This is a genomic window from Rhizocola hellebori (assembly GCF_016862955.1).
Taxonomy (GTDB): domain Bacteria; phylum Actinomycetota; class Actinomycetes; order Mycobacteriales; family Micromonosporaceae; genus Rhizocola; species Rhizocola hellebori.
On sequence record NZ_BONY01000009.1, the window covers coordinates 1 to 55250 of the forward strand.

A 55250-nucleotide genomic window follows, 5' to 3' on the forward strand; every position below is an offset into this window, starting at 1 on the left:
CGGCGGAGCATTTGCCACGGCCGGCCCAGGGGGCGGCGCGGGTGGCGGAGGATTTGCCGCGAGTGGCCCAGCGGGCGGCGGGGTGCGGGTGGTGTGCGCGGAGGGGTTGGCGGTGGGGGTGGGTCGGGTGGAGCTTTCGGGGGGCTGGGCGGTGATCCGGTTACGCCGGTCGTCCCGTCGCAGGGCCTAGGCGGGCCTTCGTTTCCGGTGCAGGGAGGCACGGATCGGTGGAAGTTCCGGCCGGCCTCGGCCAAGGTGTCTTCGCCTACCCACGAGATGCCGCAGGTCACCGGGGCACGTCCCGAGCCGGACCGCAGCCGATTGATGCCGGCGCTGGCGGCTGCGGCGGTGCTGCTGGTGCTGGTGACTGCCGGCCTCGTCTACGGGCTCACCCGGCCCGCTTCGCCACCGCCGGCAGGCCTGCAACAGCCGCCGACATCGTCGTCCATATTGGATAGTCAGGCGCCGACGGCGGCCCCGACGCCCAGCGCGGCCGCCACACCGACGGCTTCGCCCACGCCCGTCACGCAATCGCAGGCCCCGCCCAAGCCGTCTGCCGTGCCCCCGTTGACTGTGGTCAACCGGAAGGCCCCCGGCTGCTCGGAGGGCGACTCGCGGGTGGTGTGGGCTACGGTCAAAGCCGGTAAGGCGTGCGCTGCCGGAGGCACCACGGTGAGCAAGACCGTGGGATGGGATCAGGAATACCAACAGTCCTACGCGCAGCTGCGCATGTCGATCAAGAACCAGCAGCTGCCGGGCTCGTACACCGTCTCGTTCACCATTGGTGGCCTGTCCGGGCCCGAAACAGTCAACAATCGTGGCGGCTGCGGCGGTCTGGCCGTACACACATCATCAAATGGCGCAACATACGACTACTTCAACGTCTGCGCGGACGGCTGGGTGGAAACTCTTCGCGTCGTGAACAATGTTTCGGGCGACAACCAGCAGCGCCAGATCACTCCTGGCCCGGTCGAGGGCATCAGCCCCACCTACAGCGTGGTCGTCAACGTGAACCCGTCGGCAATGCAGGTCACCGTGAGCAACCGGGTGGGTCAATCGGTGACCATAACGTCGCAAGCGGCCGGCCCATCGACGGCCTACCTGGCGTTGATCACGACGTGGCGCAACATCGGCGCCACCGCCAGATTCTCCGACTTCACGTTCAGCGCCGGCTGACATTTTCATCGCGGCGCGCCCCGGAGCGATGAGTTTGCGGCGCGGGGCAGGTCTAAGAATGAGTTGGACCGCTACGCAAAGGAGCTGATCGTGAGCACTGGTGAATACGCAGACGTCAACGGCGTGAATCTCTACTACGAGTCGCACGGATCGGGCTCGCCGCTGATCCTGCTGCACGGCGGGCTGGGTTCGGGAGAGATGTTCGGGCCGATCCTCGGCACGCTCGCTGCCCATCACCGCGTCATCCTTGTCGACCTCCAGGGCCACGGGCGCACCGCCGACATCGACCGGCCGATCGATGTGCGGCTCATGGCCGACGACATAGGCGCACTCATCGACCACTTGGGGCTGGACAGGCCCGACCTGGTCGGCTACTCGCTGGGCGGTGGCGTCGCGCTGCACACCGCTGTCAAGTACCCGGAAAAGGCGGGCAAGCTGGTGTCGGCGGCGGCGAACATCCGCCGCGACGCGATCCCACCGGAGATGCTGGCGCAACAGGTTCAGGTGAACGCGGCCGCCGCCGAGTTCCTGAAGGACACTCCGATGTACGAGCTGTACCATCGGGTGGCGCCGCAGCCTGAGAACTTCCCGCTGCTGCTGGACAAGCTCGGTGCGGCGATGGCCGTCGACTTCGACTTCAGCGAAGACGTTCGGGGCTTGCAGGTCCCCACACTGATCATCGCGGCCGACGCGGACATGGCGCCGCCAAGCCACTACGTGGAGATTTTCAAGCTTCTCAACGGCGGGCTGCGCGACGGCGGCTGGATGGGCGAAGGCCGGCCCCGGGGTGGACATGCGCTGGCCATTCTGCCCGGGCTGACCCACTACAACCTGGCCGACTCACCGCTTTTCGCGGCAGTAACCCTGGATTTCCTTGGCAAGTAGCCGTTTCCTGTGCGCAGGAGAGGAAGACTGTGATGACCGCGCCCGAAGCTCGCGTGTCGGCTGGAATTCTGCGCGGGGCTTGGGAGGCGGGGGTGGCGGTCTTCCGGGGCATCCCGTTCGCCGAGCCGCCGGTCGGCGCGCTGCGTTTCGCCGCGCCGACACCGGCGCGGCGATGGGACGGGGTGCGGCAGGCCGTGTCGTTCGGGCCTCCGCCGCCTCAGGCCGCCGCCTTCGGCATGGATGCGTTGGCGCACCAGGCTCCGGGTGACGACTGGCTGACGGTCAACGTGTGGTCGCCCGAGCCGGTCCCGGGGATTGGGCTGCCGGTCATGGTATGGATCCACGGCGGCGCATACGCGATCGGCATGGCGAGTCTGCCCGAATATGACGGCGGCTGCCTCGCGCGCGACGGTGTCGTAGTGGTGACTTTCAACTACCGCGTCGGCGTTGAGGGTTTCGCGCAGATCGAAGGGACGCCCGCCAACCGCGGGCTGCTGGACCAGATCGCCGCTCTGGAATGGGTGCGTGACAACATCGGGGCCTTCGGCGGCGACCCCGACCGGGTTACCGTCTTCGGCGAGTCCGCCGGAGCCGGATCGGTCGCCGCACTGCTGGCGATGCCGCGTGCGGCCGGGCTCTTCGGCCGGGCCATCGCCCAAAGCGCGCCGGGAGTGCTCTTCTCCCCCGAGCTCGCCGCTGACATCGCCACGGCGTGCGCCGCCGAGCTGGGGCTGCGTCCCACGGCGGCCGACCTGTCCACGGTTGCCCCGGCCCTGCTGTCCGCGGCCGGTGACGCGGTCAGCGCCAAGATGGCGCAATGGGTGCCGCGTTGGGGTCAGGCCGCGTACCGGTCGATCCTTTTCGCACCGATCGTCGACGATGACACCCTGCCGGTCACGCCGTGGCAGGCCCTGGCCGACGGCGCGGGCCGGGAGATCGACCTGCTGGTCGGCCATACCCGCGACGAACAGCGGTTGTTCACCGCGCTCGGCGGCCTACTCGGCCAGGCGACCCAGGTGAGCGAGGAGCAGGCGCTGACCGCGCTGAACATTCTCGCCCCGGGCCCGGAGGGCGCACGCCGGTACAGGGAAGGCTTCCCGGCCGCAGGCCCAGAGGAACTCTACGAACTGGTCAACTCCGACTGGCTGTTCCGCATGCCCACCCTGCATCTCGCCCTGGCTCAGACCGCGGCCGGCGGACGTGCCCATGTCTACGAGCTGACCTGGCCCGCACCGGGCATGGGCGGTGCTTTCGGGGCCTGCCATGGTCTTGATGTGCCGCTGGTCTTCGGAAATCTGAGCAGCGGCCAGCCCGCCATGCTCATCGGCGAAGGCCCATCGCCTGAGGCGGAAGCGCTGTCCGCCCAGATGCGCGCGGCGTGGACGGCGTTTGCCGCCCACGGAGACCCCGGCTGGATCGCTTACGACACCGCGCAGCGTCTCGTGCGGCTCTTCGACCTCCAGCCGGAGGTCTGCGCCTACCCGGAGGAGACTTCCCGCCTGATCTGGCAGGACTACGCCTTTCCCGCATTGCGGCCGACGGAATAAGAGGCTTGCCGGCCTGGTACCCCTGAGGCAACCGCACCAGGCCGGCGCTCGTGGGGTCAGCGTTTGAGCCGCCACATCACCGGAACAGCGCCCTCGCCGCCACCGGCTCTGCCGAATTGCGTTCCGACAACGAGCGTGCCGTCATCGCTCAGGTCGTTGGCGTCGAGATAGCGCGACCGCGGGTTGGCGAGCATTGCCGCCACATCGGCTTCGGCGAGCGGCAGCAGGTCTTCGTAGTTGCCCAACGGATCGACAAACACCGTCCCGCCGTAGCCGGAACGTTCGCTGAGGAAGGCGCCCGTCGCGCAGAGCCGGTAGATGGGCCCCGCGTACTGCGGGTACTGGATCAGCTCACCTGTCCGCAGATTCCATTTGGCGGCAATCACGTTGGGCGTTGGGCCAGCGACCCAGCCCGAGGCCCATTCACCGGCGACGGCGTCGACCTTGCCACCGGGGCGGCCGGGCGCCTCGGCGACGATGGTCACTTTGCCGGAAGGGTCTCTGACCGCGGGGTGATCGCCGTCGCCGATGCGGCCGCCTACGGTGCCATCGTCACCGAGCCCCGATCCTCCATCCAATCCGGACAGTTTGGTCACCTTGCCGGGATTGCTGACGTGCCAGAGCACCGGCCCGGCGTTGTCGGCCCAGCCAAGGATGTCGCCGCGGGTGTTGATGGCGAGCGCCTGAACGCGGATGTCCCCCTTGGGCTTGGCCAGGATGGTCATCTGGCCGTCGTGGTACAGCCAGGGATAGTTGTCCTCCACCGACGCTTTCTGGTCCTCTGCCGTCCCGATGAGATAGCCGCTGCTGTTGATCGACCGGGCGTAGACGTCGTGCACCCGGCCGGGGATCGGCGGCAGCAGCACCGGAGAACCGTTGTCCCACAACACCACCCGGTTGTCCTCGGCGACGCCGGCGATGTACCGGCCGGTCGCGTCGACCGTCTGCGCCGAGGCGTAGCGAATGCCCGCGGGCAGCGCAAGCGCCTCGGTGACCCAGGGTGAGGCCGCCTTTTTCGACAGCGATGGCGTCGGTGTCGGTGATGGCGACACCAGTGGGCTTGGTGAGTTGGCAACTATGACATTCTGGTTGACCTGGATGAGGGTCGGCACGGCCATGGCTGCCACCGCAACCACGGCTGCGGCGGCGCTCATCGTGACACGGCGGCGGCGTAAGCTGCGCCGTGCAGTGCGCACGGCACCGCCCGGGGTCAGCAGGGTGGGTGGGAAAGCGGTCTGCCGCAGCAGAGCGGACAGCCTGTCTTCTTCGTTCACGAAACACTCCGAACGTCGGCCGAGACGAGCAGCTCCCGCATCGCCCCGAGCGCCCTAGCTGTCTGGGACTTGACGTTGCCGGTGGAGCAGCGCAACGCCAAGGCGGTGTCCTCTATCGACTGGTCGCACAGGAAACGCAGTACCAGCACCGCACGCTGTCCGCGTGGAAGTTTCCTGAGCGCGGTGTGGACCAGTTCTTGCATTTCGAACGGCTCGGCCACCACGGCCGGCCGGTCGGGAAGACTCCAGCTGAGAAACACCCGCGACCACGCGAGCCGTTTCTCGTCGAGAAACTGGCGCACCAGTACCCGCTGAACGTAGGCATCCACATTGTCGGCCGTCCTGACCTTGGCCCAATGTCGATAGAGCGCGGTCAGAGCCGCCTGGACCACGTCATCTGCCCGGTGGGCGTCACCGGTGAGCAGGTAGGCGGCCCGAATCAGGTGGGGCAGGCGCGCGGTGACATATTCAGCGTATTCACGTTCGTCCTCAGCCCTCATCGGCGGCCCCTTCCATGTTCACACCCCGACGACGGGTACGGCGCCACGAAAAGTTGCGTCCGGGAGTCGGCAGAAGTGCCGACTATCGCTTCCTCGGTCGCCGCAGCAGAATACGTCCCACCCGAGTTCCGGGTGGGACGTCACCAGTCGGCACATGGGAAGAAGCGGAGTGTCCATGAGGAAACGAATATTGACGCGTTTGGCCAGGGTGGCCGTCGTGGCCGCGCTGGTCGGCGCCGGGCTCACGGTGGCCAGCCCGGCCCAGGCAATCATCATCACGTGCAGCAAGGCCGCGATTTCTCCAGAGGGCGCCCAGGCCTTCTGCACCGGCTCGCCACCGCACATGTTCTACGTCTCCATCACCTGCCTTCGATTGCCCACCGGCCAGAAGAGAATCGTCAACGGACCGCACCGGCCGGTCGGCTACAACTTTTTCTCCCGCGCCTATTGCGGATCCGGCTGGGTGCTCTACAGCTACACCTACTTCACCTACTCGTAGCAACCGCCAGGGGGTCGGCGAGAAGTCCTACGGCATCGGATCGGTGGCCAGGATGGCGTAGCGCAGCGAGTCGCGCCAGGTGTGGCCACCGACCAGGACATGGTGTCGAGCGAGCCCCTCGTAGCTCATGCCGATCTTCTCCAGCACCCGCTGGGAGGCTGCGTTGTCGGGCGCCGTCGTCGCCTCGATCCGGTGCAGGCCAAGCTCGCCGAGGCCGAAGCGGACCATCAGCCGGGCGGCCTCCGAGGCGTAGCCGTGGCCGTGCAGGTCCGGATGAACCATATAGCCCAGTTCGGCCCGGAAGTGACGAGGCTCGAAACCGGACAGCGAACACGACCCGATGATTCGGCCGTCCAGCGTCATCGCCAGCTGGTAGTCCTTGCGGTCGGGTTCCTGTGCGGCGGTCTGGCGGAGGGTCAGCTCAGCGACGACCATGTCTACGGTCGGGGCGGCGATTTCGAGTGGGCCGGGAACCCGGCGCGGGTGGACGAGCAGCGCATGAAATTCCTCGGCGTCGTCGATCCGATAGTCCCGCAGCACGAGGCGGGGGCCGAGGATCTCAACTGGATACATGTGTCCATTCTTTCGGTTCGCCTGATCCTTTGCTGGCTTGCCATCGGAAAACTGATATCACTATGATAGCGGTGTGGTGGGCGAGCGAAAACAGCTACTGCTGCGGCTGGACCCGGGGGTTCACGACGCCCTGACCCGGTGGGCAGCCGACGATCTGCGCAGCGTCAACGCGCAGATCGAGTTCCTGCTACGCCAAGCCCTCGCCAAATCCGGGCGTCTGCCCGGCGATGTCGGCGAGCCCCGGCGACGCGGCCGGCCACCCAAGAGCCCGTCCGACGGCGACTGAGAGAGGCAGACATGGAGCTTCCGGCACCCCTCACCTCGCGGGTCTACCTGCTTGCCTACAACACCGACAAGCACAAGCTGACCTGCAACGGATATCTCGGTTACGTGCTGCGCGCGGCGGCCCTCACCGAGCTGCATCAGGCGGGCGCACTGTCCGATATGGACGGTGTGGTCAAACCGGCGCGTACCCATCTGAAGGATCCCTTGCTAGTCAAGGTGCTGGAGGAGATAAGCAATGCGCCCAGGCCCAGAAAGTGGGCTTACTGGGTGGGTCACGCGCAGACGCCGATGTTTCGCGCGGTGCAGCAGCGGCTGGTCGAGGATCAGTTGATCAGCACCGAACGATTCCGGATCCTCGGCATCTTCCCCGCCACGAGGGTCAAGGTGCTCAGGCATCGGGCCGTGACCCAGCTGCGCTCGATCGTGTCGCGCGCCCTGGCCGGCGGCAGCGTGGACCCCCACGATGGGGCCCTGGCCGCGCTCGCCGCGATCGGCGAGGTGCGCATCGCGGTGGCACGCGCCCAGGTCCGCGAGCGCAAGCAGCGCATCGACCATCTCGCCGCCCAAGCCGGGCCGGCCCTACCGGCTCTGCACAAAGTCATCCGCGACCATCGCATCGCGCAATCGTCATACGGCGGCTGACTCTGGTTGGCGGCACCGGCTTTCGATGCCGCCAACGACTAGGAGGCGGCTAGCAGATCGTGCAGAACCACTGACGCACCACGATGTTGCCGAAGCCGCCGTTGTCACTGATGTTGGGATCGTTGTAGCTGAAGATCAGCACGGCTGTCGGATCGTCATCGCTGACGGGAGTGGGCCGCACGTACCTGAAGCAGCCGCTGTTGCGCCCGACCGGGAACCACTCGTTGGTGCCGAAGCGCCGGCCGCGGTCGGTGATGACCGCGCCCCGGTCCACCTTGGCGATCAGCATGTACTGGTTCTGCCCCCGCAGCGGCCAGTCGGCAGGGGCAGGCGTGGGATCTCCTCCGACATCCTTCTGGGTACCCAAATAGTTGATGGCAATGCTTCCGGTGGCCGTGATCCGGAAGGCGTCGTTGTTGAACATCTGCGCGGGCAGGTCGAAGGGCGTGTTGTTGTTGCCGCCCGCAGCAAACGAGGGGCTCGTGAAACTCGTCGCCGCTCCGGCGGTGCACCTGTTCAATGCGGTCACGTCGTCGATCGCGTGGGCCGCTCCGGCGGGCAGCAGCGCACCGCCGACCGCGGTGATCGCCGTTACCGTGCCGACCAGGAACCTTCGCTTCATTGACATTGTTCGCTCCATTCTCCGTGGACCGGTGGATACCTGGATCCAGCGTCGGCGGCGGGAGTTCACGACGAACGATCCGCGAACGAGGTGCGGCGAAGTTGCGATTGCTGCCCGCATCGTCAAGAGCGGTCGGCTATTTGTCTAAACAGCCTCGCCACAACCGGGCCACAACATCTGACCGGTGTGCTGAGAGCATGAGGTTACTCAATAGAACTGCAAGAGTGGTCCTGGCCACCGTGCTGCTGGCCGGGGTGCAAGCCAGCACCGCCGTGGCGAGCGCACCGACGGTGACAGCGCTGCAGGCCTGGCAGGCGAAGATCGCCAAGGTCCCCCAGCCATCGAAGGGCTGCTTCACCTCCAGCTATCCCAAGCTGCAGTGGCAGCAGACGTCATGTTCCTACGCGCAGCAACCTCCGATGACGCCACGGCCGCCCGGCCCGCTGCCGTTCACCGTGGGCGGCGGCGGTATGAACGACCTTTCCGCCAAGGCCCCGGTCGGCACCATCTCCAGCGCCACCGGTTCGTTCGACAGCGCGGTCAACCTGACCAGTGAGACCAGCTCGGGCACAGCCAACAACTACACGCTGCAGCTCAACACGAATCCCTTTGTCAGCCCTGCCTGTTCCACCTCCCCCAACCCCGGCTGCCGGGGCTGGGAACAGTTCGTCTATTGGAACACCGGCTCATCGGGCCGGCTGCTGATCCAGTACTGGATGCTGTTCTACAACGCGCCGTGTCCGGCCGGCTGGATCTTCTTCGAGTTCAGCCCCGGCGACCCCATCAGCTACTGCTTCCGCAACAACGCCGGTCAGGTGAGCGGGCTGGCCAACCAGCCGATCACCAACCTGACATCGCTGCGGCTGACCGGCAACGCCACCGCTGCCGGCGACAGCGTCACCTTTGTCGCTGGGGGCACAGCCACCACCGCGCCGGGCGACAACTTCCTGTCCGCCTCGGGCGGGTGGGACATCGCCGAGTTCAACGTCTTCGGCGGCCCGGGTGGCGCCGAGGCCACGTTCAACGCCGGCGCGACCATCAAAGTCCGGACGTTGATCAACTACGGCGGCCGCGATGCTCCCGAGTGCCGGGCGGTGAGCTTCACCGGCGAGACCAGCAACCTGAGCTTCGGCACCGCGGCACCCGCTCCGACGCCGCCGGGACCATCCATCCAGTTCATCGAGGACACCGACGGTGGCATGCCCGCGGACTGCATGTATGCGGCCGCGATAGGTGACACCCATCAGCACACGGTCGCCGGTCTGCTGTATGACTTCCAAGCTTCCGGCGATTTCGTCGAGGCACAGGTCGGCCCGAGCTTCGAGGTGCAGACACGTAAGGTCTCCGGCGCGCCGACATGGCCGGACGCGTCGGTGAACCAATCGGTCGGCGCGCGCATGGGCAAGACCGAAGTGGCGTTGTGCGAAGGCAAAACCCTTGTGGTGGACGGAAAAGCTACCGAGCTGCCCCCGGGCGGGTCGCTCTGGCTGTCGGCCGACAACGTGAACATCTACCGAGTCGGCAATCGCTATTTCTTCGTCGATCAAGACGGCAACAGTGTTCGGATAGGCGTGCATTCGAGCTATATCAACGTATCCGTGGGCCTGGGGGCCTGGCCGTCGAAGGTTCTCGGCCTGCTCGGCAACCCCGACAACGACGTCAAGCGGCTCGAGGCCCGCGATGGCACCCAGTTCACCGTTCCGGTCTCGTTCTCCGACCTCTACAACAGATTCGGCGACAGCTGGCGGCTCGACCCGGCCAAGTCTTTGCTGTCGGTCTGCGGACCCCAGGCAGAGCAAGGCAATCCTGGCCGGCCGTTCTTCGCCCGCGACCTGAACCCGGAACTGCGCCGGCACGCCGAGCTGGTCTGCCAGAAGGCCAAGGTGCCCAGTGTTTGGCTTGGCGCCTGCACCCTGGACGTAGCGGTGCTCGGTGACAAGGCGGCGGCAGCATATGTCGGCGTCAAGCCACCTGTTCTGACAAACCCATAAAACTATTTCATGGTACGCAGCGGGGCACACCAGACGGTGTGCCCCGCTCGGTCACGTCTAAGGCGGTCAGCACAGGCAGGCGGGTAGCCAGTCTGCGGGGTTCACCGGAGTGCCGTTGAGCCTCACCTCAAAGTGCAGGTGGTATCCGGTCGAGGTGCCGGTCGTGCCGACGCGGCCGATCAGCTGCCCCACGTTGACCCGCTGGCCAACCGACACAAGGATTTGCGACTGGTGCGCGTAGCACGTGGACAGATTGGAGCCCTGATAGGTGCCGTGCGCGATGCAAGTGTAGTTGCCCGACCCCCCGCGCGGCCCGGCCAGGGCGATCTGCCCCGGGGCCGCTGCGTAGATGGGCGTGCCGTTGCCGGCGGCAATGTCCATGCCCGAGTGCAGCAACCACTCGTGATAGATCGGATGCAGACGGTAGCCGAAGTCGCTGGACTTGCGACCGCTGACGGGCATGAGCAGGCGCGCGCCGGGGCGTAGCACCGCTGTGCCACCGCCCTGCCCGGCTTCCCACGCTTGCAGCTCCGCCGCCACGCGCTCGCTTTCCCGCTGCGCCTCCTGGTAACGCGCAAGCACCTCGGCCCGGTATTTTTCCGCTTCCGCGACAGCGTCTTTCTGCTTGGCGAGCAGATCGGTCAAGGCACGTTCGTTGCGCACAGCCTCATCGCGGGTGCGGGCGACCTCGGCGACCGCGGCTTTCGCCGCGGCCAGCTTCTTGTCGGCGGCGTCCTGTGCCGCGCCGGCCCTGGCTGCCAACCGCATCGCTTCCTGAGTGGCTGCCGCGTACCCGTCGACAGCCTCTTTCTTCAGCTCCGACACCTGGCGCGCATATTCGGCGCGCAGCATGAACTCCCGCGGTGAGCTGGAACCGATGAAGGCGTTGAACTCTGCTATCCCGCCGCCCTGGTAGGCGACGGTGGCGAACCGGCCGAGGCGCTCCTTTTCCAGCTGGACCCGGTCGGCCGCGGCTTGATACTTCTGCGCGGCCACGTCCAGGACCGCCTTCGCGGCATCCGCCTGCTTCTGTCGCACGGCCGCCGCGTCTTCCGCGGTCTTCACCGCTTGCTTCGCCGCGGTGCTGACTTCCTTGGCCGCCAACACATTCTCGTTCAGCTCGCCGAGTTTGGTCAGCGCCGCCTGGGCTTGGGCCGAAGCGGACTCCAGCAACACGGCCGTGCGCGCGAGCTCGGCATCAGCGCGTTTCTTTGCTTCACGAGGATCGTCGGGCTCTGCCGCCCCGAAACTCAGGACGGCGAGAACAGCCAATATGGCCGATGAGGCGGAGATGGCCCGCATGTCCGGGAACTGTACGCGGCCATGCGGGCGTCTTCAACCCGTCAGCGCCGCTGTTTTCTCATCCACTCCCATATGTGTATTGAGTTGATACTGGGGTCGTTGCGGGCCACGTAGATCCAGGACCAGTGGCCGGGGAACTGGTGGCCGTTCCAGATGACGTGGTCGTAGAGCGTCATCTCGGAATCGGCGATGAGGTCGTGTGCGTGGATGGTGTTGGGCTCCGGCGGAACTGTCGTGTCATCGAGCGAGGTGACCAGCCAGGTGGGGGTACTGATCCGCGCCAGCTCGGCGTCGGTGATCATCACCGGGCCGCCCGGCTGAAGAGACGCGACCACGCCACAGATCGGCACGGAGGCGGCGAAGACTTCGGGATAGATCGTGGTCATCTTCAAGCTCATGTATCCGCCGTTGCTGCAGCCGGCGACGTAAATCCGGTCCAGGTCGATGGGGTGCCGGCGGGCCAGATCGCGAATGATCTCAAGGATGAGAGGGGCGAACCGCGGGCCGTCCTCGAGCCAGAACGACGTGCTCTGCGGAGCCACCACAAAGGCGCCCGAGAAGATCTTTTGTGCCTCGGCGGTGGCGAAACCGAGCGCGCCGCGGTTGGCACGCAACGTGGTTTCGTTGTCGTAGTAGTTGTCGGGCAGGGAGGCGCCCTCACCCCCGCCGTGCAGCCAGACCACAAGCGGGCGTTTGCCTCTTCCCGCGGAACGCGATGTGGGCGAATACAGCCGGTACTTCATCCCGGAGCCGGAGACGTGGTAACTGAAGGCGTCCACCTCCGGATTGGACAGCCGCCCCTGCTGGAAACCGGAGATGGTGACGGGGCGGTGGTTGCGCAACGCGAAGGGCGCGTTCTGGGTGATGGTGTAGACCAGATCGAGCTGTACGTTGCGTCCTTTGCTCACGATGTAACCGAGGGTGCCGCCGCCAACCTGTCCCTCGGCGTAGCTCAGGTCGAGCACGATGTTGCCACGGCGGTCGATCCGGGCCGCGGTCACCGGGCGGTCAAGGTCGTACTCGCTGAAGATGACGTCACCTGGGGCGATGGGAATCGGGCTGCTGGCCTTGGCATGCACGCTGAAGGTGCCGGTGGTCACGGTGGCCGGGTCGATCGGCCCGAGCCGGGCGGTGTCGAGGGTGATCGAGGTGACCTGCTCACCCCCGTCCAGCACCAGTGCGTCGAGGGTGAATCCGACGCGTGAGGTTTGGCCGCCGGCATAGGCGGCGACGCCGGGCAGGGACAGGCCGGCGGCGGCACCCGCGCCGGCGGTGAGAAGGGTGCGACGGCTGAAGGGCGTGGCCATGCGGACTCCTCTGTCGTTCATTGATGGTCTTCGCATTAACTCTGGTCTATCACAGCCGTCGCGGGTCGGCACGGGAAAGCCCTGCCACCGATTCGGGCGGCAGGGCGAGGTGTTGACAGACAGTGCGCCAAGCATCGCGGTCCGCGTTTTCAAGGTGATTGATTGCTGATTGATTGCGCTGCGAAGCGACTGGTTGAATGCAGTGTGCGCGCTGCGGGGATTGAGTTCCGGGTGTTCGGTCCGGTCCGGATGTGTGTGGCCGGCGCCGACGTTGCGCTTGGTCCGGTCAAACAGCTTTGCCTGATGACCTCGTTGGTGCTGGAGCCAGGAACCGTGGTGCCGCTTGGTGTCCTGATCGACCGGGTGTGGGGGCCCGCCCTGCCCAGCGACGCGACCGGAGCTCTGGCGACCTACGCCAGCAGGCTTCGCCGCCTGATCGCGGCAGCCTGCGCGGAGCACAGCGATGCGGTGGTGATTCACCATCTGGCGGGCGGATATCGCCTGGACTGCGACCCGGAGGCGATCGATCTGCACCGGGCCAGGCGGCTGGTGCGCCTCGGCCGGCAGGCAGACAGCGATGAGCTCGCGCTGGCGTACCTGTCACAAGCATTGGATCTCACGGCGGATCTGCCATTGAGTGGCCTGACCGGCTCGTGGGCAACTCACGTTCGGGACCAGCTGGTCCGGGAACGGCTCGACATCGCGCTCGAGCGGTTCGACATCGAGCTTCGGCTCGGGCGGTGCACCGAGATCGTCCCCGAGCTGTTAGACCTTGCGGCGCAACATCCGCTGGCCGAGCACGTCCTATCCGCCCTGATGCGGGCGCTGTGCGCGGCGGGGCGGCCGGCCGAGGCGCTGGATCACTACGCGCAGCTGCGTGGCCGGCTCGCCGAGGAGCTCGGCTGCGAACCTGCGCCTCAGCTGCAGGACCTCTTCCGCGGGATCCTGCGCCAAGCGCCGGAGTTGTTCGCCACCACCACAGTTGAGGCGGCGCAGGCTCTCGTGCCCGCCGTCGCGAGCCCGCGTGGAGCTTGGCCGGTCCCTGCGCAGCTACCCATAGACGCGCGAGGATTTGCCGGACGTCATCGGGAGCTTGAGCAACTGACCCAGCTCGCCGAGTCGGCCGCCGGCCCTGGGCTTGTGGCGATCACCGGAATGGCCGGCATCGGCAAGTCGGCGCTGGCAGTGCATTGGGCTCACCGAATCCCCGACCGGTTCCCGGATGGGCAGCTGTACGTCAACCTGCGCGGCTTCGATCCGGCCGGCCGGCCGGTCGAGCCGGCCGCAGCGGTGCGCGGCTTTCTCGATGCCCTCGGCCTGCAGCCGGGGCGAGTCCCGGCCGACGCTGAAGCGCAGTATGCGCTGTACCGCAGCCTGCTGGCCGGCCGCCGGATGCTGGTCCTGCTGGACAACGCCAGCGACGCTGAGCAGGTCCGCCCGCTGCTGCCCGGGGCGGGCGGCGCCATGGTGCTGATCACCAGCCGCAACCGGCTCACCCCGCTGGTCGCCACCGAGGGCGCCCATCCCCTCAGCCTGGACCTACTGTCCACAGAGGACTCTCGTAAGCTGCTGGCCGCGCGGCTGGGCGCCGCCCGGGTCGCGGCCGAGCCCGACGCGGTGGACACCATCATCGGCGATTGCGCCAGGCTGCCGCTCGCGCTGGCGATCGCCGCCGCGCGCGCCGCCCAGTCCGATGGCTTGCCGCTCGCGGCCCTCGCCGCCGACATTCACGACACCGGACGGCGGCTGGACACGCTGGACGGCGGCGACCCCGCCAGCCAGGTCCGGGCCGTCCTGTCCTGGTCCTACGCCACCCTGTCCCCGCCCGCGGCCCGGCTCTTCAGATTGCTCGGCCACCACCCGGGGCCGGACATCTCGGCCGCCGCCACGTCCAGCCTGGCCGGATGCCCGCCGGGGCAGGCCGTCCCGCTGCTGATCGAGCTGACCCGGGCCAGCCTCATTGCCGAACACACGCCGGGCCGATTCCTCTGGCACGACCTTTTGCGCGCGTACGCCACCGAGCTGGCCGCCCAAGACCCTGAACCCGAACGACGCGCGGCCCTGATCCGCCTGCTGGACCACTACACGCACACCGCCGACACCGCCGCCCGCCTGCTTTACCCGCAACGGTCCGCACCATCGATCGCCCAACCCCAATCCGGGATCAGTCCCGAAGGCCTCGCCGACCCCGGTCAGGCTCTCACCTGGTTCACCGCCGAACACGCGGTGCTGATGGCCGCCGTCGACCACGCTGTCGCCAACGGGTTCGACTTCCACGTCTGGCAGCTGGCTTGGGCCCTCGACGATTTTCTGGACCGGCGGGGGCACTGGCACGACAAGGTCGCCGTCCAGCAGGCCGCGGTGGCTGCGGCCGGGCGTCTGGCCGACCCGTCCGCACAGGCCCGCGCCCACCGACTACTTGCCGTCTCCCACACCAGGCTGGGCCGGTTCGACGACGCCGACGCCCACCTGCAGCACGCCCTCGACCTGACGACCCAGACCGGTGACCTGACCGGGCAGGCAGCCACCCATCACCATCACGCCATGCTGCGGGATCGGCAGGGCCGCTACAGCGAGGGGCTCGATCATGCCCGCCAGGCACTGGAGCTGTACAGCGCCGCCGGCAGCCAGCGCGGGCAGGCGTTAGGTCTCAACGCGGTCGGCTGGGCGCACGCCCGTCTCGGCGACCACCAGCAGGCCCTCATCGACTGCAAGCAGGCCCTCGCCCTGCACGAGGCGCTCGGCGAGCACTACGGACAAGCCTCCACATGGGACAGCCTCGGCTACGCCTACGACCACCTCGGCCAGCACTCCGAAGCCGTTACCTGCTACGATCACGCCCTTGAGCTGTACGTCAGCCTCGGCCACCGCCACGGCGAAGCCGATACCCTCAGCCGACTCGGCGACTCCCACTACTCCGCCGGCAACCCGCGCGGCGCGCAAACCGCATGGCAGCAGGCCCTGACCGTTTTCGATGAGCTCGAGCACCCCAATGCCGATCAGCTGCGCACCAAACTCGCCACGCTGGACCGTCCACCTAACGCGCACCTTCGGTAACCAAGGCGTAATTTTTGGTTGATACATGTGGCTTCGCGACCCGGCCAATGCCGGACAATAGTCCGAACTGTTCTCATGTCAGCGAAAGCACGGAAAGGAGGCCCCCGATGCGGGACGCCTCGCTAGTCGTGATCGCCAGCCGTCTGCCCATCAACGACGCCGCCGCTTCCGAAGGGGTGTTCGAGTGGCGCCGCAGCCCCGGTGGGCTGGGTGAAGCCCTGCATCCTGTGCTGATCAACACGCCGACCACCTGGATCGGCTGGGCGGGCAAGGCTGGCCCCACCACTTCGCTGCCAGACGTCGACGGCGTGCGCCTGGTGCTGATAGAGCTGTCCGAGGAGGACGTCCGCGACCACTACGAGGGCTTCGCCAACTCGACGCTGTGGCCGCTCTACCACGATGCCATCGAGCCCGCTGTGCACCACCGCCGATGGTGGGAGGCCTATCAGCGGGTCAACCAGCGCTACGCCGACCACGCCGCGCGGGTCGCCGCCCACGGCGCCGTGGTGTGGGTGCAGGACTACCACCTGCAACTGGTGCCCATGATGCTGCGCGCACAGCGACCCGACCTGCGCATCGGCTTCTTCCTGCACGTGCCGTTCCCTCCCCCGGAGCTGTTCATGCAGCTGCCGCGCCGCGCCGAGCTGCTGCGCGGCATGCTGGGGGCCGATTTGATCGGATTCCAGCGCATTCAGGCCGTGCACAACTTCCACCAGCTGGTCGCGAAGGTGCTGGGGGCGACCGTCGACGAAAACGGCGTCGAGATCGACGGGCGCGTCGTGAGCACCGGCGCGTTCCCGGTCTCGATCGACACCGCCGAGATGGAGGCGCTTGCCAGCAGTGAGGAGGTCGTGCAAAAGGCAGCCCAGCTGCGCGCCGACCTGGGCGGTCCGCAGCGGGTGATTCTGAGCGTGGACCGGCTCGACTACACCAAGGGCATTGAGCACCGGCTCAAGGCCTATCGGGAATTGCTGGTCGATGGCCGGCTCAAAGCCGCCGAGACGATGCTGGTGCAAGTCGCCATCCCGAGCCGGGAACGTGTCGAGCAGTACAGGCTGCTGCGCGACCGAGTGGAGAGCGAAGTCGGGCGGATAAACGGCGACTTCGGGCGGGTCGGCGTGGCCGCGGTGCACTACCTGAGTCAGGTCTTCGATCGCACCGAGCTGGCCGCGCTTTACCGCGCCGCCGACGTGATGGCGGTGACCCCGCTGCGCGACGGCATGAATCTGGTGGCCAAGGAATACGTCGCCGCCCGGGTCGACGGATGCGGCGCGCTGGTGCTGAGCGAGTTCGCCGGGGCCGCCGCCGAGCTGACGCAGGCCTACCTGGTGAACCCGCACGATGTGGAGGCGCTCAAGGACACCCTGATCCAGGCGCTGCAGGCCGATCCGACCGAGCCGAATCCGCAGATGCTTGCCATGCGGGAGCATCTTCGCCACCATGACATCCAGGCCTGGGCCTGGTCGTACCTGACCGCGCTGGAGGCGGCCTGCGCCGCTCGGTGATTCGCGCAACAAATCTAGTGATCTTGGTGAACTAAGTGCGAGTATGTCCGTCGTGTCCAGCATCGATCAGATTTCAGACAAGGCTCTTGTGGATCCTGGGACGGCTGGGCAGCGATCCCTCCAGGACCGAATCCGTGACCTGTTCCCGCACGACCCCGCCCGTCCCCACCTCTCCCGCTGGTGGTGGTGGATGGCGCTGGCGGTCGTCGCCGGTGCATTAGCCAGTCTTGGCCGGGTGCCCTATGGCCCAGGGGTGCTCAACAGCATCTGGGCCGAGGACGGCTCGAACTTCCTAACAGATGCCTTGTACCGCAACGAGTTCAAAATGATTCTCCGCCCTCACAACGGCTACTTCGTGATGGCGACCCGGGCACTGGCCATCCCGGCGAGCTGGGCGCCGATCGAGTGGGGCCCGGCGGTGCTGACCATCGAGGCGGCTCTGGTCACCGGGCTCATGGCGCTCGGCGTCTACCTGGCCAGCCACCAGCATCTGCGCCACCCGCTCGCCCGCCTCATCGCGGCCGCCCCCGTCGTCGCGGTGCCGTTAGGGGAAAACGTCGCGGCAGCCGCGTCGAACAACGTGGCCACGCTCCAGTTCGCCGCCATCTACACCGCGATGTGGATGATGTTGTGGGTGCCCAGAAGGCGCGCCTCCCAGGTCGTCGCGGTGCTCGCCGTCCTCGCGGTCGCCATGAGCAGTTTCCTGGCCGTCATCCTGCTGCCCTTGGCTTTGCTGCGCCTCTACGCACGGCGTGGGCTGGCCGAGGTGACTATGGTGGCGGGCCTGCTGGTGGCCTTGGCGGGCAACCTCGGCGCGCTGGCGCTCGGCCTGGCGGTAAGGCCGGTGAATGTGCCGTCGAACTGGGATCCTTGGTACGCCTTGAAGATTACGGCCGACTGGGCGTTGCCCCACGCGATGTTCGGCTACGGCATCACCGGCGACGGCACCCAGGCGGTGCAGCCGGCGTGGCTGGTTCAGCTGTCCTGGGCCGTGCTCGCCCTGTTCGTGGTGGTGGCGGCGGTCGGGCTGACCCGCCCGGCCTGGAAGATCGCGGCCCTGATGGGCCTGACCGCGATCGTGTTCGTGTGCGCCACCGAGATGCAGTACGGCGGCCTCGAGCTGCGTTACGTCATCGCGCCCGAGCTCATGCTCTTCGTGGTGCTCGCCGCGCTCATGCTGCCCAAACCGGACAGCACCCGGCGCCTCGCCGTGTTGCCCCTCGTGCTCACCTTCGTCGGCGTCGGGCTGGTCTTCGCCTTCAGCTACCAGACGGTCTCGCCGCGAGCCAATGCGCTCGCCCCCTGGGACGAGGCGGTAGCCCGAGCCCGGATCACCTGCCAGGATCCAGCGAACCGGGCCGTCTACATCGACCCAGCCGACGGCAGTGTCGAGGCGTTCAACGGGGAGCCGTCGGGCTTCCCCGGCTGGTCGGTGCTGGTGCCCTGCGACCGCCTGCGCTAGCCTCCTCGCGAGTCTGGGAGTCCAGCCCGTTCCGGCCGGGAGGTGATACGGCTCGCCATGTTCACCATCAATGTCAACGGGGTGGACCATCGGGTGGAAGCGCCCGGGGATGCGCCGCTGCTTTTCGTGCTGCGCAACGATCTCGGCCTGCACGGCCCACAGTTCGGCTGTGGCGAGGAGGCGTGCGGCGCCTGCAAGGTGCTCGTTGACGGCGCGGCCGTCCCCAGCTGCCGGCTGCCGCTGCAGCGGGTGGGCGCCGCCCGGGTGGTCACCCTGGAAGGGCTGGCCGAGGAAGGTGAGCCGCACCCGGTGCAGCGGGCGTTCTCCGACGAGCAGGCGATGCAGTGCGGCATGTGCGCCAACGGCATGATCATCGAGGCGGTGGCGCTGGTCATGCGCGGCAACCCGACCGACGACGGCATCCGGGAAGCATTGCAGGACAACCTGTGTCGCTGCGGGGCGCATCACCGGATCGTGCGTGCGGTGCGCCGGGCCGCGGATGAGCTGTGGCGATGAGCACCGCGGCGGACGGCACGCCGATCGACGACTGGATCGAGATCCACGCCAACGGCCGGGTCACCGTCAAGACCGGCAAGGTGGAGCTGGGGACAGGGCTGATGACCGCCCTGGCCCAGATCGCCGCCGAAGAACTCGACGTTGCTGTGGAAGACATCGACATGGCAGGCCCGTGGACCGGCCGCAGCCCGGACGAGGGCTACACCGCCGGCAGCCGTTCGATCAAGGACGGCGGGGCGGCGATCCGCCGGGCCGCGGCCGAGGCCCGTCAAGCGTTGCTGGAGCTGGCCACGGCGCAGCTGGGTGACGCGCTGACCGTGGCCCGCGGCGTGATCACCGGGCCTGGCGGCCGCCGGAGCTACGCCGAACTGATGGGCGGAAAGCCGTTCCACCGCACGATCGATGGCCGGGCACCGCTCAAACACCCCGAGTCGTACTCCGTCGTCGGCACAGCGGTTCGGCGCGCCGACATCGCCCGCAAGGTGAACGGGCTGGACGGGTTCGTCACCGACATCCGCGTCGAAGGCATGGTCCACGCCCGGGTGGTGCGCCCCCGCACCTTCGGCGCGCGTCTGGTCGACGTCGACACCTCCGCGCTGCCAGATGGCGTGATCGTGGTGCGCCGCAACGACTTTCTGGCGGTGGTCGCCGACCGTGAGGAGGTGGCGCTCGCGGCCCGTGCCGCCATCCGTCCCCTGTGGACCGACGGGCATCCGTTGCCGCCGATGGACGACCTGTTCGGCTGGATGCGCCGGCAGGTCACCGACGACAGCGACCTGGTGTCCTGGCCACGCTCCGGCGACGTGGCGGCGGGCCAGCGCACGATCGTGCGCGACTACCACTGGCCGTTTCAGGCGCACGCCTCGCTCGCACCGTCGTGCGCGGTGGCCGACGTGCGCCCCGACGGTGCTGTCGTCTACACGGCCGCGCAAGGCGTCTACCCGCTACAACGAGCACTGGCCCAGCTGCTTGACCTGCCCCCGGCCTCGATCGAGGTCATCCATCGGGAGGGATCGGGCTGCTACGGCCACAACGGCGCCGACGACGCGGCCGCCGATGCCGCCGTGATCTCGCAGGAGCTGGGCCGCCCGGTAAGGGTGCAGTGGACCCGTTTCGACGAGCTCGTCTGGGCACGCAAGGGACCAGCGATGACCACCCGGATGACAGCGGAGCTCGCCCCGAAGGGGCGGATCGCGTTCTGGAGCGCGGACATCTGGACCCCCACGCACGGCGGCCGTCCCGCCAGACCGGACCAGCTCATCGCCGGCCGGCTGCGTGACGGCCTCGCCGAGCCGGAAGCCACCGCGTACATCGGCGGTGGCCGCAACGCCCAGGTGGACTACGACATCGCCGCACAGCGGGTCACGATGCGCTGGCTGCGCAAGCCCGCGCTGCCCGGTTCTGCGCTGCGGGGCTTGGGCGCCACCGCCAACACCTTCGCCAACGAGTGCTTCATGGACGAGCTGGCCGCTCTGGCCGAAGTGGACCCGGTCGAGTTTCGCCGCCGGCACCTCACCGACCCCCGGGCGCTGGCTGTGCTCGATGCTGTGACGCAAGCTTGCGGATGGGGTCTGCCGCTGCCGGCGGGCCGGGGCCGCGGCTTCGCCTATGGCCGCTACGACGGCACCGGCGCCTATGTGGCGACGGTCGCCGAAGTGTCCATTGTGGACAATGAGGCGCGGGTGGAGCGGCTCTGGATCGCGCACGACTGCGGGCTGATCGTCAACCCGGACGGCCTGCGCAACCAGATCGAGGGCAACCTCATTCAGTCGCTGAGCCGGGCTTTGATCGAGCAGGTTCGCTGGGACGCGGGCGGGCTGCTGTGCACAGAATGGGATTCCTACCCGATCCTGCGTTTCACCCAGATCCCGCCTCTCGAAGTGATCCTCATCGACCGCCCGGATCAGCCGCCGGTCGGCGCGGGGGAACCGGCGACCATCACCACTGCCCCTGCTGTCGCTAATGCCATCGCCGCGGCCAGCGGAGTGCGGCTGCGCCAAGTCCCGCTGGGCGGGCAGCTGCGCTAGGTATGACAAGTTGCGCTCCGCGCTGCTGGCCGCCATCGCCTCCGGCGACAACCCATTCGCGCCCTGAAACCAGACGTGACACGCTGACTTCGTGACCAGTGACACGCCCGACCGGCGGCTGTGGCTCATCGAGATAGCCGTCCTCGCCTCCAGCGATGAAGTCGACCGGCTCGCCGACGACCTCATCACCACCCTCTGCCCCGACCCCACCCACGACGGCGACTGCTCCACACCATGGGCATTGACCACCATCGACGGTTCGAGTTTCTCCGCTCGCCGCCAAGCCGACATGCGCGAAAGCATCCGCCTGACCAACCCCGACCCCAGCGACTTCTGACGCGCTAGCTGAATGCGCTCATTCTGCCTGGCGGTAGGTCCCCACCCAGAAAAGAGAGAAAATCGCTATGACTGGTACGAGGCTTGCCAGCACAACGAGTCCGTGAAAGCCGAGAAGCACTTGCAGCCCGATCAGGGCCAGCGGCGGCACGGCACCAAGCAGCACGATGACGGCGAGATAGGCTGCCCGGACAAGCAATCCCTGACCCAGTTGGCGCAACAGCGGGCCGTCGCTATCGGCATGCCAGGCCATGACGGGCGCATCGCTGTCGTCGGTCAGCGCGGCCTCGGAGATGTCCACTTTGGACCATCCGACCCTGGTGTTGAGACGCCGCCCCAGCGCGCCGCGCATGCGAGCATCCCAAACCCGTTGATAGCGCAGCGACATCAACAGGTAGGCGACGAGCCACACCGCGCTGAAGATGATCTGAACCGGTACCGACATGGAACGCCACGATACGGCAGGTTGATCAGGATGTCACCACCTGGATCTGCAGCCCAGCGACCCGGACACGGGCCCCGACTGGCGGCCTGGCGGGTCGGCGAGCGATGATCGCGGGGTGGACATTCCCGTATCGCTGCGCGAATCGTTGCACGATCCCGCGTTCTGGGCGCGGTACACCTTCGCCGCGGAGGACGGCCCCGGCGCGGATCGGCTCGGCACCCTCAGGGAGCTGCTCGACGAAGACGAAGACGAGGAAGGTGACGAGGAGCGGGAGGACGCGTTCGTCGTCAGCTTCGACGTCGGCGGCGGGCATCTGGTGGTGCTCGACATCGACAACGATCTCGGCTCGTACGAGCTCGGCATCGCCGCGCCGGGTGGCGCCGACATTGCCTCGCTGGGCTGGGACGACCTGGCGCATTGGCATCCTTTCGCGTTGCGCTGGCCGGAACTCGACCTGATCTGCCGCGCGGTCTCGGTGCTGGATCCACAGCTGCCGCATCCAGGAGCGCCGATGGCCTTGCTGTGCCGGTTCGCCGCGGTCTTCGACGGCGACGACGTGGACGCCGCCGTCGCCGAGGTGGACGCGGCATACTCCGCGCTGCGGCCTCAGGATTGGGAAGGCTACTGGCCCGCGGGCAGCGATTGGCTTGACCGCGCCGACTTCCGCGGCCAGCAGGTGGTGTGGCATCGCGACGACGCGGGCAACATGTGGGCTGAACAAGACGACGATCACGACAGCGACTTCTACAGCACCCGGGTGACACCACCGGATGAGGGCGAGCATTTCCCGCACGCCCGGCTGAGAAGCCTGCTTGCCGCCGCCGCGATCACCGTAGCCACCCGATCCCATCCCTAGCCCCGCAAACAGCGCCTGGCATCGTGTGGCGCACAGATGGCATCGTTGTCGGCATGCGGATCCTGCCCTATGAGCGGTTCACCATCCAGAGCCCTCTCCCCGTGGATGAGCTCACCCACCGGCTGCGCAGCGGGGTTGCCCCGGTCAGGTTCTCGCTACGGCGGCCGGCGCAGCCGTTCCAGGGCTCGGTTCACGGCGACAGATTTGTGATTCACCGTGTGCTCGGCTACCGCAACTCCTTCCGGCCGGAGATAACCGGCCGAGTCGTCCCGGCAGGCGGGGGCTCGACAATCGAGGTGAGCATGGCCCTTCATCCTGTCATCCTGGCCTTTATGGGCTTCTGGCTCACCATTGCCGCCCTGGTTTTCGTGGGGTTCGGCATCGCCGTCGTGAGCCGCGCCGCCAACGCCCGCGACGTTGGCGTCTTCCCGTTTCTCTTCCTGCCCTTCGGGCTGGCGGTGTGCACGATCGGCTTCCGCATCGAGGCGAACCGGACCAAGCAGGCCCTGTATCGACTCGTCGGCGCCGTCGCGGCTTGACCGCAGCCGGGCGCCGAGTGTCCATATTGGAGAGTCAGTCGGCCGACACGAAGCATTCGTCGGAGTTGAGTTCCCAGTAGGCGGTTCCCATGGCGGCCATGGCCGAGCTGGTCTGGGTGCTCATCGCGGCGAGGGCCGTGATCTTACGATCGAGGTCGGCGCCGGAGAGGGTGATCGCGATGGCCATCTTTTCGCGCGGCACGCCAACCGGGCGCTCGTCGGTCATGAAGACCTGCCACTGCTCGTAGAGACTGCCCCACTTCGCCAGGTGGTCATCGGTCATCGACGCGTGCAGCAGCCGCCCCGGTCTGCCCGCCAATTCCCACGCCGCACCAGTCCATTGCGAGATCGCCTGATGGTCGGGGTGGAAGGTGGTCCCGTCCGGGCCGAACGTCAGGATGGTGTCGGGTGCCACCTCATCGATGATCGCGCGGATTCGCGCGATCGCCTCGGCCTGGTCCACTTCGGACAGAGCGCCGTCGGCGTAATCCAGGAAGTGGTGCTCGGTGACGCCCAGGACGGCCATTGCCGCGGCCGTCTCCCAACGCCGTACCTGACCGAGGCGCTGCGGCGGCCAGGTCACCGGATCGTCGGTGCCGTGCTCGCCGGCTGTCGCCGACACGCACACCACCCGCTGCCCGGCGGCCACGGCAGCGGCCATGATGCCACCGGCGAGGTAGGTTTCGTCGTCGGGATGCGCCCAGATCGACAGGATGGTGCCGAGCTCGGCGATGCTCAGGTGGGTCACCCGCCCATCAAATCATGGCGACCAGAAGCCGCCGAGGCGATTTATGGTGCTGCGTCGGGAATCCGACGACCCCGCGTGGGCGCTATCCCGCACCATCGTGGCAGGCCAAGCCGCCGAGGCGGCCATGATGGCGATGCCCGCTGATGCCGGAGGTGCTGGTCACCTTGGCGGCCACCCGCCGACGACCGTCCAGAGCGGGGATCGACGACCTTAGGCATCCTTGTCGTAGGCATGCAGCCCGATGAGCAGGCCAGCGGGGTCGACGATGTAGCAGCCACGGCCGACGCCATCGATGCTGAAGGGATCGACGACCACCTGGCCACCATTCGCCGTCACGCGCGCCATGGCGCTGTCGAGATCGTCGACGCGGATGACGGGGATGGCGCGGGGCTGGCCGTCACGCGAAGGCATCAGCCCGGTGTCGACGCCGGGCGCCTCGCCGTGCGGGGCCACCAGATAGTCGGGCGCGGCGAACGGCTGCACCTGCCACCCGAAGACCTCCGCGAAAAAGCCGGCCGTGGCCGCAAGGTCGGGTGAATTGAGTTCGACATAGCTAACGGGCTGGGTCATGACGTTCCTTCCGGAGATTCGCAGGGGGTGCTTTGCTTTGCCGTGCCGCCATTTCGCCGGCCCAGTGACTCACGGCCAGCAGAGGGTCGCGGGCCAGCTCGTGCCACCGGTGCCGGCCGACGGCCGTGGTGTGCACCAAACCGGCGTCCTGTAGCAGTTTCAGGTGTTGCGAGACCGCAGGTCGGCTGATCGGCAACAGCTCAGCCAGCTGCCCGGTGGTCGCTGGACCGTGCGCGAGCCGGGCGATCATCCTGCGCCGGGACGCGTCCGCGACAGCGGTGAACACGGCATCAGGTTCGGCGTGCCCCATCCTCCCCCACCAAATCGGTAAGCATTTCCTTACGCGTAAGCCCTAGCTTACCCGATGCTCGCGGCTTGCGCGACGAACCGGTTGGCCGCTCTCCGGCTGGACAGCATGATCAGTTTGGTATGGGCCGCGTGTTCGGTGGCCAGGGCCAGCACGCGGGGCTTCATCGATTTGCGGTAGCCCCATACGTACCAGAAAAAACTCCAGCTGATCCGATCGAAGACCCCGTCGGTGAGATGTTGCCCGCCCCGGTATCGCCAGCGCCCTTTGCACGATTCCCCACAGGCAGACGGGAGCGGGCAGGTCCAGAAAGATCACCGTGTCGGCGGCAGCCAAGCGAATCGGCAGGGTGGTCGCGTAGTTTCCCTCGATCAGCCATCGCTGCCCCGCGACGAGCAGCTCTTGTTTGGCGGCGAACTCGGCCAGCGGCAGGGGGTTCCAGTTTTCGTCGTAATAGAGCGCATCCAGATGGCTGACTGGCAGGTTCAGCAGGGCGCCGAGGCGTTTGGCGATGGTGGATTTGCCGCTGCCGCCACAGCCGATGATGGCCACGCGTTCCATGACATTCCAGCCTAGGCCAGCGGGCCGAAGTCGGTTGCGGGCGCAGATCACCACCTGCCAGGCTTCCGGCTGTGCAGATGCATGCCGATCAGCTGACCCTCTCGCTGGAAACGGTGCGGGAATTGGTCGATGAACAGTTCCCGCAATGGCGCAGGCTGCCCATCCGTGGCGTCGCCTCGCAAGGCACCGTCAATGCCATCTTCCGTGTCGGCGACAGCCTGGCGGCCCGGTTTCCACTGCAGCCCGGCGACGTCGACGCGACCCGCCGCTGGCTGCGAGCCGAAGCAGAAGCGGGCCGTGAACTGATGGGGCGCACGCGGTTCCCCACGCCCACGCCGGTCGCCCTTGGTGAACCCGGGCCGGGCTACCCGCTTCCGTGGGCCGTGCAAACCTGGATACCGGGTGTCGTCGCCGCCGAGGAGGACCCGGCTGGATCGGTCGGGTTCGCCCACGATCTGGCCTCATTCATCAGCGACGTGCGCGCGATCGACACCCGCGGCCGAACCTTCGGCGGCACGGGCCGAGGAGGCGACCTGCAATCACACGACGGGTGGATGGAAACCTGTTGTCGGCGCAGCGAACAGCTCCTGGATGTGCCCCGGCTGCGCCGAATGTGGTCGGTCATGCGAGAACTGCCCCGCGGCGACACCAAGGACGTGATGGCCCACCGCGATCTGATTCCCGGCAACGTCCTCGTGGCGGGCGGGCGTCTGGCCGGGGTGCTCGATGTCGGCGGATTCGGACCTGCCGACCCAGCCTTGGACCTCGTCAGCGCATGGCATCTGCTGGATGCCGGGCCACGGTTTGAGCTGCGCAAGGCCCTTGACTGCGGAGACCTCGAATGGCGGCGCGGCGCGGCGTGGGCGTTCCAGCAAGCAATGGGAGCGGTCTGGTACTACAACGAAACCAATCCGGCCATGTGCGGCATGGGCCGGCGCACGCTGGAACGTCTTGTCGCCGACGATCCAGCCACCTGAGCCGGCGGTGACCGGCGCTGAAGCACCGCGGCCAGACCATTTGCCGTCGCGAGCTGTCGCAGCCGCGGCCATGCTGGCTGCAGCCGCGTTTTGGGGCATCTCCGGCGGGCTGGTCTCCGGCCTTGCGGTGAGCGGTGCCACGGCGGCGTCCACTGTGGAACTGGTGACCGGGGTCCTCCTGTGCGGGTTGACGGTTGCGCGCGGCCAGCGCCTGCGCGCGGTGGTCGCTGCCCTGGGCCGGCGGCTGTGGTGGCTCGGCCTGCTCGAAGCGGTCAACGTGGTCTGCTATTACGTGGCCCTGCAGCTGGCCCCGGTGGGACCGGTGATGGCGCTGCACCTGTCCGCGCCGATCCTGTTGACAGCGGCGTTACTTCTTCGCGGGCGCAGGAGATTGACGCCCCGGATCGCAGTGGTCTCCGCAATGATCATCGGGGCGCTGGTGCTCATCGCCGCCGCGGACGTGGACCAGGGCCGCTACCCGCATGCGGCCTGGGGCTACGTGCTGGCCGCCGTCAGCGCGGGCTGCCTCGCACTTTTCGTCACCGCAGTGGGTGCGGTGGCCGGCCACGTCCCGCCGATGGCGGCAGCCGGAGCGCAGATGCTCGCCTCGGGTCTGCTGCTGAGCCCGTCGCTGATCGGGCTTCGCGCCGATCCCGCCGACGGGATAGCGCTCGCCCTGATCAGCCTGGTCCTTTTCGCACCGGCGTGCTGGCTTTACTGGACGGCGATGCGGCAGCTGGCGCCCGTCACCGCCAGCACCATCCTGTTGGCCGAACCAATTTTCGGCACGCCGGTGGCCGCGCTTGCCTACGGTCTTGCCCCGACCGCGGCCCACGGACTCGCCGCCGGTCTCATCCTGGCCGGGGTCTACCTTGACATCAGCGACCCAGCGTGGGCTAAGGGTTGAGCAGTCTCCAGTGCCCCTCGGAGATGACTTCCACGTCTCCGTCGACCACTTTGATGGCCGTCTCGTTGTCTGTCGCGTATGCCCGCACCGGCATCTTTGCGGCCCACTTTTCGGCATTGGCCATAGAGTTGTCTGGCATGCCGGGGTAGTCGACGTGCGGAAAGATCGAGAAGTCGACTATGCCCAGCGTTTTGTCGCCACCTCCGGGTGGGCTCCAGCGCACGAAGTCCTCGCCGATGCTGGGGGTCATCACCATGCTCCCGGCGCTCAGCCCGACATAGACCGTGTGGTGCAGGGTCGGGAACAGGTCTGCCAAACCGGACTCGCGCATCCAGTGGCACAGGTACATGGGATCGCCGCCCTCGACCAGCAGGGCGTCGGCCCCCTGCACCCGGGGCACCCAAAGCTGCTCGCCGACGCTGGGCAGCGCCGTGAGCTCCAGTATTCCCACGGATTTCCAGCCCAGCCCGGCCATGGGCGCTCTGTCTTCCTGCCCGCTGATCACACGGTAGGCCTGGACGGCACCGTTGCGCTGGGCGTGTAACGCGGTCGGGATGAACAGGGCATTGGACTCGGCGATCGGCTTGCCCAGCAGATCGACCAGCGCCTCATGGATGCTCTTGTTCCTGACCCCCGAATCAGTAAGGAGAAGCTTCATCATGCCCTTCCTGGCCATCGGATCATCGTGTCCGGTTGAAGCTATCGCCCACCCCTGACAATTCGCCACCCTTGAGCCGCTCAGTAGGGACGCACAGCGGTGTGCAGGAAGCCGGCCGGGCTGCCTGGAATGGACCACGTCAAAGTCCAGGCGCCCACGGGCAGATCGGCTGCGACCGGCATCCGCATCTGGTAGCGGACCACTTCTCCTGGGCCGATGGCGGGGCGATCGCAGTTGAGCCGATGGCTGCTGGCCAGCGGATCGTGGCGAAGGTCGGGGCCCGAAGGCTGAAGTTGCTGGGTATAGGCCGGGCAATGGGTCAGCGACACCTCGGCCTTGGTGACGTTGGTGAGCTCGACAATGTACCTGTACTCCTTGCCCTGCTTCAGAGAGCCGCCACTGATCTCGGCGCGCAGGCCACTGAACGGACCGGTAAGGTCGCTCTGCCAACCGCCGATCTTCGCCGGGCAGGACAGCAGCTGAAGTCCCTGGTTGAGCGTGAGCGCCTTGCCGTTGGCCGTGATCTTCATCGATCCGGCCTCGCCCGAGGCGTTCTCGCACGCGGGTGTGGCGCGAAAGGACAACCAGGCGACGCCGGAATGCCCTGGCCGAAGCGCGATCGACTCGGCGCCGTCGGTGCTCAAACCGTCGAACACGCCCGGCTCGACGCTGCCCCCGACGGGGCTGCCGTCTCTGGCGAGCTTCTGCACTATTGGCCGGGCAGAAAGCACACAGGCCTCCGCTCCGATGTTCTGCACCCGCAACCCGAGCCCCACGCTCTGCGGGGCGGTGTCGGCCACGACGCTGTGGACGTCGAGTTGCGCCATATCGGCTTCCTGGCACGGATTCAGGCCGAAGGGGTCCAATATGGGCGGTGCTTGTGGCGTTTGCGCCGCTGCGGGGGCATCGATCCAGGCCACCACACCGTCGGCCAGAGGCGGCTCGCCAGGCTGCGGCGCATGGCGGGTCACCACGAACGTCACGCCCGCCGCCGCCACCACGACCACCGCAGCGGCCGACACCACCGCCCGGCGAAACCGCCGCCGCATACCGGTTCTGACGCGTGACACCGGATCCTGCCACATCGGCAATGTCCTTTCTGGAGAGTTGAGCACCCGCCGAAGGTCGTCTTCGATCATTTCGGGACCTCCTGGCTGTAGACGGCGCGCAGCTTGGCCAATCCCCGCGAGCCGCTGGTCTTGACGGCTCCCACCGAGCAGCCGAGCACCTCGGCGACCTGGGCCTCGGTCATGTCCTCGAAGAAGCGCAGCACCAGCACGGCGCGCTGATGCCGCGGCAGGCCAGCCAGCTGCCGCCAAAGAGCTTCATCTCTGGGTACCGGATCAACGCTGGCCTGATCCGGTACCTCATCAACAATGTCTTCACGGCGGCGGGCGCGCCGGTTGTTGAGGAAGCGATTGGTGATGGTGCGCCGGATGTATCCCTCCGGATCATCGCGCCGCCGGATGAGCCACCAGCGCATGCCGACGTGTTCGAGAGCATCCTGGACCAGGTCTTCGGCCAGAAGCGGATCGCCGGAAAGCACCAGGGCGAATCGCAGCAACGCGCGATGCCGCTGCTGGATGAAGACGTCGAACGACGGCGGCGCCTCCCAGCGTGCGCTCATCACCACCTCAACTTCCACCTTCCAAGGACACCCAGCAGGCCGCCAATGGTTGACAGCCGCGACGCACCGGTCAAGGCCGGCCGGTGGCGCCGATGTGAAGATCTTGTGTGGGCGAGGCCTCGCGGCCCGCGCGACGTGGTTGGATCCGACCCATGTGGCAGCCCCTACGTCGTGCGTTGTATCGGTTCTATGCCGGCCGGCTCCATGCGCAGCTTCGTGACATGGCCATGCCGCGGCACGTGGCGATGGTGATGGACGGCAATCGCCGCTGGGCTCGGCAGATGGGCTTCGACGACCCGAGGATCGGTCACCGCTACGGGGCCGAGCACCTGGACGAGGTGCTGGGCTGGTGCGCCGAGGCCGGCATCCGGCACGTCACCGTCTTCCTCGCTTCGGCTGACAACATGAGGAAGCGAGACCCCGACGAGGTCGACCACCTCATGCAGATGATCGAAACCGTGGTGGCGCAGCGGTTGTCGCGGCAGACCAGCCTTTGGCAGCTGCATCTGGCCGGGCGGCTGGAGGTTCTGCCCGACTCCACCAGGCATGCCCTCAAACTCGCACAGGAAGAGACCCGCAGCAGGAACGCGGAGTTTCACCTCACTGTCGCGATTGGATATGACGGCCGCGAGGAAATCGTCAGCGCGGTGCGTTGCCTGCTGGAGGAGGAGGCGCGCTCGGGCGCGACCCTCGATGACGTAGCGCAGCGCCTCAGCGCCGACGCGATCGCCGCGTATCTGTACACCGGCGGGCAGCCCGACCCTGACCTGGTGATCCGCACCAGCGGCGAGCGGCGGATGTCGGGGTTCCTATTGTGGCAGGCGGCCTACTCCGAGCTGCATTTCTGCGACGTGTACTGGCCCGGATTCCGAAAGATCGATTTTATGCGGGCGCTGCGTTCTTACGCCTCCAGACAGCGCAGGTTCGGCGCCTGACCCGCCCAGCTGGTGTATCCGGACCGCCTGGCGGGCGTACCCAAAAAATATTGAGGGTGTGGCAGGATGCCTGGGACTTTGTCGGGAGAGGGCGCGCGGCCATGCTTGATCGGTTCACTGAAGAGGCGCGGCAGGCGCTGATTAAGGCCCAGCAGGCAGCTCGAAGCCTGCGCTACGACAGCCTCGACAGCGGCACCCTGCTGCTTGGCCTTCTCACCGATCACACCGACGCCGCGATCAGAGCGCTTGCCCAGCAAGGCATTAACTTTGATGTGGTACGCGAGGAGATGCTCGCGCGGCGGCGGCCCGTGTTCCGCACCGAGCAGAAGGGCGCCGTCCCGTATACCGCAGAGTCGATGGCGCTCATCGACACGGCGGCACGAGAGTCCAAAAAGCTCGGTCACAAAGGTGTGTTGACATCGGGCCATCTCGTGCTGGCCATGGTGCGCACCCCGGAATCCGTGGCGGCGCAGACAATGCTTGCCCTCGGCGCCGACCTGAGGATGATCGAGCTCGCGGTGGCGGCCGGCCACGTGCCGTCGCTTCCCGAACCGGCTGTGGAGCTTCCCGACGAGTTCCGCAGGATGCTGGTCCAGCAGGCGGGTCTTGACTGGCCTCGCCCACGGCCTCACCTCATCTCGACCGTGGTCAATGTGCTTTGGTACCTGGGCACGCTCGCCATTCTGGTGGTGGCCAGCCAGCACACCGCCGGCCCTGAGCTGGTGGTCGGTCTCGCCGCGGTCGGCCTGCTGTGGGTGGCGGTGCTGCACCTCATCATGATCCGCCGGGTGAGGATCCCGGCCCCCGTCAACTCCAGCCTGATGCCAAGCCCGCCGGAGCTGATGGCCCTGGTGGCGCGATGGGGCATCAGCGACTTCGCGATCTGGCTGCGCGACGACTACCACCTCGACGATCACGCGGTGCGGATCCGGGCCAAGGCGCGCATCGGCGTTTCCCGCGAGGTCTTCAACCGGCCCGCCGAGTCCGGTTTCGTGGTGGCGCACGAGCTTGCCCACCTGTTACGCAACGACTCGATGCGCAGCGTGATCGATCGATGGCTGCGGCGCAGCTTCCTGCTTCCCGCCGCGATCACTCTCGACCCGTGGATCTGGGCCATCATCGCCGCAAGCCTTGTCCTGCATGCCCTGGTGAAGAACTGGGAAGCCGAGTTCGCCAGCGATCTGATCGCCGTGAAGCTGCACGGCCACGAGCAGATGGCGTCCTTCGCCAACCGCACCCATGTGGCCAAAGGCTGGCCAAGCCGCACCCACCCGCCTTACGCGTGGCGGATGTGGCTGGCCAGCAAGAGAATCCCGCACCTGGTTTAGCGTGCTAGCAGCGCGACCGCCTGCTCCTCGAAGGTGCGGGCGGTGTCCACCAGCTCGGCCAGCGCGCCAAGCACGGCTGGGTCCGGACCGGGCGCATCCGCCGCGGTGATCGCCGCCGACAGCGCCTTGATCTCCTCCGCGCCCGCCCGCCCCATCGTCATGACCACCGTCATCCGGCGACGCGCCAGCTCGGTGACCTCGGGCAGGTCGTCGGCGGTCTCGGCGGCCAGATCGGCCAGCTTCGACCAGGATTGGCCCGACTGGCGGAACAGCTCTGCCGCCCGCGCCAGCTCCTTCTTGCCCAAGACAACTGCCGCCTCGTCCAGAAAGTCGGCATACAGCGGCCGCGTCGCTCCCGCCGCGGTGTACTCCAGCTCGACGCACTCGTAGAGGCGCAGCAGGGCCCACGCGTAAGCACCCGGATCAGCGAAACGCCTGACCCATCCCGACTTCGTGCGCTCATCGCGCAGCTGCGCGGCCAGCCGGGTCATGCCCGAGAAGCCGAAATTCACATCGAAACTGTTGCCCAGCACCGGCCCGGTCAGGTGCGCCACCGTGACAGCCAATGCCGTTGCGATCGCGGCAGGCAAATCCACCGGCTTGGCCGGCCGGTCCACGGTGACCCGATGGTGGCGTCCCTTCTTGTATCCCGACCACGCACGGGCGAAATCATCCTCGGAAATCGGGTGTGGCTGAGCGTTGACATCGTCGAGATAGAGGATGTCGCCTTTGGCGCCTGCCACCACTACTTGGTACGGATCGGATGCCAACGCGAGCGTGTCGCTGTGCCACGGCAGGGCGCTGCGATCGACAAGGCACAGGGCTGCCTTCTCGAGCTCAAGATCGGCACGCAGCTGGGCCAGCGCGCGCGGCACGCTGCCGCTGTGCGTCTCGGAGGACCCGATCCCGAGCCGGGCCAGGACCGCAGCGAGCCACGGCTCCGGATGGTGCTGCGCCACGATGGTGACAAGCGGCGGGATATTCGTGTACTCGAATGTCGCGTACATGAATCCGATACCTCCGCCGAGCCCGCACACCATGGCCTCGCTGTAAGGCGCCGCGGTGTGTGGTGCGACATGACCGGCCTGGCGCAACAGGTGGCCCACCAGTGAACTGAGGCGATGCCCGCCCGCCCCGAACATGTCGTACCCGGGCACCAGGCCCGCCGGCAGCGGCCCAGAGCTGGCCTGTGCGAGCACCTGCCTGCGCGCGGTGCTGTAGCTTTCACGGGTGCGCGACATCCGTTCCCGCACCCGGCGCTTGAGATGCCGATGATCGGTCATCATGAGTCCCTTCACGACGGACGGCGCGCCACGCCTCCCACGCCCGCGGCCACCGACCCGTAAGTGTCTGGTGAAAGGACAGCACCACACTCATGCCCGCGATGGCATGGAGACCACCTTCGCCCCCGCGCCGCCGGTGGGCGTGGACCACCGATCAGGGGGTAGGGCGCGCGAGCGACGCCGCACGCCGCATACTCCCCTCCCCCGCCGCCCGCCTGAAGCCTGGTCAGCGGGGTGTCAGCACCCAGAACTCGTTGCCGTCGGGGTCGGCCATCGCCACCCGGCCGTCCTCGCCCTGACCGGTGTCGATTCGTGTCGCGCCGAGCGAAGTCAGCCGGTCGACCTCTGCCTGCTGGTCACCGTCGGCAGGCGGGGCAAGCTCGAAAAACACCCTGTTCTCGGCAACCTTCGGTCTCACCGGCGGGCCGCCCCACGTGATCTTCGGACCTCCGTGCGGCGAACGGATCGCGGTCTCCTCGTTCTGATCCCAGACCAGCGGCCACCCCAGCGCCTTGCTCCAGAAATAGCCGACCGCCTGCGAGCCGTCGCAGGAAAGCGCTCCGATGAAACCGCACTCGGCGAGGAAATTGTTGCCCGCCTCGATCACGCAGAACTCGTTGCCTTCCGGGTCGGCGAGCACCACATGCTCGTCCTCCGGAAGCTGGCCGACGTCAAAATGCTGTGCGCCCAGCCCGAGCGCTCTGGCCACCGTCTGCTGCTGGCCGTCGAAAGACTTGCTCGTCAAATCAAAATGCAGCCAGTTGAGTTCGGCCTTCGGCACTTCGGTTGGCACGAAACGGATTCGGAACCCGGTGTCATCCGAGGGAAGGACCGCGACGCCGTCGCGTGGATCGTCTACCATCGGCCAGCCCAGAACCCCCGACCAGAACCGCGCCTGGCTCGGCGGGTCGCTCGCGCCGAAGCAGACCGCCAACAGTTGACTAGCCACTAACCGCTCCTCTGCAATCGGCAACTGACCGGTGCCGATAAGGCCAGCCTTGTCGCGCACTCGAACGGAAGCCTAAGGTGAGCCGGCGTCCCCTCGCAGCCGAGTATTGCGATGGCTGGGCTACGGCGTGGGGCGCTCTGGCTATTCCTATCTTCCAACAGCGATGTGATCCCGAGGGCTGGGAATGGAGTTTCGGCTGCTAGGCCCGGTTGAGGTGCGCAGCGCGGGGCAGGTGCTCCGGGCGGGGCCGCCTCAGCAGCGCATCGTGTTGGCCGCTTTGGCTTTCCACGCCGGCCAGACGGTGCCGACAGATACGATCTTGGATCGGGTATGGGGTGAAGCCCGGTCAGAGTACCGGCGAACGTTGCATATGTTGATTAGCCGGATTCGCAGAGTGCTGGAGTCTGCCGACGGGGATGGCCAGTCCCCGGCGAGGATTGTGCGGCGCTCCGGAGGCTACGTTCTGGACGTCGACCTGGATTTGGTTGACGTGCATCGTTTCCAGCGGCTGGTACGACTTGCGGCCGCTGCGGACAGCGATTCGGCGATGCGGGCGGACATGCTCGGCCAGGCGCTCGCGCTGTGGCAGGGCGAGCCGCTGGCGGGGCTGCCGGGCCTGTGGGCCGAGCGGACGCGCCGGGCGTGGCACCAGCAGTACCTCGACGCGGTGGTGGCCTGGGCACAGGCCGAATTGGACGCGGGCCGCCCGGCGAAGGCGATCGGCCAGCTGACCGTGCTGGTGGGCGAGTATCCGCTGGCCGAGTCGGTGATCGGCCTGCTGATGCGGGCCCTGTCCAGCGCGGGGCGTCCCGCCGATGCCTTACACGAATACCTTGACGCCCGTCGCCGCTTGGCAGAGGAGCTGGGGACGGATCCGTCCGCACAGCTGCAGGAGATCTACCACGCGATCCTGAGCGGCGGGCCGGCGGCAAGCAGCGCCCGAGGCGTGCGGCCGGCATCGATCACACCGGCGCAACTCCCGCCAAACCTCTCTGTCTTTACCGGGCGCGCTGGTCCACTTGCCGCGCTCGATGGGATGCTGGCCAATGCAGTGCCGGGCACGGTTATCTGCGCGGTTTCCGGCACGGCCGGGGTGGGAAAGACCGCTTTGGCTGTGCATTGGGCACATCGGGTGGCGGATCGGTTTCCCGATGGACAGCTCTATGTGAATCTGCGCGGCTTCGACGCGGACGGTCAGGCGCTGCCGCCGGCTGACGCGCTGCGAGCGTTGCTCGAGGCCTTCGACATGCCGACCCAACATCTTCCGGCGGACCTGAATGTGTTGGCGGCGCTGTATCGCAGCCTGATTGCGGGCAAGCATGTGCTTGTCGTGCTGGACAACGCGCGCGACGCGCAGCAGGTGCGCCCGCTGCTGCCTGGCACACCCACCGCGCTCGTCGTGGTGACCAGCCGCGACCGGCTCACTTCCCTGATCGCCGCCGAGGGCGCCTTCCCGTTGTCGCTTGACCTCATGTCGACGGCCGAGGCGACCGCGATGCTGGCCGAACGGCTCGGCCCCGACCGGATTGCCGCCGAACCGTCTGCGGCCGAGCAGGTCATCACCGCCTGCGCAAGGCTGCCGCTGGCGCTGGCGATCGTCGCCGCCCGCGCCCGGCAGACCGGCTTTCCGTTGGCCGCCTTGGCAGCCGAACTCCGTACCGCCAGCGGTGCGCTGGATGCTCTGGACACCGGCGACCCGGTCACCGATATCCGCGCGGTGCTGTCGTGGTCCTATCGCTGTCTCAGTGATCCGGCGGCGCGGCTGTTCCGGCTGCTCGGTTTGCACGCGGGTTCGTATGTCGCGGTGCCGGCTGCGGCCAGCCTTGCCGGCGTCGGTTGCTCAGCACTGCGGCCACTTCTATCCGAGCTGACCAAGGCGCACCTTGTCACCGAGGAGTCGCCTGGCCGGTACACGCTTCACGATCTGCTTCGGGCCTACGCCGCAGAACTGGCGCACAGCGTCGAACCCGAATCCGAACGGCAGCAAGCCATTCATCGCACGCTCGATCACTATCTGCATACGGCGCACGCCGGTGCCAGACTCCTCAAGCCGCATCGCCCGCCGATCGCCTTGACCGGCCCGCAACCGGGCACGGTCGTGCAGGCTATCGCCGACCACACCGCCGCGCTGGAGTGGCTGACCATGTCCCGCCCCGCGTTGCTGGCTGCTGTGCGCCAAGCAGCCGACACCGGGCACGACCGGCACGCCTGGCAGCTGTCGTGGACTCTGGTGGACTTCCTGCAACGGCAGGGACACTGGCAGGACCAGTCGGCCAGCCAGCAGATCGCGTTGCGGTCGGCTTCGCGGCTGGCTGACCCGTGCGGGCAAGCCCATGCCTTCCACGGTCTGGCCCGCGCCATGCTGCGCCTCGGCGCGTACACGGACGCCGCAGGTTGTCTGCGACAAGCCTTGACCCTCTGCCACACCGCGCAGGACGTGACCGGGCAGGCTGCAGCGCATCGCGGGCTGGCCTTGGTCCTCGGCCTGCAAGGTGACCACAGCGGCGCGCTGCGGCACGCCCTGCAGGCGATGGACCTTTACGAGGCGACCGGGGACCGCGCCGGGCAGGCCGAGGCTCTCAACAGCCGGGGCTGGTGCCATGCCCAGCTCGGCGACTACGACTTGGCGGTAACCTGTTGCTGGCACGCGCTTGGCCTGTTCAAGCAGATCGGGGATCAGCGTGACCAGGCGGAAACCTGGGACACCCTCGGCTTCGCCTATCACCATCTCGCCGAATACGAGCAGGCCGTCACCTGCTATCACCATGCCCTGGCGCTGTTCCGGGTGGCCGGCGACCGCTACCAGGAAGCCGACACCCTCACCCATCTCGGTGACACCCATCGGTCAGCGCAAGTCTTCGACGCCGCCCATGCGGCCTGGCGGCACGCGCATGACATTCTCCTTGAGCTCCACCACCCGGACGCGGCCGAGCTGGGTGCCAGGCTCGCCGCGCTACCGCAGCCGGCCTGAACTGTCGGCCTCGTGAGAAATAGCTCGATTCGCGCTGCCTTGATACCAACTCTGCTGGATGGCGGCTGCCGCTAACAATTCGCTAGGAATCCAATGCACCGGCCACCCCTAGGCTACCGGCAGATAGGAACGGGTAGATCAATTCATCCATGTCTGAGTCACAGGAACGGGAGCTTGACATGAGACTTCTCCGCAACAGGAGAACCCGGAACCGAGCCCGGTTCAAGCGAACACTGGCGATTCTTGCCGCCATGACCACAGCTTGCGCGACCGTTCTGGTCACACCCAGTGCCGCGTGGGCGAGCAGTTCGCAGACCAATACTCGCGACGGCATCGACATCAGTGTCGATGTTTGGGGCGCCGGCCTTCGAATCGATCACATACGGGTCAGGGCCGACCGGGTGCTGGATTCCTCCAACTGGGTCACCGGAAGGGAAGCCGACCCGTTCGAATACAAGTTCCACTATTGGACCGCCCAGACCAACACCTGGTCGCCTCAGAAGACCGCGCCGGCAATCAGCATGTACAACCTGTGCACCGGCTTCCCTTGTAGCACTTCGCCCAGCACCGGGGAGATCTTCTTCAACAGAACGCTGAGTTACAATCAGTACTTCTGCGCGGCATTTCGGGCCTACAACAATGGACAGTGGCGCGACTACGGCGCGAGCTCTCCGGTGTGCATTTGGGTTCATTCCTAACTCTGCCGCATGACGACGGGGAACCAGGCGCGAAAAATCTTGCGCGCCTGGGGAACCGGCCCCACCCCGGCTTCGTAGTGATGGTCAAGCGGGAGTGTGGGGACGAAGCGGGGAGAAACACATGGCGCTGATTGACGAACTTGAACCGATACTCAGGCAGATCACCCCCGAGGCGCACAAGCGATGGGAACATTCCATCAGCGACGTTCCACTGGAGTACAGGCAGCGCCACGCCGCCGAATGGAACAAGATCGCCAACGAGTTCTTCGGGTCGGTCGACGACCTGCTCACCAGATTCCGTGAATTCGCTTTGCTTGACGCGCATGACTTCGCGAAGAACGTCGAGGCTCTGGCTCTGCCCGGCGATCACAAGACCAGGACCGGCCCAGGGCAGCCGATCGTCGGCGGGTCTCCCATGCCCGGAACCGCGTTCTGGAGCATCTTCTCCGCCGACGCCTACTTCATGAACGACGTCAGAGAGATGATCCACGCGGAGCAGTGGAACAGTAAGGCAGCCGAGGCCTTTCGCGACAACTTTCTCAAAAACTTCGGCGAGGCGGCCGATTGGCAGGGTGCCTATCTCAAAGAGCTATCGATCGCGGCCGCCAGCTACCACCTCGCCGTCAACCGCGCGAAGAAGGCCATATTGTTCGTCGCGGAAAGTTGCCTCGCCGCCTTGAAGTTCCACCCGAAGCTTCAAAACGATCTCGACTTCAACGACGACTCGAAGGCAGCGCCGTGGGCGACCGCCTCCGGCGCGACTTCGACAGCGCTGACTGCGGTCGGGCTGTTTCTCAGTGGTGGGGCGGCGTTGGTCGTCGGTGTGGCCTCGCTGCTCAGCGGAATCTATTCGTTCGCCAAGACGTCAGGCACGAAACCCTATCTTCAGGTCGACTACAACGACTATCCACCCAAGATAATTAGTGACACCGAGTACGCGATAAAGGCGCTGCGGGAATGGTTGTTCCTCCAGGACGACGCCTTGGCCGACGGTCTGGGCAAGGATCTGAGCGACGACCAGGCGTTCGCCAGCCCCAAACTGCGCCTTGCCTCGCCGGGCCTCACGCCCGACGCGTACAAGACGCTCGACATCCGCGACGGCGATGGGAAACCTCCCAACCAGGTCGTGGCTTCGATCGTGCTGCTCGCGCGAGCCGGCTACTACAACCTGCCCGGCGCGGCCTACGAGTACGACTCGGCGGTCCGCACCCTCGACGCGTGCACGGTTCCCGGGTCGATGGGCACGTTCTTCCCGAAGTCGCTCCCGAAGTTCAACGAGGCGACCCGGCGGCTGGGTGACTACCTACGCGAGACAGGTGACGCTTTGACCCGCGCGGGCGACGCCATGCTTACCGCGGCACGCTCCTACCAGGGCACCGACGAGGAACGCGCCGACATCATCAGCCAGATCAACCAGATCCCGCCCCACCACTCGAGGGCGCCATTTCACTGACACGGCAGATTCCAGCCGCACCGGCGTCCTTGCCCAGGCTGGCTTCCTCTGGCATCGTTCTGCGGATGTCTGCGTCCGGTGCCATCACGTCGACTCAGCCCGAACCGGTGCGGAGCAACCCGTCTGACGCCCCGGATTGGCGTCGGGACTTTCGCTGGCGGTGGCTTGCGCAGGCGTCCAGCGAGATCGGCGGCGCGGTGGGCTATTCGGCGCTGCCGATCGTCGCGGTGCTGCTGCTGGACGCCTCCGATTTTCAGGTCTCGTTGTTGACGGTGCTGTCCTCAGTGGTCAGTGTGGCTCTCGCGCTGCCTTTGGGGCAGTGGATTGAGTACCACCGCAAACGACCGGTCATGATCGGTGCGGATCTGATTCGTTTTGTTGCGGTGGGATCGATTCCGTTGGCTGCTCATCTCGGCTGGCTGACGTACTGGCATCTGTGCGCGGTCGCGATCGTACAAATGGCGGCGGTTCTGGCGTTCAACTCGGCCAGCATCGCCGACCTCAAGGCGCTCGTGCCGGCCGCACATCGCGCCGAGGCCAACAGCCGCTTCGAAACCACCGTGTGGACAGCCAACACCTTCGGGCCTCCGGTCGGCGGCCTGCTCATCTCGTGGTTGAGCACGACGGCGGCGATGGTGGTCAACGCGTCGAGCTATTTGGCTTCCGCGCTGGCCATCAGCCGGCTGCGATCGCCCGAGCCAACGCCGCCACCACGCGCCGCCGATCGCGCCCGGGCCACAGAATTCTTGGCAGGATGGCGTTATCTGCTTCAGCATCGCGGGTTGGCGGCGCTGTTTTGGAACTCGCTGGTCTTCGGTGGCTGCATCATGGCCGCGTCGCCGCTGATCACCCTGTTCATGTTGCGGGACAGAGGCTTTCCGCCGTGGCAGTACGGCTTGGTTTTCGGCGCCGCCGGGGTGGCCGGGATCGCCGGATCGCTTCTGGTGAAGCCTGCCCTGCGCCGCTTCAGCCAGCGTCAGGTCCTCCTTTTCGCGGGCGTGGGCCGCAACCTTTGGCTCGGCCTGATCCCGTTCGCCTCGGCCACGACCGGCGGTCTGTTGCTAATCACCGCTTCCGAGCTGCTTTTGCTTTTCTTCGTGGGGCTGTTCAACCCGTTGTTCGCCACCTACCGGATGAACGCCACCGACGACCGGCATATGGCCCGGATGACGATGGCCTGGTCGATGGGCACCAAGATCGCACAGCCGGTGTTCATCGCCGGGGCCGGCCTGCTGGCGGCGGCCACCAGCGCGCAGACCGCGCTGATCGTCCTGGCGTTGATCCTGCTGTGCGCCTCGGTTCTGCTTCCCTGGCGCGACTTCTAGCGACCACCAGAGCCGAGCCTGGCCACAATCCAATCACGACAGTTGGGAAAGGACCCGTTTTCAGCTCGCGATCAGCGTCGGCGTGGGAACGGCTGGCGGCGCTTGGTCGTGTGCCTGTTGGCGCACGCCGCGGACGAGAAGATAGCCGACCATCCAGAATTCGCCGATGGACGCGGGATAGGTCAAGGCCTCGGCGACGGTTTGTGCCTCGGGGACGAGGTACAGGAGAAATGCGCTGAGCACATACCCGACACCGCCGCCGACGAGGATCCAGCCCAGCGCGCGGGGCATCCAGCCCGAGCGCAGCACGCACCAGCCCATCGGGATGAGCCACAGGCCGAAGAACAATGCTCCCACGCCCCACAGGTTGCCGCTGACCAGATATAGAACTTGGACGTTGGCCGCGGCGTCGCCGACCGGATCGCCTGCGATGTCGACTGCGGTGGAAAGCATCGCCGCGCTCACCAGGCCCACGATCGCGTTGACGAGGCCGAAGGCGGCGATTCCGATGGAGGCAAAGGAATCTACTGTGCGGAACAGGCGATAGAACCAAGCGGCGGTAAGGGTTTGGGTGACGACCATGCCCAGCTCGAAGGCGACGCCAGCGCGGGCGAGCGACTCGTGCGCCACCAGGTTGGCCAGGGTCGCGTTGGGGTCACCTGCTGCGAAAAGCTGTGGGCGGACAATGAGGTAGCCGAGCAGGCCGGTGATGGCGAGGCCGAGGTAGAACAGGCCGGTCATGCGGGCGGTGCGGGTAAGCGCGGGCATCGTTGGCTCCTTCCCGATCCGGATTAGGCGTTGAGGGGATTTGCATGTGGTGGGTCTACTCTTGGGCGTCGGGGTATCCGAAGACGTCGTCGAGCGGCACCCGGAACACTCGCGCTATCTGGAAGGCCATCTCCAATGACGGCGAATAGCGGCCTTGTTCGATGGCGATGATGGTCTGGCGGGTCACTCCGATGTGGTCGGCCAGCTCCGCCTGGGTCATCTCCCCGTGGGCGAAGCGCAGCGCCCGGATCGAGTTGGTGACCCTGGTTGGTTTGACCATGAGCTACCAGCCTCGCCGGTAAGCGACGATCTTGACCACCGACGAGGCCAACGCGGCTAGAAAGAACGCCAGATAGAGCGTGTGGGCGATCCAGAAGTGCTCGGCCTTCGCCATCGCCAGGACGAGCGGCACGATCGCGGCGATGCTCATGACATAGAACCCGACGTACTCGCCGCGCCGGTTGATTTCGCGGTCGCGCTCGTCGGTTCGGTCCGCGTCTTTGGGTGAGGCGATCGCGGCCACGATGGCCAGGACGATAGCCGCGCCGATCCCGACGCCGATCGAGGTGAGCATCGGCCCCACGTAGGCGATGGTCGCCACGTCCGCCCCCGCCACTTTGGACAGAATGATTACCAGGTAGGTGACCGAGACGACGGCGCCGACCACGGCAGAGATCCAGGTGCGCTTCTCCTCGGAGGACATGTCCGGCTCCCATGTACAGAAAACTTGACATCGCCAAGGTAAAACAATCTCAACATGGTGTCAAGAATCTTTAACACGGCCGGTGATGCCGTCCAACAGGGTGGTCAGGTTGTGGTTGAAGGTTTCCGCGGCGTCGAGGTGGGCCCCATCGATGACGAGCCGGGCGACCGTGGGATAGCGGCCCGTTTCGAGCATGCGCGTCAGGTAGGGTCCGCGACTCGCCTGCCAGGCGGTCACGTCAGCGCCGGTGGAACGAGCGGTGCGTCGTTCGGTGACCTCCGTGCGGAGAGCCCCGATGAGGAAAGCGTTGAGGGCGCCCAAAGCCCGCTGGAGGTCGTCGATATTGCGCACGCCGGGGGCCTGGCTCAGCGCCGCCGCGGTCGATTCACCGACGGCGAGGGCGTGCGGTCCCAAGTGTGGCCGGCCGCCGAGCAGGTCGGAGAACCATTCATGGGCAAGGGCGGCGTCGCGAGTCCGGTGAACGATGGCCAGCAAGGTGGCGCGCCATTCCGAGTGCGGTGCGGCCTCGGCGATCTGGGCATAGACGGCATCGACCATCAGATCGAGCAGTTCGGATATGTTGATCACGTAGTCGTAGAGCCGCATCGGGCCGACCCCGAGCTCACCGGCGATCTTGCGAACCGACAGCCCGTCAAGGCCGTGCGCGTCGGCAATCCGGATCGCCGCAGCGGCGATCTTCGCACGGCTCAACGGCACCGGCGCCGCTCGCGGCTGAGGTTCAGGCCGTTCCCAAACCGGCAACGATTCGCTACCGTGCGATGTATCCATGAAATACAGCGTACGGTAAGGATGATGAAGATGCGAATCGCGATCGCCGGTGGCGGCCTCGGCGGCCTGACCCTGGCACGAATCCTGCACCGGCATGGCATCGCCACCGTGGTGTACGAGCGGGAGGCAACCCGATCCGCACGTGCGCAGGGCGGAACGCTCGACCTGCACCCGGAGTCCGGGCAACAGGCCCTGGCCGATGCGGGTCTGACCGGCCGATTCCGGTCTGAGGCGCGGCCCGAGGGAGAGGAACACCGCATCCTCGACCCGGCCGCACGCACCCTCGTACACCATCGGCCGGATCCCGGCTCATTCTCGGGACGTCCAGAGATCGATCGGCGAGCATTGCGTGATCTCCTGCTCGACTCGCTGCCTCGCGACACCGTCGCTTGGCAGCACCGGATAGTGGCGGCGACGCGAATAGCTGACAGGCGTTTCGGGCTGACGTTTCAGGATGGCCGCAGCGCCGATTGCGACATCCTCGTCGGCGCGGACGGCGCCCGCTCGGCCGTCCGGCCGCTGCTGACCGACGCGAAACTGTCCTATGTGGCCACCTTGGTGGAGCTGAGCATCAGCGACGCCGACCGGCGCCACCCGGATCTCGCCGAGCTGGTCGGGCCCGGGAACCTGTGGTGCATAGGCGTGAACCAGATCCTGGCAGCGCAACGCCTCGGCGACGGCAGCATAAAAGTCGGGATCTCCGTTCGCGCAGAAGATCGTGCCATCGACACATACCGTAGTAAACGCGCCCTGCTGGACATGTTCGACGGATGGGACCCGAGCCTCACCGCACTCATCGAAGCCGGTGACAGCGCGCCGACGCCGCGCCGGATCGAAGCGATGCCCATCGATACATGCTGGGCTCACCAGCCTGGGATCACCCTGATCGGCGACGCCGCACACCTCATGCCGCCGGTCGGCGAGGGCGCCAATCAAGCCATGCTCGACGCCGCCGAGCTTGCCGCCGAACTCGCCGCCAGCCCCGCCGACCCCGACTCGGCGATCCGGAAATACGAAGAGGCGATGTTCGCCAGGATCCACCCGATCGCCGAGATGTCCGCACGGGTCCAGGCGATGATGCTGTCCCCCACCGCGGCTGACGACATCGTCCGTTTCTTCACGGCCCGGCCCGAGCCGGTACCTGCCGAATGAGGACATGCCCCAGAACCTCAGAAATCCGCTGTCCCGGCACAGGAACTGCCTTCTCGGTTGAGCTGCCAAACCGTGCGCGCCGACTACGCTGTTGGCGAGTTTTGCCAGCTCATTCTGGGGAGGTTGCGATGAGGGATGGAAAGTAGGGCGTCGCAGGCCGAACAGGCATGGGCGCACAAGGCCGCGCTCATCGCTGAGGTGAAATCGCTGACGGCCATGTTGTCCACCGACTTTCAGACCGCCTCCGAGCGCATGCTCGCCGTCCAGGAACAGTGGGCGGCGATCGGGCGCAGCGGGTCAGATGCCGTGGAAGATGAGCTGTGGAAGCAGTTCCGGGCTGCCCACCAAGGGTTCTATGCGGCAGGGAACACCCCGAAAGCACAGGGTCGCAGCCAGGCCGAAACCCGGCAGCAGAAACTGCGGATCGTCGATGAGGCCGAGCGGATCTCCCACTCCGTCGAGTGGGTGAGCACCGAGTTGGTCTTCCAGCGGCTTGATGAGGAATGGCGCAAGACCCGGCCATTGGGCAGCGCCGAGGAAGCTCAACTCGTCGAAAGGCTGAAGCAGGCATGGGGCCGGTTCGCCCGCGCTCGCGCCGCCCACTTCGCCGATCAGCGCCGAAAGACCGAAGAAGCCTTACATGCCAAGGAATCTTTGGTACACGAAGCAGCCGCACTGATCAAATCGACCGATCTGAACGAGGTGAAGCAGAAGTTCAGCGAGCTGGAGACCCGATGGAAGTCCGCCACCGCCGTCCCTCCGCTTGACGAGCAACGGCTCTGGACGTCCATGCAGCAGACCCAGGCGCAGGTGATAGCGGCGATCGAGCAGGAGCTGCAGCGGCGTGAGGAGGAGCGGCGGCGGCGCGAGGAAGAGAAGCGCGCGATCTATCAGCACAAGGAAACCCTGATCAAGCAGACGCTGGATTTGCTCCACAGTCCCGACTTCCAGACTGCCGAGGAGGGGCTACAGCAGCTGGTGACCGCGTGGAACTCCTCCGGATACGCCGGACAGGAGCACGAACAGGGGCTTTACGAACGGTTCACCCAAGCCGCGGGACAGGTCTACCAGGCGATCGAGGACGCTGCGGAGGAAAGCCGGCGCGAGGCCGCCAGGCGCCTCGTGGACGAGATGTACGACCTGCGCGATGAGGCCGACGAGCTGGATCACCGGATCTACGAGGCCAAAGTCAGGCTGTCGGACATGATGGCGCGGCAGGAGTCCTCACGCAACGATCCGTGGGAGCTCACCGAGAGCAGAGCAGAGGCGATCGAAGCCGAGAGCAAGCTCATCGATGCGTTGCGGGACCGGCTGGAAGAAACCATGGACGACATCGCCGAGCTTGAGACCCGGCTACGCAACGTCGGCTGACTTGGAATCACCAACCGCGCCATCACGTTTCGCGTATATCAGACGCTGGATGGCATCGGCGAGCTCGGTGACCGGGAGCCGCCCGTCGAGTTCGACAGTCGCCCCTCGTCTCAGGAGCGGCTCGACAGTCTGGACGTATCCCGCAATCTGGTCTCGGTCAGCCGAGGTTTTGCCATAGGGATTGTTCGTCCGCTCTGTCACACGCCGCAGCAACACGCCCAGCGGCGCGCTAAGCAGAACCACGTGGTCGAAGCGGTCGTAGAAGCGAACCTGGTTCTCCACTGTCCCGGAGACGACGACGTCTTGGTGACCGGACAGTAGCCGCTGCATGCGCGGTTCATCCCAGGTGCCGTCCGCGAGCACCCAGCCGTCGTAGTCGGTATCGATCGCGTGGAAGCCCCGGCCGCGAAGCTCATCAAGGACCGTGGACTTGCCAGCGCCCGACATCCCCGTCACCAACACCCTGGACACGACCTAAACCATAACGGCCTTCATCCGTGCGCGGTCAGGTAGGGGAAGCCGAATCCGGCCAGGCCGAGGATCGCCAATGCGGTAGCCCGCGCAGTGGTGAACGGGTCGAAAAAGCCTGCGGTGTTCGGGATCGCGCCGCGCCAGCCCGGGTCGGCGGCGCGCCCGCCCTGGAGTCCGATCAGGAATGACCTTGCCTTGATCGCGGCGCCGATCCGGCCCCCGGCACGCAGCGCCTGTCCGGCAAGCCCTGTGCTGGTGGCGTTGCCCACGCCGGAGTAGTTGCCGAAGCCGCCGTCGGCGTGCTGCACGGACACCAGCCACCGAAGGCTCACGGCCGCGTCGGAGTGCCGGCCCACGGCGATGAGGGCCTGCACCGCCATCGCGGTGGTGTCGACCTCGCTGACGCATGTCGGCTGGCCGAACAGCAACGGGTACCCGCCGTCGGCGCAGCGCGCGGCGACCAGGAACGAGGACGCGGCCGGGGGCGCGCCTGCCGCGGTGCGGTCCAGGGCGAGCAGGGCGAACGACTGCGTGAAGATGTTGCTGAATTCGCCGAACGGCGATCGGTCGGAGAACCGCCCGGAGGGCTGCTGCAGCTCCCGCAGCCGGCCGATCAGGTCGACCCCGCCGAACGAAGCCGGGTCAATGCCGCGGACCTGTGCCGCGAGAGCGAGCTTGGCGGTGGTTCCCGCGTAGGACGTGAAGGTACCGTCACCGGCGTACCCGCTCAGGATCTCGGGACGCGCCAGCCAAGCCATCGCGCGTGCGCCATAGTCGCCGGCCGTCTTGGCGGTGGCGAAGGCGAAGACCGCGTCGACGGTCAGACTCTGATTGGGAAAGACGACTCCGCCGAATTCGTCCTCGAACCGTTGCCCGTCGGTCATCTGCCGGGCAAGCCAGCTGGCGGCCAAGTCGGCTCTGTCGGGCGTGAATGAGGTGGCCCGGGCCGGTGCCGCGCCGCAAACGGTGACGGACGCGATCAACACGCTGCCGAGGAGGGGCACAACGCGGCGCCGGGCTGAAATACGACTCACGGGGGCCGTGCCTTTCCGGCCCAGCAGCGGATGGCCGGGCGCGTCTGGATGACGTTGTCGCCCAAACGCTAGGCCGGGGAGATGGCGGGGACATCGGTAGAAATACGCAAATCCGCTACTGACAATCCTTCAGGCCTTTGCGGTGGACATCCGCTCGACCAGGTCCGGCCAGACGTGCTTGGACAAGTCGTGGCCCATCTTGGGGTACCCGATGATGGTCGAGCCGGGAATGGCCCGCGCCAACGCTTTCGACCCGCTGGATCGCACGATCGGATCGTCCTGGCCGTACACGATCAGCGTGGGCGCCTTGATCTGGCTCAGGTCGAGCTCGCCCCGGTTGCCCCGCCCGGCGGCGAGCTGACGCCGCTCGGCTTTGGGGTCGAAGGGCCGCCGGTCGTAGCCGCGCCGGGCGACGTCGCGGGCCCAGGCCTCGTCGAAGGTTCCGTGCGGTGAGGCGAGCATCCGGATGATGTCGACGATCCGCTGCTCCTGGCCGGCCCGGTCGGCGCTGTGCCGGACCCGTCCCATCCGCAGGATGGTGCCGAACCTGATGTGCCGCAACGCGGTCAGCGTGCTCGCCGCGGGCATGCTCATGACCGCGGTGAGGCTGCGCACCCGCTCGGGGCGGCGCACCGCGATCATCTGGCCGATGGCGCTGCCCATCGAAGCGCCGGCGACGTGTGCCGACTCCCACCCGAGCGTGTCCATCACGGCGAGCGCATCGTCGACGAACGCGTCCGAGCTGTACGGCGGCTTGCCACCGCCAAGCAGGGCCTGCCACCACTTCTGGTCGTCGGGAGTGTCGAAGTAGGTGGACAGGCCAGAATCGCGATTGTCGAACCGGGCCACGTGAAATCCGGCCTCGGCCAGCGCCTGGCAAAAGCCGTCGGGCCACAGCAGCATCTGGTGCCCGAGCCCCATGATCAGCAGCAATGGTTCGCCGCCTGGCTCACCGAACGTCTCGTAAGCGATTTCCACGTCGCCGTTGCGGGCCATCTTGACCGTCGTGTCCGCTGCCATGCGCACCTCCTTTTTCCGATACGAACGTATCATATACGCATGCCGAAAATCGTAGACCAGGAAGCCCGGCGACGGCTCATCGCGGAAACCGCGATCCAGATCATCGGCACCCGGGGCATCGAAGCCGCCTCGGTGCGCACGGTCGCCGCCGAGGCCGGGGTCTCAGCCGGTGCGGTGCAACGATGTTTCGCCACCAAGGACGAGCTGCTGCGGTTCGTGCTGCATCAGGTCAACGCCCGCTTCACCGCGCGGGTCCAGGCCCGAATGGCTCAGGCGTCCGACCCCACCGATGAGGCATTAGGCCTGCGGGTGATCATCGACGAGATGCTGCCCCTCGATGACGAGCGGCGCCTCACCTGCGCCGCCACCCTCGCTCTGCTCGCCTACAGCGCGACGCAACCCGCCGCCACCGAGATCATGCGCTCGGCTTACCAAGCGGCGCATGGGTTTTTCATGCGAGCCTTCGACCGTGACGCGGCCATCGCGCTCTACGCCGTGATCAGTGGCCTGCAAGGCCCGCTGCTGGTCGGCGCGATCACCCCGGCGCAGGCCTACACGATCGTGGAGATGTCAATCGCGCACAAGGCGACCACGCGGTGGGCGCGGTCAGCACCAGGCTAGCCAACTGTTCGCTCGGCAAGGCGACCCGCGCGATGAGCCCTGTCAGCGGCGAGCCAGCCAGACCGTCCGCTCGGTGCGAACGCTGAGGTCGTCGCGACCGGCGAGCCCACCGGCGATCTCCTCCAGCGCGACAAGGTCGGCCGAGGGCAGCCTGCCTTCCAGACCGTGGCGCATCCGGCCCAGGGAGAGCGCGGCATATCGCTTGGCGGACAAGGGAAGTGGCGGCCGCAGCTCGATGTCGAAATGCCGCTGGGTTACCGAGGTGAATCCGGCCTGGCTCATCCGGTCGCCCCAGTTCTCGTGCATGTGCAATCCGGCCTCGTGGCGGCGTTTCGCCATTTCGGCGTGAAGGCGCAATTCCATTTCTTCATCGGGGGTACCGGTGAGAAAGCGCGGAAACGAGTCAAGTTCGGCGATCACGAGCGCCCCGCCCGGCCGCAACGCGGCGAAGGCCGAGTCAAGCGCCTTGGCGGGATCGGCCATGTGGTGCATCGAAGCGGACGCCCAGATCATGTCGGTGGGCCCGAAGTCGGGCCAGGGCTGGTCGAGGTCGGCCTCGACGGTGTGGATGCGGTCGCCCAGACCGGCCGACTCGGCGCGGCTGCTCAGATGGGCGAGCATCTGCGGGGAAAGGTCGACCGCGGTGACCGTCGCGCCCGGAAGTTCCCGGGCCAGCGCAAGGGAGCCGGTGCCGCTGCCGGCCCCGAGGTCGACCACGTGGGGCCGGCCGGCGGCCTCACGGCCGACCCAGCTGATCAGGTCGCGGAAATAGTCCTGCAGGACCTCGGCGTCGAGATCGAGCAGCTCAATCATGTGATCATGTGCCATGCCACAACGGTAGCCGAGCATTGCCGCTGCGGCATATGCTCTTGCGTATGAAGCAAGACCAGGTTTTGGAGGCTCGGGTTCGGCAGCGGATCCGCGGTCTGCGCGTGGCCCGTGGCTGGTCACTCGACGAGCTGGCCGGCCGTTGCCTGATCAGCCCCTCAACGCTCAGCCGGATCGAGACCGGCCACCGGCGCATCGCCCTGGACCAGATGACCGCGATCGCCCGCGCGCTGGGCACGACGCTCGACCAGCTGGTCGAGTCCGACAGCCATGACGATGTGGTGATCCGCCCGCACCGCAACGAGGAGCACGGCATCACCACGTGGCTGCTGTCGCGCGACAGCAACAAGACCGTCTCCAAGATGCGGGTCACCCGCAAGGTGCCCGAAGACCTGCGGGTGCATCCGGGACGCGACTGGTTCAGCGTGCTGTCCGGCACGATCGAGCTGCGCCTGGGCGAGCGCACGATCCTGGTCGCCACCAACGAGGCGGCCGAGTTCTCCACCATGATCCCGCACGCCTTCGGCGCCTACGGCGGCCCGGCCGACATCCTGTGCATCCTCGACCACGAGGGAGAACGCAGCCACCTCGGCCCGGCACACTGAGCGATGGCGGTGCGGCGCCCCATGCATCCTCGACCACTAGAAAGAACGCAGCCGCCTGAGGCCTGGCGCCGAAGGGCGTTGCGGCGCTTAGCTTGTGGCGGGTGGTGTGGCCGTGAGCGGGCGGACCCGGGTGAGCAGTTCCGACAGGAACAGGTCGGGGTGGCTGAGCATGGCCAGGTGGCCGGTGTTGGGCAGGCGCACGAATTGTTTGACCGGGGCGTCGATGGTGGCGACGTATTGCTCGGCCAGAGCGGGCAGGACGTGAATGTCGGTGTCGCCGTGCAGCAGGAAGATCGGCACCTCGAATCGGGTGCCTAGCGTTTGCGGGGTGCAGGAAATGGTCCCGGCGAACAGGCCCGGTGGCAGGGCCAGCACTCCGAAGACTCTGCGGTAGACGTCGGCGAGGGTGTAGCCGGGCCAGCACAGCACCGCGGGGATACCGGTCTGCTGCCAGGCGCGCATCCCGCTGTCGGTGGCGAAACTCCAGCGCTGCTTGGTGATCCAGCTGCGCACGTCGCGGTAGGGCGGCGCGGCGCGTTCGAGGGCGGCGGCGGCTTTGCGGTTGCCCACTGCGCGGGCCCGGTCCAGGGCCAGCTGATGGGTCAGCTGTTCGTTGCGGGCCATGTCGGTGATCTGGGCGATGCCGACGTAGGCGTGCAGCAGGTCGGGGCGGCGCGCGGCGATGGTGAGGCCGACGATGCTGCCCTGCGAGTGCCCGGCGAGGATGACTTTGTCGTGGTGCAGGTGGCGGCACACCCATTCGATGACCTCGATGCCGTCGTCGGCGAGCAGGCTGAACGTCCAGGTGTCGTTGCCGGCCTTGCCATTGCGGCCGCGGGTGCGCCCGACGTCGCGGCGATCCCATAGCACGACGGTGAAGTATTTTTCCCAGATGCGCAGGGTTGGCGTGAACGGCTCCATCGGCAGGCCCGCGCCGGCGAGGATCAGCAGGATCGGGTTGGCCCGGTCGGCGCCGCGGATCTGGATCCACTGGTCGATGCCGCCGGCTCGCAGATAACGACCTTCGGCGATGCCTGCGGGGGTGTCGATGGCGAGCGTGCGTGCGACGCGGTGCTGGCGCAGCCTTCGGTAGGCCAAGGCGGCGGCAGCGGCGAGCGCGATAACGCCTGCTGCGCCACCGAGGACGACACCAATCATGATCTTCTCCTCTTCCATGGATTAGGCCGAGCCTTGCCTCGTACTCAAAAAATGACATGTCTGATTCAACATGTCAAGGAGTACATGTAGACTGTCCGAGCCGGACCGACCGGAAGGCCATCGATGTCATTGCGCTATGCCCTGCTGGGTCTGCTCGCCGACGAGCCGGCCAGCGGGTACGACCTGACCAGGAAGTTCGAACGTGCGCTGCAGCGCTATGCCTGGCACGCCCAGCACAGCCAGATCTACCCGGAGCTGGGCAAGCTGGCCGCCGATGGCCTGGTCGAGGTGATCGCCGAGGGTGCCCGGGGACGGCGCACCTACGCCATCACCGAGCAGGGCCGCACCGAGCTGCGCAGCTGGATGCTCAACCCGCCGGACGTGTTCGTGGTGCGCCACGAGTTCGTGCTGCGCCTGTTCCTGTTGTCCACATTGGACCCCGAAGACGCGCGGGCCGTGCTGCGCCCGGTGGCGCAGGAGAGCGCCCGGGAGCTGGCCACACTGCGCGAGTCGCTGGACAGGGCCGAAGCCACGGCCCCGCCGGGCACCGAACTCGCGCTGGGCCGCCTGGTCGCCGAATACGGCCTGCGTTCCTTCCAGACGATGCACGACTGGGCGCTGTGGGCACTCGACCGCATCGATCAGGTTGAGGCGGCCAAGGCTGCGCGTCCGGCTGGCTGAGCGCATATTCTGCATGGCGTGCCCTGGTTTAGCGCCGTCGACCTATCGGAGCAGATCCGTCGCCGGGAGGTGTCCTGCGTCGAGGTGATGCGTGCGTATCTGGAACGCATCGAGGCGCTCAATCCACGTGTCAATGCCATCGTGGCGCTGCGCGAGCCGGAGGTGTTGCTGCGCGAGGCGTCGGCGCGCGACGAGCAGCTGGCGCGTGGGCAGTACCTGGGCTGGCTGCACGGATTGCCGTTTGCGGTGAAGGATTTGGCCGCGGCCGAAGGTCTGTTGTGGACGGAAGGCTCGCCGATCTATGCGCGGCGGGTCGCCGAGGCCGACGACGTTTTCGTGCGGCGGCTCAAGGACGCGGGCGCCATAGTCGTGGGTAAGACCAACGTTCCCGAGTTCGGCCTCGGTTCGCAGACCTACAACCGCGTGTACGGGGCGACCGCCACGCCCTACGACACCACCCGCACGGCGGGCGGCAGCAGCGGTGGAGCCGCCGCCGCGCTGGCCCTGCGGTTGGTGCCGGTCGCCGACGGCAGCGACTATCTCGGCTCGCTGCGCAACCCGGCCGCGTTCTGCCATGTGCTCGGATTCCGGCCGTCCTACGGCCGCGTGCCCACGCCTGGGTTCGTGGCACACCCGTCGGTGGTGGGGCCGATGGGGCGCACCGTGGACGACGTGGCGGCGCTGCTGGGCGTGCTGGCCGGGCCGCACGACAGCGCCCCGCTCAGTTTCGCCGCGGGTGCGTTCAGGCCGCGCGATGGCAAGCGCCGGGATTGGCGTGGGGTGCGCATCGCCTGGGTCGGTGACTTCGGCGGGTACCTGGCATGTGAAGCGGGCCTGCTGGAGGTGTGCCGAAAAGCGTTGCGGGTCTTCGAGGATCTGGGCGCTCAGGTGCATGAGGCCGTCCCCGGCTATCCTCCCGAACGGATCTGGGACACCGTGCTGACCTGGCGCTGGTGGACCTCACTGAAATGGCATGACCTTTACTCCGACCCGGCAACGCGGGCAGAGCTGAAACCAGAGATCATCTGGGAGACCGAGCACGGGCTGCGGCTGACCGCATTGGACGTGGCGCGGGCGGAGTTGCAGCGCATCGAATGGTACGAGGCGGTGCTGCGCTTCCTGGACAGCTATGACTTCGTCGTCGCGCCCAGCGCGCAGGTCTTCCCGTTCCCGATCACGACGACGTGGCCCCGCGAGATCGACGGCCGCCCGATGGACAGCTATCACCGGTGGATGGAAACGGTGGCGCCCTGGTCGATGACCGGCCTTCCGGTGCTGGGCATGCCGGCCGGGTTCGACGCACGCGGGCTGCCGGCCGGGATCCAGCTCATCGGCCGGCCCGGGGCCGACGCTGAGGTGCTGCACCTGGCCAAGGCCTATGAGCAAAGCACGAACTGGGTCAGAGATCACCCACCGCCGGAGTCATAGCCGCAAGTCGTTATCGGACAGCCGTCAATCCGGACGCATTCCGTCCGCAGACCCCTCTACCCTCCTCCCATGACCCAAGCCGAACCGGCGGTGCGCCGGCAAACGGGCAAGAGGAAGGCCGCTGTTGCCGTGCGCACAGTCGTGCAACGCGGCCCGAAAGACAAGAAGTCGGTGGCGTTCAGCCTCGACTGGCCGGGGTGGAGCCGCGGCGCGCGCAGCGCCGAGCTTGCCGTGGAAACGCTGGAGTCCTATCGGCAGCGCTACCAGCCGATAGCTGCTCTGGCCGGAATGGCGCGCGAGTTCGGCGCCGCCGGGCCGCTGGACATCGTCGAGGAGGCGGTCGGGACCGGTTCGACCGACTTCTGGGGCATCTCCTTCTCGCCTGCCGCCACCGAGCAGGATCCGATGGGCCAGGCCGAGCTGGAGCGCGGGATCACCCTGTTGCGGGCGTGCTGGGCGTTCTTCGACGACATCGCGGCGCGGGTCTCGCCGATAATGCGCAAAGGCCCACGCGGCGGAGGACGCGACCGCGACACCATCATCGGCCACACCATCCGCGTCGAGAGCCAGGGCTTCGCCAGGCAGGTCGGCTTGCTCATCCCGGAAGGGCCGGCGCTGAGCTCGGATGAGCTGCCAAGCTATCGCGAGGACTATGTCGCGGCGATGCGCGCCTACAACGCCGGGGAGTTCAAGCGCATGAAATCGTGGACGCTGCCGTTCCTCATCCGGCATACGGCCTTCCACACCCTCGACCACGCCTGGGAGATGCAGGACAAGGACCTGTCCGCCTGAACCACCGGGTTTAGGGTGATGTCATGCCACCACGTACGCGCCTGTACCGCCACGGAACATTGCAGGCCGAGGACTTTCCCGTGGCGGACATCTCCGAGCATCTGGCCGACGACGCGGCCGTGGTGTGGCTGGATCTGTGCGCGCCGTCCCGCGAGGATCTCTCGGTTATCAGCGAAGAGCTTGGGCTGCATGACCTGGCGATCGAAGACGCGGTGCTTGAGCACGAGCGGCCGAAGCTGGACCGGTACGGCTCGCACCTGTTTCTGAGCGCCTACAGCGTGAAGCTCGATGAAGCCTCGGGCGCCTTGTCCAAACAGGAGGTCGCCGCCTTCGTCACCGGAAACGCTCTGGTCACCGTGCGCAAAAGCGAAGACTTCGACATCGGCCAGGTGGTGGCCAATTGGGACGAGTCGCCGGAGCTGGCCAAGTACGGCGTCGGGTTCATGCTCTACGGGCTGCTCGATTACGTCGTCGATTCACATTTCGATGCGGTGCAGTCTTTGGATGGGCAGATCGAAGCATTGGAGGACCAGCTTTTCGATGAGGCGTCCAAGGACAAGGCGTTGCAAAGGCGCACCTTCCAGCTGCGAAAGTCTCTGGTCGTGCTGCGCCGGGTTGTCCTGCCGATGCGTGATGTGGTCACCAGCTTGCTGCGCCGGGACCTGCACATGGTCGATCCGCAGCTGCAGCCGTATTTCCAGGACGTCTACGACCATGTCCTTCGCGCCACCGAGTGGACCGAGTCGCTTCGCGACCTGGTGAGCACCATCTTCGAAACCCATCTCACGCTCAGGTCCAACCACGTCAACATCATCATGAAGCAGGTGACAAGCTGGGCGGCGATCATCGCCGTGCCGACCGCGATCACCGGCTTCTACGGCCAGAACCTGCCCTACCCCGGTTTTGGGCAGTCCCAAGGTTTCTGGACCTCGACGATCGTCATCCTGACCCTGTCGGGCTTGCTGTTCGTGCTCTTCCGGCGCAAGGACTGGATCTGAAAACCCTTACTCGTCTTCGTGCCGGGCGCGAGCCTTGAGCACAGCCCTGATGACCAAGAGGGCGACCACCGCCACGATCTGCCCACCGATGATTACTTTGTTGATGTCGATGGCGGGCCGCCAGCCGACCTTTCCGTCCTTGATGACGAAGACCCCCAGCGGCTTGGCGGACACGCCGACCCCGCCGC

At 67.0% G+C, this 55250-nt stretch carries 58 protein-coding genes (1 of these 58 running past the window's edge); 32 read left to right on the top strand and 26 right to left on the bottom strand.

Translation table 11 applies throughout. From position 1 onward, the window contains the following. The 4 genes from Rhe02_RS08715 to Rhe02_RS08730 form a co-directional block, all read left to right on the top strand. Positions 1 to 190 (top strand): hypothetical protein (locus tag Rhe02_RS08715; RefSeq protein WP_203907780.1); only part of this gene is annotated, 190 nt, incomplete at its 5' end. A 17-nt stretch (positions 191 to 207) separates the two neighbouring features. Next, positions 208 to 1176 (top strand): hypothetical protein, encoded by a 969-nt coding sequence (locus tag Rhe02_RS08720; protein ID WP_203907781.1) that lies wholly within the window; start codon positions 208 to 210, stop codon positions 1174 to 1176. Positions 1177 to 1266: 90 nt separating this feature from the next. Further along, complete coding sequence (locus Rhe02_RS08725; protein ID WP_239123573.1) at positions 1267 to 2061, top strand: alpha/beta fold hydrolase; 795 nt, start codon at positions 1267 to 1269, stop codon at positions 2059 to 2061. Between the two features lie 32 nt (positions 2062 to 2093). After that, on the top strand, positions 2094 to 3608 hold the full coding sequence (locus Rhe02_RS08730; protein ID WP_203907598.1) for a carboxylesterase/lipase family protein: 1515 nt from the start codon (positions 2094 to 2096) through the stop codon (positions 3606 to 3608). Positions 3609 to 3664: 56 nt separating this feature from the next. Here Rhe02_RS08730 and Rhe02_RS08735 read toward each other — a convergent pair whose 3' ends face one another. Together Rhe02_RS08735 and Rhe02_RS08740 are read right to left on the bottom strand one after the other, a co-directional pair. Then, complete coding sequence (locus tag Rhe02_RS08735; RefSeq protein ID WP_203907599.1) at positions 3665 to 4882, bottom strand: hypothetical protein; 1218 nt, start codon at positions 4880 to 4882, stop codon at positions 3665 to 3667. Next, positions 4879 to 5382, bottom strand: coding sequence for a SigE family RNA polymerase sigma factor (locus Rhe02_RS08740; protein ID WP_203907600.1), 504 nt, complete (start codon positions 5380 to 5382; stop codon positions 4879 to 4881). Before Rhe02_RS08740 ends, Rhe02_RS08735 begins: the two co-directional genes overlap by 4 nt. 175 nt (positions 5383 to 5557) lie before the next feature. On the opposite strand from Rhe02_RS08740, the gene Rhe02_RS08745 reads away from it, so the two are divergent. Further along, positions 5558 to 5881 carry a hypothetical protein gene (locus Rhe02_RS08745; protein ID WP_203907601.1) on the top strand — a complete coding sequence of 108 codons (324 nt, stop codon included), beginning with the start codon at positions 5558 to 5560 and terminating at the stop codon, positions 5879 to 5881. 27 nt (positions 5882 to 5908) lie between these two features. Here Rhe02_RS08745 and Rhe02_RS08750 read toward each other — a convergent pair whose 3' ends face one another. Beyond that, positions 5909 to 6454, bottom strand: coding sequence for a GNAT family N-acetyltransferase (locus tag Rhe02_RS08750; RefSeq protein WP_203907602.1), 546 nt, complete (start codon positions 6452 to 6454; stop codon positions 5909 to 5911). Positions 6455 to 6527: 73 nt separating this feature from the next. Between Rhe02_RS08750 and Rhe02_RS08755 the strand changes: the two genes are divergently transcribed. Together Rhe02_RS08755 and Rhe02_RS08760 are read left to right on the top strand one after the other, a co-directional pair. Further along, positions 6528 to 6740: a type II toxin-antitoxin system antitoxin gene (locus Rhe02_RS08755; RefSeq protein ID WP_203907603.1), complete on the top strand. Its 213-nt coding sequence runs from the start codon at positions 6528 to 6530 to the stop codon at positions 6738 to 6740. An 11-nt stretch (positions 6741 to 6751) separates the two neighbouring features. Continuing rightward, positions 6752 to 7381, top strand: coding sequence for a GOLPH3/VPS74 family protein (locus Rhe02_RS08760; RefSeq protein WP_203907604.1), 630 nt, complete (start codon positions 6752 to 6754; stop codon positions 7379 to 7381). Positions 7382 to 7430: 49 nt separating this feature from the next. On the opposite strand, the gene Rhe02_RS08765 is transcribed toward Rhe02_RS08760, so the two are convergent. Then, a complete protein-coding gene (locus tag Rhe02_RS08765; RefSeq protein WP_203907605.1) occupies positions 7431 to 8009 on the bottom strand; it encodes a hypothetical protein in 579 nt (192 codons plus the stop codon). 218 nt (positions 8010 to 8227) lie between these two features. Between Rhe02_RS08765 and Rhe02_RS08770 the strand changes: the two genes are divergently transcribed. Next, positions 8228 to 9994: a VWD domain-containing protein gene (locus tag Rhe02_RS08770; RefSeq protein WP_203907606.1), complete on the top strand. Its 1767-nt coding sequence runs from the start codon at positions 8228 to 8230 to the stop codon at positions 9992 to 9994. 66 nt (positions 9995 to 10060) lie between these two features. Here Rhe02_RS08770 and Rhe02_RS08775 read toward each other — a convergent pair whose 3' ends face one another. Together Rhe02_RS08775 and Rhe02_RS08780 are read right to left on the bottom strand one after the other, a co-directional pair. Beyond that, positions 10061 to 11296, bottom strand: a complete 1236-nt coding sequence (locus Rhe02_RS08775) for a M23 family metallopeptidase (protein WP_203907607.1) — start codon at positions 11294 to 11296, stop codon at positions 10061 to 10063. Between the two features lie 41 nt (positions 11297 to 11337). Further along, positions 11338 to 12603: a prolyl oligopeptidase family serine peptidase gene (locus Rhe02_RS08780; RefSeq protein WP_203907608.1), complete on the bottom strand. Its 1266-nt coding sequence runs from the start codon at positions 12601 to 12603 to the stop codon at positions 11338 to 11340. A gap of 303 nt (positions 12604 to 12906) precedes the next feature. Between Rhe02_RS08780 and Rhe02_RS08785 the strand changes: the two genes are divergently transcribed. The 6 genes from Rhe02_RS08785 to Rhe02_RS08810 all read left to right on the top strand — a co-directional run bounded on the left by Rhe02_RS08785 (position 12907) and on the right by Rhe02_RS08810 (position 21507). Next, positions 12907 to 15660 carry an AfsR/SARP family transcriptional regulator gene (locus tag Rhe02_RS08785; protein WP_203907609.1) on the top strand — a complete coding sequence of 918 codons (2754 nt, stop codon included), beginning with the start codon at positions 12907 to 12909 and terminating at the stop codon, positions 15658 to 15660. A gap of 107 nt (positions 15661 to 15767) precedes the next feature. Beyond that, positions 15768 to 17165, top strand: a complete 1398-nt coding sequence (locus Rhe02_RS08790; protein ID WP_203907610.1) for an alpha,alpha-trehalose-phosphate synthase (UDP-forming) — start codon at positions 15768 to 15770, stop codon at positions 17163 to 17165. A gap of 52 nt (positions 17166 to 17217) precedes the next feature. Continuing rightward, positions 17218 to 18627 (top strand): hypothetical protein, encoded by a 1410-nt coding sequence (locus Rhe02_RS08795; RefSeq protein ID WP_203907611.1) that lies wholly within the window; start codon positions 17218 to 17220, stop codon positions 18625 to 18627. Positions 18628 to 18684: 57 nt separating this feature from the next. Next, positions 18685 to 19143, top strand: a complete 459-nt coding sequence (locus Rhe02_RS08800) for a (2Fe-2S)-binding protein (protein ID WP_203907612.1) — start codon at positions 18685 to 18687, stop codon at positions 19141 to 19143. Next, a complete protein-coding gene (locus Rhe02_RS08805; RefSeq protein ID WP_203907613.1) occupies positions 19140 to 21170 on the top strand; it encodes a xanthine dehydrogenase family protein molybdopterin-binding subunit in 2031 nt (676 codons plus the stop codon). Before Rhe02_RS08800 ends, Rhe02_RS08805 begins: the two co-directional genes overlap by 4 nt. Before the next feature lie 91 nt (positions 21171 to 21261). Then, entirely contained in the window at positions 21262 to 21507 is a 246-nt protein-coding gene (locus Rhe02_RS08810) for a hypothetical protein (protein WP_203907614.1), read from the top strand. Positions 21508 to 21525: 18 nt separating this feature from the next. Here Rhe02_RS08810 and Rhe02_RS08815 read toward each other — a convergent pair whose 3' ends face one another. Continuing rightward, positions 21526 to 21918 carry a hypothetical protein gene (locus Rhe02_RS08815; protein WP_203907615.1) on the bottom strand — a complete coding sequence of 131 codons (393 nt, stop codon included), beginning with the start codon at positions 21916 to 21918 and terminating at the stop codon, positions 21526 to 21528. A 148-nt stretch (positions 21919 to 22066) separates the two neighbouring features. On the opposite strand from Rhe02_RS08815, the gene Rhe02_RS08820 reads away from it, so the two are divergent. Both Rhe02_RS08820 and Rhe02_RS08825 read left to right on the top strand, forming a co-directional pair. After that, positions 22067 to 22807: a hypothetical protein gene (locus Rhe02_RS08820; RefSeq protein ID WP_203907616.1), complete on the top strand. Its 741-nt coding sequence runs from the start codon at positions 22067 to 22069 to the stop codon at positions 22805 to 22807. Positions 22808 to 22860: 53 nt separating this feature from the next. Further along, positions 22861 to 23346, top strand: coding sequence for a hypothetical protein (locus tag Rhe02_RS08825; RefSeq protein ID WP_203907617.1), 486 nt, complete (start codon positions 22861 to 22863; stop codon positions 23344 to 23346). A 34-nt stretch (positions 23347 to 23380) separates the two neighbouring features. Here the strand turns inward: Rhe02_RS08825 and Rhe02_RS08830 are convergent, their stop codons facing one another. From Rhe02_RS08830 to Rhe02_RS08845, 4 genes are all read right to left on the bottom strand, one after another. Beyond that, positions 23381 to 24094 carry a PIG-L deacetylase family protein gene (locus tag Rhe02_RS08830; protein ID WP_203907618.1) on the bottom strand — a complete coding sequence of 238 codons (714 nt, stop codon included), beginning with the start codon at positions 24092 to 24094 and terminating at the stop codon, positions 23381 to 23383. A gap of 210 nt (positions 24095 to 24304) precedes the next feature. Further along, entirely contained in the window at positions 24305 to 24664 is a 360-nt protein-coding gene (locus tag Rhe02_RS08835) for a VOC family protein (protein ID WP_203907619.1), read from the bottom strand. Beyond that, on the bottom strand, positions 24648 to 24950 hold the full coding sequence (locus Rhe02_RS08840) for an ArsR/SmtB family transcription factor (protein WP_239123577.1): 303 nt from the start codon (positions 24948 to 24950) through the stop codon (positions 24648 to 24650). Before Rhe02_RS08840 ends, Rhe02_RS08835 begins: the two co-directional genes overlap by 17 nt. A gap of 66 nt (positions 24951 to 25016) precedes the next feature. After that, entirely contained in the window at positions 25017 to 25532 is a 516-nt protein-coding gene (locus Rhe02_RS08845) for a P-loop NTPase family protein (RefSeq protein WP_239123578.1), read from the bottom strand. Between the two features lie 77 nt (positions 25533 to 25609). Between Rhe02_RS08845 and Rhe02_RS08850 the strand changes: the two genes are divergently transcribed. Both Rhe02_RS08850 and Rhe02_RS08855 read left to right on the top strand, forming a co-directional pair. Further along, positions 25610 to 26509, top strand: a complete 900-nt coding sequence (locus Rhe02_RS08850; protein ID WP_203907767.1) for an aminoglycoside phosphotransferase family protein — start codon at positions 25610 to 25612, stop codon at positions 26507 to 26509. A 70-nt stretch (positions 26510 to 26579) separates the two neighbouring features. Next, positions 26580 to 27416 (top strand): DMT family transporter, encoded by an 837-nt coding sequence (locus tag Rhe02_RS08855; RefSeq protein ID WP_203907621.1) that lies wholly within the window; start codon positions 26580 to 26582, stop codon positions 27414 to 27416. Here Rhe02_RS08855 and Rhe02_RS08860 read toward each other — a convergent pair. The 3 genes from Rhe02_RS08860 to Rhe02_RS08870 all read right to left on the bottom strand — a co-directional run bounded on the left by Rhe02_RS08860 (position 27406) and on the right by Rhe02_RS08870 (position 29719). Next, positions 27406 to 28074 carry a Type 1 glutamine amidotransferase-like domain-containing protein gene (locus tag Rhe02_RS08860; protein ID WP_203907768.1) on the bottom strand — a complete coding sequence of 223 codons (669 nt, stop codon included), beginning with the start codon at positions 28072 to 28074 and terminating at the stop codon, positions 27406 to 27408. The two genes, Rhe02_RS08855 and Rhe02_RS08860, sit on opposite strands and share 11 nt — an antisense overlap. Positions 28075 to 28154: 80 nt before the next feature. Then, positions 28155 to 29213 carry a DUF4232 domain-containing protein gene (locus Rhe02_RS08865; protein WP_203907622.1) on the bottom strand — a complete coding sequence of 353 codons (1059 nt, stop codon included), beginning with the start codon at positions 29211 to 29213 and terminating at the stop codon, positions 28155 to 28157. Continuing rightward, complete coding sequence (locus Rhe02_RS08870; protein ID WP_239123579.1) at positions 29210 to 29719, bottom strand: SigE family RNA polymerase sigma factor; 510 nt, start codon at positions 29717 to 29719, stop codon at positions 29210 to 29212. Before Rhe02_RS08870 ends, Rhe02_RS08865 begins: the two co-directional genes overlap by 4 nt. Before the next feature lie 203 nt (positions 29720 to 29922). Between Rhe02_RS08870 and uppS the strand changes: the two genes are divergently transcribed. Next, positions 29923 to 30636, top strand: coding sequence for a polyprenyl diphosphate synthase (gene uppS, locus Rhe02_RS08875; RefSeq protein WP_239123581.1), 714 nt, complete (start codon positions 29923 to 29925; stop codon positions 30634 to 30636). Between the two features lie 101 nt (positions 30637 to 30737). Beyond that, positions 30738 to 31964, top strand: a complete 1227-nt coding sequence (locus tag Rhe02_RS08880) for a Clp protease N-terminal domain-containing protein (protein WP_203907624.1) — start codon at positions 30738 to 30740, stop codon at positions 31962 to 31964. Here Rhe02_RS08880 and Rhe02_RS08885 read toward each other — a convergent pair. Both Rhe02_RS08885 and Rhe02_RS08890 read right to left on the bottom strand, forming a co-directional pair. Next, positions 31961 to 33250: a DUF4872 domain-containing protein gene (locus Rhe02_RS08885; RefSeq protein WP_203907625.1), complete on the bottom strand. Its 1290-nt coding sequence runs from the start codon at positions 33248 to 33250 to the stop codon at positions 31961 to 31963. The genes Rhe02_RS08880 and Rhe02_RS08885 overlap by 4 nt on opposite strands. Positions 33251 to 33473: 223 nt before the next feature. Next, positions 33474 to 34196 carry a VOC family protein gene (locus tag Rhe02_RS08890; protein ID WP_203907626.1) on the bottom strand — a complete coding sequence of 241 codons (723 nt, stop codon included), beginning with the start codon at positions 34194 to 34196 and terminating at the stop codon, positions 33474 to 33476. A 184-nt stretch (positions 34197 to 34380) separates the two neighbouring features. Here Rhe02_RS08890 and Rhe02_RS08895 point away from each other — a divergent pair, with 184 nt between their 5' ends. From Rhe02_RS08895 to Rhe02_RS08910, 4 genes are all read left to right on the top strand, one after another. After that, positions 34381 to 37167, top strand: coding sequence for an AfsR/SARP family transcriptional regulator (locus Rhe02_RS08895; protein WP_203907627.1), 2787 nt, complete (start codon positions 34381 to 34383; stop codon positions 37165 to 37167). Positions 37168 to 37418: 251 nt separating this feature from the next. After that, positions 37419 to 37865: a hypothetical protein gene (locus tag Rhe02_RS08900; RefSeq protein WP_203907628.1), complete on the top strand. Its 447-nt coding sequence runs from the start codon at positions 37419 to 37421 to the stop codon at positions 37863 to 37865. 121 nt (positions 37866 to 37986) lie between these two features. Further along, positions 37987 to 39318 carry a hypothetical protein gene (locus Rhe02_RS08905; protein WP_203907629.1) on the top strand — a complete coding sequence of 444 codons (1332 nt, stop codon included), beginning with the start codon at positions 37987 to 37989 and terminating at the stop codon, positions 39316 to 39318. A 65-nt stretch (positions 39319 to 39383) separates the two neighbouring features. Continuing rightward, positions 39384 to 40643: an MFS transporter gene (locus tag Rhe02_RS08910; protein ID WP_203907630.1), complete on the top strand. Its 1260-nt coding sequence runs from the start codon at positions 39384 to 39386 to the stop codon at positions 40641 to 40643. A gap of 60 nt (positions 40644 to 40703) precedes the next feature. Here the strand turns inward: Rhe02_RS08910 and Rhe02_RS08915 are convergent, their stop codons facing one another. From Rhe02_RS08915 to Rhe02_RS08930, 4 genes are read right to left on the bottom strand one after another with little or no spacing between them, the layout of a single operon-like run. Next, positions 40704 to 41411: a DUF4386 domain-containing protein gene (locus Rhe02_RS08915; RefSeq protein ID WP_203907631.1), complete on the bottom strand. Its 708-nt coding sequence runs from the start codon at positions 41409 to 41411 to the stop codon at positions 40704 to 40706. A 55-nt stretch (positions 41412 to 41466) separates the two neighbouring features. Continuing rightward, entirely contained in the window at positions 41467 to 41691 is a 225-nt protein-coding gene (locus Rhe02_RS08920; protein WP_203907632.1) for a helix-turn-helix transcriptional regulator, read from the bottom strand. A 3-nt stretch (positions 41692 to 41694) separates the two neighbouring features. Beyond that, positions 41695 to 42114, bottom strand: coding sequence for a hypothetical protein (locus Rhe02_RS08925; RefSeq protein ID WP_203907633.1), 420 nt, complete (start codon positions 42112 to 42114; stop codon positions 41695 to 41697). A 60-nt stretch (positions 42115 to 42174) separates the two neighbouring features. Further along, positions 42175 to 42999 carry a TetR/AcrR family transcriptional regulator C-terminal domain-containing protein gene (locus tag Rhe02_RS08930; RefSeq protein ID WP_239123583.1) on the bottom strand — a complete coding sequence of 275 codons (825 nt, stop codon included), beginning with the start codon at positions 42997 to 42999 and terminating at the stop codon, positions 42175 to 42177. On the opposite strand from Rhe02_RS08930, the gene Rhe02_RS08935 reads away from it, so the two are divergent. Further along, complete coding sequence (locus Rhe02_RS08935) at positions 42934 to 44055, top strand: FAD-dependent oxidoreductase (RefSeq protein WP_203907634.1); 1122 nt, start codon at positions 42934 to 42936, stop codon at positions 44053 to 44055. The two genes, Rhe02_RS08930 and Rhe02_RS08935, sit on opposite strands and share 66 nt — an antisense overlap. A gap of 135 nt (positions 44056 to 44190) precedes the next feature. Next, entirely contained in the window at positions 44191 to 45426 is a 1236-nt protein-coding gene (locus Rhe02_RS08940) for a DUF349 domain-containing protein (RefSeq protein WP_203907635.1), read from the top strand. Here the strand turns inward: Rhe02_RS08940 and Rhe02_RS08945 are convergent. The 3 genes from Rhe02_RS08945 to Rhe02_RS08955 all read right to left on the bottom strand — a co-directional run bounded on the left by Rhe02_RS08945 (position 45409) and on the right by Rhe02_RS08955 (position 47951). Next, positions 45409 to 45897 (bottom strand): ATP-binding protein, encoded by a 489-nt coding sequence (locus Rhe02_RS08945; protein ID WP_239123584.1) that lies wholly within the window; start codon positions 45895 to 45897, stop codon positions 45409 to 45411. The genes Rhe02_RS08940 and Rhe02_RS08945 overlap by 18 nt on opposite strands. A 20-nt stretch (positions 45898 to 45917) precedes the next feature. Beyond that, a complete protein-coding gene (locus Rhe02_RS08950; protein WP_239123586.1) occupies positions 45918 to 46883 on the bottom strand; it encodes a prenyltransferase/squalene oxidase repeat-containing protein in 966 nt (321 codons plus the stop codon). A gap of 177 nt (positions 46884 to 47060) precedes the next feature. Then, complete coding sequence (locus tag Rhe02_RS08955) at positions 47061 to 47951, bottom strand: alpha/beta fold hydrolase (RefSeq protein ID WP_203907637.1); 891 nt, start codon at positions 47949 to 47951, stop codon at positions 47061 to 47063. A 39-nt stretch (positions 47952 to 47990) separates the two neighbouring features. On the opposite strand from Rhe02_RS08955, the gene Rhe02_RS08960 reads away from it, so the two are divergent. After that, positions 47991 to 48572 carry a TetR/AcrR family transcriptional regulator gene (locus tag Rhe02_RS08960; RefSeq protein ID WP_203907638.1) on the top strand — a complete coding sequence of 194 codons (582 nt, stop codon included), beginning with the start codon at positions 47991 to 47993 and terminating at the stop codon, positions 48570 to 48572. 42 nt (positions 48573 to 48614) lie between these two features. Here the strand turns inward: Rhe02_RS08960 and Rhe02_RS08965 are convergent, their stop codons facing one another. Further along, positions 48615 to 49400 (bottom strand): class I SAM-dependent methyltransferase, encoded by a 786-nt coding sequence (locus tag Rhe02_RS08965; RefSeq protein WP_203907639.1) that lies wholly within the window; start codon positions 49398 to 49400, stop codon positions 48615 to 48617. A 47-nt stretch (positions 49401 to 49447) separates the two neighbouring features. Here Rhe02_RS08965 and Rhe02_RS08970 point away from each other — a divergent pair, with 47 nt between their 5' ends. Next, positions 49448 to 50005 (top strand): helix-turn-helix domain-containing protein, encoded by a 558-nt coding sequence (locus Rhe02_RS08970; protein WP_203907640.1) that lies wholly within the window; start codon positions 49448 to 49450, stop codon positions 50003 to 50005. 87 nt (positions 50006 to 50092) lie between these two features. Here Rhe02_RS08970 and Rhe02_RS08975 read toward each other — a convergent pair whose 3' ends face one another. After that, positions 50093 to 51163 carry an alpha/beta fold hydrolase gene (locus tag Rhe02_RS08975; RefSeq protein WP_203907641.1) on the bottom strand — a complete coding sequence of 357 codons (1071 nt, stop codon included), beginning with the start codon at positions 51161 to 51163 and terminating at the stop codon, positions 50093 to 50095. A gap of 123 nt (positions 51164 to 51286) precedes the next feature. Here Rhe02_RS08975 and Rhe02_RS08980 point away from each other — a divergent pair, with 123 nt between their 5' ends. The 4 genes from Rhe02_RS08980 (at position 51287) to Rhe02_RS08995 (ending at position 55062) form a co-directional block, all read left to right on the top strand. Beyond that, entirely contained in the window at positions 51287 to 51844 is a 558-nt protein-coding gene (locus Rhe02_RS08980) for a PadR family transcriptional regulator (protein ID WP_203907642.1), read from the top strand. 18 nt (positions 51845 to 51862) lie between these two features. After that, positions 51863 to 53272 carry an amidase gene (locus Rhe02_RS08985; RefSeq protein WP_203907643.1) on the top strand — a complete coding sequence of 470 codons (1410 nt, stop codon included), beginning with the start codon at positions 51863 to 51865 and terminating at the stop codon, positions 53270 to 53272. Between the two features lie 69 nt (positions 53273 to 53341). Continuing rightward, entirely contained in the window at positions 53342 to 54064 is a 723-nt protein-coding gene (locus Rhe02_RS08990) for a hypothetical protein (protein WP_203907644.1), read from the top strand. A 23-nt stretch (positions 54065 to 54087) separates the two neighbouring features. Then, positions 54088 to 55062 carry a magnesium transporter CorA family protein gene (locus Rhe02_RS08995; RefSeq protein WP_203907645.1) on the top strand — a complete coding sequence of 325 codons (975 nt, stop codon included), beginning with the start codon at positions 54088 to 54090 and terminating at the stop codon, positions 55060 to 55062. Between the two features lie 6 nt (positions 55063 to 55068). On the opposite strand, the gene Rhe02_RS09000 is transcribed toward Rhe02_RS08995, so the two are convergent. Continuing rightward, positions 55069 to 55250, bottom strand: partial view of a spore germination protein GerW family protein gene (locus Rhe02_RS09000; protein ID WP_203907646.1) — the 3' portion only. Its footprint extends 160 nt past the window's final position; the window shows 182 of its 342 coding nt (coding positions 161-342); its start codon lies off the right edge, out of view; the stop codon is at positions 55069 to 55071.

Coding starts and splice junctions, on each gene's coding strand:
- Rhe02_RS08880 (WP_203907624.1), top strand. CDS start 30,738: ATGCTTGATCGGTTCACTGAAGAGGCGCGGCAGGCGCTGATTAAGGCC.
- Rhe02_RS08955 (WP_203907637.1), bottom strand. CDS start 47,951: ATGGCAGCGGACACGACGGTCAAGATGGCCCGCAACGGCGACGTGGAA.
- Rhe02_RS08745 (WP_203907601.1), top strand. CDS start 5,558: ATGAGGAAACGAATATTGACGCGTTTGGCCAGGGTGGCCGTCGTGGCC.
- Rhe02_RS08760 (WP_203907604.1), top strand. CDS start 6,752: ATGGAGCTTCCGGCACCCCTCACCTCGCGGGTCTACCTGCTTGCCTAC.
- Rhe02_RS08885 (WP_203907625.1), bottom strand. CDS start 33,250: ATGATGACCGATCATCGGCATCTCAAGCGCCGGGTGCGGGAACGGATG.
- Rhe02_RS08900 (WP_203907628.1), top strand. CDS start 37,419: ATGACCACAGCTTGCGCGACCGTTCTGGTCACACCCAGTGCCGCGTGG.
- Rhe02_RS08730 (WP_203907598.1), top strand. CDS start 2,094: ATGACCGCGCCCGAAGCTCGCGTGTCGGCTGGAATTCTGCGCGGGGCT.
- Rhe02_RS08835 (WP_203907619.1), bottom strand. CDS start 24,664: ATGACCCAGCCCGTTAGCTATGTCGAACTCAATTCACCCGACCTTGCG.
- Rhe02_RS08990 (WP_203907644.1), top strand. CDS start 53,342: ATGACCCAAGCCGAACCGGCGGTGCGCCGGCAAACGGGCAAGAGGAAG.
- Rhe02_RS08910 (WP_203907630.1), top strand. CDS start 39,384: ATGTCTGCGTCCGGTGCCATCACGTCGACTCAGCCCGAACCGGTGCGG.
- Rhe02_RS08845 (WP_239123578.1), bottom strand. CDS start 25,532: ATGGAACGCGTGGCCATCATCGGCTGTGGCGGCAGCGGCAAATCCACC.
- Rhe02_RS08775 (WP_203907607.1), bottom strand. CDS start 11,296: ATGCGGGCCATCTCCGCCTCATCGGCCATATTGGCTGTTCTCGCCGTC.
- Rhe02_RS08975 (WP_203907641.1), bottom strand. CDS start 51,163: ATGATTGGTGTCGTCCTCGGTGGCGCAGCAGGCGTTATCGCGCTCGCC.
- Rhe02_RS08935 (WP_203907634.1), top strand. CDS start 42,934: ATGCGAATCGCGATCGCCGGTGGCGGCCTCGGCGGCCTGACCCTGGCA.
- Rhe02_RS08825 (WP_203907617.1), top strand. CDS start 22,861: ATGCGGATCCTGCCCTATGAGCGGTTCACCATCCAGAGCCCTCTCCCC.
- Rhe02_RS08940 (WP_203907635.1), top strand. CDS start 44,191: ATGGAAAGTAGGGCGTCGCAGGCCGAACAGGCATGGGCGCACAAGGCC.
- Rhe02_RS08980 (WP_203907642.1), top strand. CDS start 51,287: ATGTCATTGCGCTATGCCCTGCTGGGTCTGCTCGCCGACGAGCCGGCC.
- Rhe02_RS08920 (WP_203907632.1), bottom strand. CDS start 41,691: ATGGTCAAACCAACCAGGGTCACCAACTCGATCCGGGCGCTGCGCTTC.
- Rhe02_RS08780 (WP_203907608.1), bottom strand. CDS start 12,603: ATGGCCACGCCCTTCAGCCGTCGCACCCTTCTCACCGCCGGCGCGGGT.
- Rhe02_RS08860 (WP_203907768.1), bottom strand. CDS start 28,074: ATGAAGCTTCTCCTTACTGATTCGGGGGTCAGGAACAAGAGCATCCAT.
- Rhe02_RS08740 (WP_203907600.1), bottom strand. CDS start 5,382: ATGAGGGCTGAGGACGAACGTGAATACGCTGAATATGTCACCGCGCGC.
- Rhe02_RS08895 (WP_203907627.1), top strand. CDS start 34,381: ATGGAGTTTCGGCTGCTAGGCCCGGTTGAGGTGCGCAGCGCGGGGCAG.
- Rhe02_RS08995 (WP_203907645.1), top strand. CDS start 54,088: ATGCCACCACGTACGCGCCTGTACCGCCACGGAACATTGCAGGCCGAG.
- Rhe02_RS08925 (WP_203907633.1), bottom strand. CDS start 42,114: ATGTCCTCCGAGGAGAAGCGCACCTGGATCTCTGCCGTGGTCGGCGCC.
- Rhe02_RS08865 (WP_203907622.1), bottom strand. CDS start 29,213: ATGATCGAAGACGACCTTCGGCGGGTGCTCAACTCTCCAGAAAGGACA.
- Rhe02_RS08965 (WP_203907639.1), bottom strand. CDS start 49,400: ATGGCACATGATCACATGATTGAGCTGCTCGATCTCGACGCCGAGGTC.
- Rhe02_RS08765 (WP_203907605.1), bottom strand. CDS start 8,009: ATGTCAATGAAGCGAAGGTTCCTGGTCGGCACGGTAACGGCGATCACC.
- Rhe02_RS08790 (WP_203907610.1), top strand. CDS start 15,768: ATGCGGGACGCCTCGCTAGTCGTGATCGCCAGCCGTCTGCCCATCAAC.
- Rhe02_RS08750 (WP_203907602.1), bottom strand. CDS start 6,454: ATGTATCCAGTTGAGATCCTCGGCCCCCGCCTCGTGCTGCGGGACTAT.
- uppS (WP_239123581.1), top strand. CDS start 29,923: ATGGCCATGCCGCGGCACGTGGCGATGGTGATGGACGGCAATCGCCGC.
- Rhe02_RS08905 (WP_203907629.1), top strand. CDS start 37,987: ATGGCGCTGATTGACGAACTTGAACCGATACTCAGGCAGATCACCCCC.
- Rhe02_RS08855 (WP_203907621.1), top strand. CDS start 26,580: ATGCTGGCTGCAGCCGCGTTTTGGGGCATCTCCGGCGGGCTGGTCTCC.
- Rhe02_RS08915 (WP_203907631.1), bottom strand. CDS start 41,411: ATGCCCGCGCTTACCCGCACCGCCCGCATGACCGGCCTGTTCTACCTC.
- Rhe02_RS08785 (WP_203907609.1), top strand. CDS start 12,907: ATGACCTCGTTGGTGCTGGAGCCAGGAACCGTGGTGCCGCTTGGTGTC.
- Rhe02_RS08960 (WP_203907638.1), top strand. CDS start 47,991: ATGCCGAAAATCGTAGACCAGGAAGCCCGGCGACGGCTCATCGCGGAA.
- Rhe02_RS08850 (WP_203907767.1), top strand. CDS start 25,610: ATGCATGCCGATCAGCTGACCCTCTCGCTGGAAACGGTGCGGGAATTG.
- Rhe02_RS08805 (WP_203907613.1), top strand. CDS start 19,140: ATGAGCACCGCGGCGGACGGCACGCCGATCGACGACTGGATCGAGATC.
- Rhe02_RS08800 (WP_203907612.1), top strand. CDS start 18,685: ATGTTCACCATCAATGTCAACGGGGTGGACCATCGGGTGGAAGCGCCC.
- Rhe02_RS08930 (WP_239123583.1), bottom strand. CDS start 42,999: ATGCCGGTGCAGGATTCGTGCCAGGGTCAGGCCGCCGAGGCCGCCACC.
- Rhe02_RS08970 (WP_203907640.1), top strand. CDS start 49,448: ATGAAGCAAGACCAGGTTTTGGAGGCTCGGGTTCGGCAGCGGATCCGC.